Here is a 57,671-nt window from a genome sequence, read left to right as displayed (position 1 = left end):
GGAGCGTGCGGCGCGCACGCCGTCGTTGTTCGGTATGCGTGCTCAGCGGATTCACGATGACATTGCTTATGGAACAGCAGGCTGATCGGGCAAGTGACACCTTCGCGTCGCTTCGCGCTGTCGCGGAGAGCACGCGCACGGCGCTGGTCATGCTGTGCGTGGCGTTGGGGCTGGCGAGTCCTGCGCGGGCGGGATCGACGGATGCCGCCAACCCGGCGTTCCACATCGGCGCCGGGACCGTGACCGGGCTTGGAACGGCCAATGTGACGGTGAACCAGGCGTCGCAATTGGCCAAAATACACTGGGACAGTCTCGGTAACAAAGCAGGCGAAGTCCTCCGGTATAACCAACCGTCGACGGGCTCCGTTGCTTTGAATGTCATCGGCGGCGCCGATCCGAGTCAGTTTCTGGGATCGGTGTTCGCCAATGGCTCGGTCATCTTCATCAATCCGAACGGGGTGTTCTTCGGCCCGCAGTCGCAAGTGAACGTCGGCGGGCTCATCGCATCTTCCCTGAATCTCACCGATACCAACTTCGTGAACGGTCACTATGCATTCGACGGATCCGCCTCTGCCGGGATGGTGCGCAATGAAGGATTGATCACCGCCGGGCCGTTCGGCGTGTATCTCTTGGCGCCCAATGTGACCAACAGCGGCATCATCACGACGCCGGGAGGCCAGATCGCGTTGGGGGCGGGAACGACGGCCTATCTGTCGAACCGGGCCGATGGGCGCGGCTTCCTGACCGAAGTGACTGCTCCGGCCGGTGATGCGTTGAACGTCGGGCGCATGATTGCCGACGGCGGACAAGTCAGCATGATCGGACGGTTGGTGACCCAGAGCGGCCTCGTCCAGGCGAACACGGTCCGGCAACAGAACGGCAAAATCGAACTCGTGGCGAGCGATCGAATCGCGCTCACGGCGGGAAGCGTAACAAAAGCTCAAGGTGACGATCAGGTGTCGTCGGACGGGGGCACGATTCTCGTGAAGTCGAACCTCACGACCGGTCAGACAGAGTTTTCCCACGGCGCCGTGATCGATGTCTCCGGCGGTGTACAGGGGGGGAACGGCGGGTTTGCCGAGGTAAGCGGTTCAAGTGTTTCCCTCGGGGGGCGATTTTTAGCCGGCGTGGCGCAGGGGTATCGCGGGGGGCGCTTTCTCATCGATCCGACCGTTGGTACACAGACCGTCTCTACGTCTGATTTGGAAAGTTTCTCCGGCAGCGGCGCCTCGGATGTGGAATTCAGGTCTCCCGCCGGAACAGACCTGACGGTAAGCGTTAGCTACTACAACCTTGCACCGGTCTTTGATCCGGATAGCGGCGCGCTTCTTTCCGGCTGGGCGCTACCGGCTGGCCAAACAGGGTTTCTCAGGTTTACCGCAGGAAACAATCTGATCTTCTCACCGAACACGATCATTCAGAACGGCGCGTCGTCCGGGGCAAGCGCCGGCCTCTCGACCGCAAAATGGAGCTACGTGCTCAAGGCCGACAACGATATCTTGTTCAATAGCACGAAACTGTTTACCGGCGGCGGTGGCAGCCTTTCCTTGGATGCCGTACGAGACATCAAATTGGTTCCCGACGCTGGGGGCGGCCATACGATTCTCCAAACCTTCACCGGCGGCAACCTGTCGATTATCGCTGGCCGCAATCTGATCGCGCCCAGTGCATTCCAAGGGGGAATACCTGGTCCCAGCAATCAATACTCCGGCATTCGATTGGAAGGTATCGGCAATCTCGATATTACGACCAGGACCGGAGATTTTTTGGGCGGTATTGTCAATGGCCAGAAAGCCGGCCCGGGATTCGTACTCTCATCAGGAACCGCGACGCTCGATATCGGCGGCAGTCTCGGTTCATCGGACAACTATGCCAATGTTACGGTGGGGACTCGTTTCGCTGACGGCACCAGCGGAAAGACCACCGTCGATGTGACGGCCCAGAACAATATCTATCTCGGCCTCGTGCAGGATCGGGGCGTGGCAGATCGAATTCCTGGCCAGACGCCGACGTTATCCGTGACCGCCCATCCCGAAAGCTCCGTGAGCCTGTTCTCACGCCAAGGCGACATTCACTTAAGTCCGCCGAGTCCCGGTCCGGGCATCTTTGGCGACGTGCGGCGGAGAATCTATCCTGCGTCCCTGATTGCGCGCGCGCCGGGCGGAAACATTTTCTTCGAGAGCCTGCTCCAGTTCTGGCCTTCGCCGGTTGGGACGCTGCAATTTTCCGCCGGTCAATCGATTCTGGGTAGCCAGGACGCGGGCATCGCGCTGGATTGCCCATCGACCTGTAATCCCATTACCAATCCGGCTTCTCAGACCGTCTCACCGATTACCCTCAGCGCCGGCGGCGACATCAGTGGGTTGAGTCTTCACCTGATCGATTCCTATCGCAAACGGGTGACGATCTCAGCCGGAGGCGATATCACCCGCGTCTCCGGAAGATTCGCGGTGCCTGATTATGGCCGAGACCAGGCCGGCCAGCTCATCCCGGCCGTCTCGATCTCGGCGAGGCGTATCGATTTCTCCGGACAAATTCAGGGTGATACGAATTCTGGATTTACCTTCGGCGGTAACGGCCTGGCTCGTGTGACGGTCAGAGAAGATTTAAATCTTGGGCAGAGTCAAGGTCTGCGTTTTGTCTTTGACGCGAAGACACTCACGACCGAGGGCAATCAGGGCGGGCTGTTGGACGTGGCGGTCGGCGGCAACCTCCTCATGACGCAGTCGAGCATCCGAAGCGATCATGGCGCGAGTGTGTTCATTCACGGATTGAATGCGGGCGCACCGATCGCCGGTTCGAGCGCCTTGGCGACCAGCGCGACGCTTGGTGTCACGACGGTGAATGGGCAGCGTGTGCTGGCGGTCGGCGGTGTCCCGATTGTAGGGCAGGATGGCCGCACGCTCATTCCGGTGAACGACGACAATCAGGTGCTCCTTGGAAATGTCATCTACATGGCCGGCGGAAAGGCCGTGCTGGATATCGCGGGATTGCCGGTGGCTGTCGGGGCGAGAGATTCCGTCGTGGGGCAAAGGGTTCTGTTGGTGAACGGGCAGGTGGCGTTGGGCTCGAACGGCAAGCCGGTCTCAGTGGAAACCGCCACGTCCAGCGTCATCACGTCCGGCGATCTCGTGCATAACACGGCGGTACTTGATCGGCCATTGGTGCAACTGGCCGATGGCACGGTCGTGGCGGTCATCAACGGGAAAACCGTCTTGGGGACGCTCTCTGGAACCGCCGCGATCGATGGCCGTCCAAGCGTGGGAAACGGGGGCGTCACGCTGTCGGTCGATGGACGTGCTGTCCAGGTTGTCGTGCCGGTCGGAGGAGCGGTCAATGTCGGGAGCAAAGGCAACGCTCCGAACGTGGAAACGGGAATTCTCACGGTGCGCGGTGGAGCCATCGATCTGAAGGCCACCGGGAATGTGGATGTGAATCTGTCCCGGATTGCCACGCTGGGCGGGGGGAATATCACGGTGACGTCGACAACCGGCGACATCAACGCGGGAAGCGGCGCCCGCGGCGATGTCACGCAGTTTCCAATTTCAGAAGTGGGACCGAACGGGACAATCGTGAGAACGTTCTTCCAGGTTCCGGGAAGCGGGATTTTTACGATCCATCCGCAGGACGGCAATTTACCGAATATCCCGGCGTTCAACCCGATCTCGCCGTTTGAAGCGGAGGTCCTCATGCATCAATTGTTCGGACATGATGTGTCGTCGCTGGAACCCTTGATTCCAGCGGCCCGGGAGGCCTGGAAGAATCAATACGACCAGAGTGTCCGGCAGCTCTTTGCGGGATTTCGTCTCGGAGACATCAGGCTGACGGCGGGGCACGATGTCATTGTGCCGCCGGCCGGTATCCGTGGCCGCAACATCACGATCGAAGCCGGGCACAATCTCGAACTGCAAGGAGGGGAGATCCGGGGGATTCTCAATGCCCAGCTCGGCGGCGTACTCAAAGGACCGCTGTCGAGCATCACCGGTGCCTTCGTCATCCAGCAAGGATTTGGTTCCAACGGCACACCCGGCCAGTCACTCGGTCTCGGCAACATCACCGGCAATGTCGGCAACGTCACGACGACATCGTCGGTCACGGCGAGCGCGTCGACGACCTCGCTGACCCTTTCAAAAGCCGCAGCGGAGGCCACGTCATCTCAGCGGGACGGCGAATCGAAGACCGTTTCAGATCGCGGGAAAAAGAAAGGCGACGGACAGCTCGCCGCCGGCTCGCTCCGTGTCAGGGACAAAGTCAAAATCAAAGTCGAGACCAAGCAGGAACCGGCGATGTGACCAATGGACAGGCCGTCAATGACCGTCGTTTCACGAGTTGCACAGGATGTTTGGGCGAACATCCGGAGAGGAGGTGAGCGCCCAATCGATACACGCGAGTGAGCCAATGCAATGCGATCGCCGGTCCGCGTGATGTGGAATGGCGGTCGAGTGACTGTGGGTAAGAGATGCGATGGAGTGTGTTCAGAACAAGGAAGGTGAATGATGAACAACAGGACAACAAAGAGAGTCCGCAGGGCCGCAGCCGTAGCGCTATCGGCCGTCTTGGGGTTGGCTGGACTGCCTCAAGCCGCCTCAGCCTTTCAATTCAATAACGGAGACTTAGTTCTTGCCATTTTCGGCAATAGCACGGAGCTCTACTACGATATCGGCAACTTTGCGCCGCTTCTGACAGTAGGAGCGCAGGCGTCGTTCGACATCGCCGCGCTTCCCGGATCGCCGTTCGCACCGGGAACGGGCGTTGTGGCCGGCCCGGAGACGCAATGGACCATCGTCGGGCGGAATCCGGTCACTGCGACTCCAGCGGCAAACGGGATCTATACCTTTTCGGCATCGCAAAATCCGGCGGAGAATATTTCGATTGTCCCTGCGATCGCTCCTCAAAATTCGCGCATCCAGGGATGGAATTCTGGCCTCAATACGCAGACGGGCCCGACTCCCGCGGGGCCGGGGGCGTCCGTGCTGCTGCCTTCCAGCAATCCCGCTGCCTTCACGAACCCCGATAATTTCAACCTGAGCGGAACCTATGGTGGGTCGTGGAATGACGGGGGCATGCAGGGATCTATCGGAGACGTCCTGCATCTCATACAGGGACGCGTGCGCAATGAATCCGGTGTCTTCAATACCATCTCGAATGTCGGCCGGGCCACTCTTTCCGCAAGCGGGATGTTGACCGTCTGCGGCGGCGCCGATTGCAGCGTGGCACCCATCCCGGTTCCCGCAGCGGCCGTGCTGTTCGGCAGCGGTTTGGTCGGCTTGGTCGGCATTGCCCGGCGCAAGCTGGCAGCCTTAGCGGTCTAGGATGCGTGCCAAGAATTACCAGACAATTACGCGACAGAAAAGGAGTGCGATATGTCACCTAAGTTGATTACCGGCAGGGGGCGCGTGGCCGCCGCTGCTGCGATTGCGGTTGGTCTCCTGACGCCCTATGCGGCACAGGCTGACCTGAATATCGTCGGGTCCACCCACGGGCAAAATTACCAGGGCGTCGCCAACCCGGTAGCGGGTCAAGCGGCGGCATCGATTCCGCTGAGTCTCTGCGACGCCGGCGGGCCGATGCCGGAGCGCTATCAGAATCAGGGGAATATCACGGATCTTACCGATGCCAACATTCTGATTCCAGCCGGCAATATCGTCGTGTGGCGGTGCACCGTCGGCGGAGTGCCGAATTTCGCCTTCCGTTACACCGGCGGATTTTCGGCCAAGGGATACGGCAACATCAAGGCGCCCTATGTGCTCCCTCCGGGGACTCCCAACGCGGCCGCGCTCTTTACGACCATCGTGCCGGGCGGAACGGGATGTACGGCGGCCACGGGCGGCAATCCCAAGACAGACCCGGGCACCGGCCGTCAGTACAACAGCTTCCAAAGCTGCTCGCAGAAAGAGCTGGTGCAGGCTGATTTTGCGACGTCGGACACCAAGGGCACGGCATTTACGAATACGATGTGCGATCCGCAGACCGTGCCGTCTTGCGCGTCGCCGATTTCTGATACCGGGATCGTCTCCTTTCCCATCACGGCGACTCCGTTTGCCATGATCGTCGGGAACGGCGTGCAGAAGTGCGATCCCGTCACCCAAGCGGCGGCCGGGAAGATTACGCTGACTCGGCTGCAAGTGGAAGCGATCTTCAGCGGACAGGTCTCGAGTTGGAATCAACTCGGTTACTGCGTGTATCCCGTCCAGGCGCTCTCGCCTCCGGACGGTGCATTGGGTGCGGGCGCCGGAGATATGTCTCCGATCGGCACGCCGTTCAATGGCAGCATCGATCAATCCATCGTGACCTGCTCGCGGCCGGTGACGGCCGGAACTCGCATCGCGTTCGATGCGACGATGATGAAAGATGCCGCGGAAGTGAGCTACGGCACGTACACCTTTCCGTTCAACACCGACATCAACTATCTCGCGCCGACGGTGGCTGACGGATTAGCCTGTGTGCAAGGACGGGCGGCAGCACCGACGACTCCGGCGAACAATAACGCCATTACCTACAATCGGGCAGATGAATCTGCCAGCCCGTTGGTCTTCGGCACCGGCAACGTCGGGCGGATGCGCGGCGGGTATCCGGTTCCGGTAGATGGGGCCTTGCCCAGCAACTACCTCGCACCGGCGGTTCTCGCGAACCCCACCAGTGCAGAACGAGCGGTCTCGCAGAAGGAGTTCCGCTGCGGCCGGTATCCGTTCTGGTCCGACTGGGTCGGCATTCAACGGACGTCGGGTCCGGCGAATCCGAACCAGGCGCTGTGGAATCAATACGTCGCGGCGATCGGCACCCTGCTGCCGAAGACGACGACGGGGTATTTCTGGGCGCGGAACGTCCGCCAGCCCGGTCAACCCGTGAACACGGAGATGTCGGTGACCAAGGGTGAAACCAAGGGCCCGATCAACTTCGAACCGGGCGATCATCCAGCCTGCCGGTAAGGCCGGATGTGCGGTGAGATCCCGGGAGGCAGCGCGTACCCGCGCTGCCTCCCGGGGACCTGCGGGAATTGGTTGGGCAGGAGGTTGTTTCACGAGCAAGCGGTACCCGAGTAATCAGCTGACCGATCCTTCCCGCTTCCGGGGGGAGCGCGACATACATGCTGTTAGAAAGTGTGACGAGTTTTGGCACCAATGGGCGTTGGGGGCAAAACATGGGCCTGGAAGGAGTGTCTGGTTTTTGTGACCTGCGCTGTTCTCATCGTGCCCGCCTTCGATTGCGCGCTCGCTGCGCCATCGAAGGCGCAACCGGCTCGGCAGGATGCCGCGCCGGCGGGTGCCGATGATCCTACGTTTGCCATTCGGGATTTTTTTGTTGAAGGGAACAGTCTCCTGTCGCTGGAGCGCGTCGAGTCTATTCTTCTGCCCTATACCGGTACGGCACGGCGATTCAGCGATATCGAGCAAGCCCGCGCCGCCCTTGAGCAGGCGTATCGCGAGCTGGGCTATCCCACCGTCGCCGTTACGGTGCCGGAGCAGACCGTGGAGTTCGGCATCATCACGCTGACGGTCCTCGAAGGCCGGATCAAATCCATCGAGGTCACGGATACCTGGTTCTTCTCTCATGGGTATGTGCGGGACAAGCTCCCGTCGATCAGGATCGGCGCGCTCTTGCATGAGCCGACCGTCTTGAAGCAGCTGGATGCGCTGAATACCAATCCGGATCTGAAAGTCGTTCCGATTCTCAAACCGTCCGACGAGCCCGGCTTGCTGGATCTTGAATTGAAAGCCAAGGAGCGTCCGCCGGTGCATGGGAAAGTCGAACTGAACAATCGCGGCGTCCCGACCACGCCGAGGCTTCGGCTGAACGCCGCCCTGCAATACACTAATTTGTTCGATGCGGATCAGACGCTCACGGTGCAGACTAGCCAGACACCCCAGGATTGGGGAGCGGTGGAAGTGTATAGCGGCAACTACGTCATTCCGCTCGGAGCGCCGGATCATCAAGTGATGTTCTATGGCGCGACCGCGCGCAGCCGCGCCAAGCTCGGGGAAAGTCCCATTCCGGTCGGCGGCGGGCTCGACATCATCGGCAACTCGGTCATGGCCGGCACGCGCTATCTGGTTCCGTTCGCCGAAGGCGGAGCCATGAAGCATCAACTGTCGTTGGGGATCGATTACAAACATCTCGGACGGAGTACGGCGGAAATTGTCGGCGGCTTCGGCTCCATTACGGTCAGTAATCCCATCACCTATACGCCGGCGTCAATCGGGTATATCGGGGTGCGCCAGGACCAATGGGGTTTGACGAAGATCACGCTGACCACACGTGGGTATGTTGCCGGACTGGTGCACCAAGGCGCGAAGGAAGATTTTCAAGGCGATCCGAACGATCCTTTAGAACGGCCGGGACTGCGGCGCGGTTCGAGCGGGACCTTCGCCGTGGTGCAAGGCGGGATCGATCGGTATCAGAGCCTGCCGCAAGACTTTGCGCTCTCGGCGCGAGTCGACGGTCAGTGGGCCAGTGAAGCGTTGATCCCGACCGAGCAGTACTTTGCCGGCGGACTGGAATCCGTGCGCGGTTATCGCGAGTACGAAGCGGTCGGCGATCATGCGATGCATGCGACGGTGGAGCTGACGAGCGCGCCGCTTCCGCAATGGCCGTTGGAAAACGTGCGCCGCTCGATTCGCGTGGCCGCGTTCTACGATGTTGCGCATCTCTGGGTGAAGAACCCGTTGCCGGGGCAGACGGCCCGATGGAATCTGCAAGGCGCCGGCGTGGGGGTGCGGTTCGCGCTGAACGAGCACTTGCGCGTTCGCTACGATGCGGCTTGGGCGTTGACACATGGGCCGTTCACGCAGGCCGGCGGATTCTACGGGCATTTTTCTGTGGAAGCGGTGTTTTAAGCGGCGCAGCCGGTTCGAACGATTGAAAGGCGAGGGGGCGTGTCATGGAGATGGTGTCCGGCGGAGTCGGGTTTGCGCTCAGTCACGCGACGCTCGAAGGGAAAATCACGATTGCCGTCTTGCTCGTGTTCTCACTCGTGAGCTGGACGGTCATCCTCAATAAGTTCCGCATGCTGTCGAAAGCGAAGACACGAAACCGGCTGTTCCTGGATTTCTATTCCCGATCCAAAGGGCCGCTGGTGATTTTTTCCAAAGGGTTGCTGCCGCAGTTGCAGGGATCGCCGATGTATGAGCTCTATTGGGGAGGCTGTGAGGAGTTGGCCGCGCAGCGGGAGAAATACAGCACCGAGAAGATTCCGCGTCACGGGATGAGCGCGGTGCGGATTGCCTTGGAGCGGGTGCTGGGCGAGGCGGCGGTGGGGCTGGAGTCGGGGATGATCGTGCTGGCGACGGCCATCAGCGGCGGACCCTTTATCGGGTTGCTCGGCACCGTGTGGGGCGTGATGGATACCTTCGCCGGCATCGGCAAGGCCCAGTCGGCCACGCTCGCGACGATGGCGCCGGGTGTGGCGTCGGCGCTGATAGCGACGGTCGCCGGGCTGATGGTCGCCATCCCATCGCTCTTTTGCTACAACGTGCTCGTTACGAAAATCAAAACGCTCATGATGGAATTAGACAATTTCGCCGCCCATCTCGAAACCGTGTTCATGACGGAGTTTCTCCGCGAGACGAACGGGACCGCCTTCGCCCAGGACGACATCGAAGAGTACCGTCCGCGCGGGCAGGACCAGGATGCGGAGCCCTCCTCGGCAGCGACGGGGCATTGATGCGGGACTTGCGAGAGGGGCATCGGGAGGTTGGGAACGGTTCCGACGCACCGTACTGTGCTTGCGGATTCCGGTGTGACGGAGCATGACGCGCGCATGAGACGATTCTCCAGAAAGAGTCATAGCGCAGTCGCGGATATCAACATGACTCCGCTCCTCGATCTGGCGTGGGTCCTGCTCGTGATTTTCATCATCACGACGACGGCGATGGTGCAGGGTATCGAACTCAAATTGCCGGAGTCGACGCCGCATGAAACGGATATGGAGAGCAATACGCCGACGCTCTCGGTGAAGAAGAACGGCGATATCTATATGGACGAAGAGCCGGTGAAGCTGAGCGAGTTGGAGCGGCTTATCCGGGATTTGAAAGCAGCGAAAGGCGGCAAGCTTCCGCTGGTGCTGCGGGGCGATGCCGCAGTCGAGTACAAGCACGTCGTGGCGGTGCTGGACATTCTTCAACGGATTCCGGTCGAAGATCTGGCGATTGCAACGAAACCGATCGAAGAAGGGCTGTAATGCGCATGCGATGGGGGCGACCGATCGATCCCGTGCTGCGCCGAAACGATTTCGTGACGTATGCCTGGTTATACCGGTTATCACAGGAACAAGCGGAACGGGTGGAGTACCACGACCATCGCCGCTGTGCTGGCGGTGCATGGTGTGCTTGCCGTGGGCGCGTACCGGATCGCTCAGACGGACTATTTCCAACATCTGATCAAGGTGTCGAAGCTGGTGACGGTTCCAGAACCGGTGAAGCCGAAGGATCCGCCGCCTCAGGACAAGGACGAGCCGGCACCGGAGTCGCCGCCGGAGATTCCGCCTGAGTCTCCGCCCATGGTGAAGGACCTGCCGCCGGAACCGGCGCCTCTAGAACCGGCGGACGAGCCGTCTCCCGCACTGCCTTCGGCCGGAGAAGACGCGGACTCTGCGCCGGTGGATGCGGGACCGATGGTGATCGGCAAGGGGCGAGGCCGGTTCGCGGGGTACGAGGATGCGCTGATGGCCTCCATTCACGCGGTGTATCAACAACCGCCGGAGCTGCCGGACGCGCTGGAGTATGCGGTGTTGTGCCAGTTGGTGCTGGATGAGGAGGGGCATGTCCTCACGTATCAACTGTTGAATTCGTCGGGGAGTCCGCTCTTCGACCGTTCGGCTCAGTTGGCGCTGTCGCGGTTGCGGCAAGTTCGGCCTCCGCCTCCCGGGATGTCCCGGACAGTCGTGGTGAAGTTTTATCCTCCGTAGTCGGGAGCGCGTGCCGGTATTCGCAGAGGGGTTGTCTCAGGATGTTCAAGATGTCCTTGCCGCAAATGGATCGTCATCAACTGGCTGCCTGGCTCCTTCCGGCGCTATTCTTGGGCGCCGGCGCGCTGGTGTTGGCCCATGGTGTCAATGCGGTGGTGGCGGACTCCCTCTCGCTTCCCGTTATCCAAGCGGAGGCACAGGGCCTGGGTGTGTCGCGAGAGCCGGATGTTCCTGCGGCGCAGGTGAACAGTCAGCAGTTGGTTCACGATATTTTGTCCAGCGGATTGTTTGTGCTTCCGCCGCCGCCCGCGGCTGTAACGGCGCAAGGCGTCACCGCCGTTTCCGTCGGTCCTCCGCTGGATGCGGGGAGGAAGGTTGCGTTGCTCGGTATTGTGATGGGCGCATCGGGGGCGCAGGCGATTCTTGAGGAGCTGCCCGGCAGGAAACAAGTGCTCTATAAGGTGGCGCAACGGATTCCCGACGTGGGTGAATTAGCGGCGATTGAGAAAGATCGCGTGTTATTTCGTGAGGGCGCGCAAGAGGAATGGCTGGATCTTGCGATTGTGAAACAGCGGGCCGAGATGAAGCCGTTCCCGCGGCCGTTCCAACCGGCGATGGAGGGATCGCCGTCGATTCCGGCACCGGCGGCTCCGCCCGGCCGGCGCATCGTCGATCGCGCTCAGTTCGTTCAGCTGGCGGCCTCTCCCCAGGCGTATCTCAATGAGGCGCGGTTTCAGCCGCATTTTTCCGGGAACGGCCAGCTGGATGGGTTTCGCGTGGACGGCCTTCGGCAAGTCGGGGCGCTGGAGAGCGCCGGTTTAAAGAATGAGGATGTGCTCGCAGGCATCAATGGAGTCGAGCTGCGCGATCCGGGGCGGCTCTGGGAGATATTTAAGCAGCTTCAGCATGAACGGACTGTCCGGCTCAATGTCGTCAGACAGAGTCAGCCGATGACCCTTGCCGTGGAGATACGGTGAGGGCACGCACACGGGAAGGTTTGGTGACCGGCACGCCCACCGGTCACTAGGTCTTCGCATTCGGAGGCATACGGGGTTGCTCCCGGGCCCTCTGATTGTGGACGGGCTGCCGTGAATAACGGCAGCCCGCTCCCCCGTCCCCCACGCTGGCCGACGCGGACAGTATCACGGGTCCTTGGTTGAGGAACGCCCGTGGTGGCTGTCTGGAATCAGATGAAGGAAGGAGGTGGGGCGATCTTCTCGGGTGCCTGGTATTGAACGATCCGGCGGGGCCCGCATCGGCGAGGTTGTCCGGAGAGCGATCAAGTTATCCGACCATAGATTCATCATGAGGGATTGCATGAGACTTCATTGGTGTCCCAACTGCCGGCAGCGGAAGATGTTTGAGACGGGCGCGTTTTGGAGGTGCGGGGCTTGTGCCTTTGCCGTCACAGAAACCGCGCTCTGCGCAGACGAACAACGCGAACCAGATCGGCGTTTTGGGAAAGGATTTGCCGGGTCCTATAAGTGTGTCACTGAATTGAACGGGGATGATGTCTCCGACGTTCAGTGCCGCGGAGCGGGCTCGATCCATCAATGGACAGCAGCCAGGTTCAGAGTACGGAGTCAGAGGTGAATCCATGAATCGTCGTCGGTGTGTCGTGTTAGGGATGGTGGTCGCCCTGTCGGTTCCGGTGAGCGGATATTCCGCCGATGGGGCTGGTTCGCCGCACGAGGGACATTCCCAGATGTCGCCTGTGTCGTCCGCCTGTCTATCCGGGGCCGGGGTCGAAAGCGTTCAGATTGAAACGTCGGATCTGGCCCCCTATGAACAGTTCTTCGACATCGTAAAGGCGCCGGTGATCGAGCAACGCGAACATCCTGGCCGGGATCGTCTCAAGGGCTACTGTTATCGCGGGCTCTCGATTGTTGTGCGGCAGGACTTACAACAGCCGCGCCCGACCGGATGGGTACAGATCAATTTCTCCGTGCCGGACGCGGCGGCCGTTCAGCAGGAGCTGGAACGATTCTATCAAGCGTCCCCAGTCGCGAAGCTGGGGGAGTCAGAGCGGAATGCGATCATCCGGTTTCGGCTGAAGCCGGAGGTGAAGCGCGGCGACCGCCAGGCCGTTCGCTTGGAGGTGTTCGGCCCGGAGGGTTTTATGATCGGATTCAATCAATACAAATAGAGGAGTCTCATGAACAGTCAGTCAAGGCTGCTGTCGTGTCTTACGGGTCTCTGTGCCTGGTTGCTCATCGCGCCGGGTGCGCAGGCGGAACAAGTGCAAGTGGCGGTCGCTGCCAATTTCGTTCCGCCTTTTAAGGAAATTGCGGCAGAGTTCGAGAAAGCCTCCGCGCACAGTGTCCAGATCAGCGCCGGGTCGAGCGGAAAGTTTTATGCGCAGATCAAGAACGGCGCGCCGTTCGAGGTGTTCTTATCCGCCGACGACGAGCGGCCCAAACTGCTTGAAGACGAAGGACTGGGCGTAAAAGGAAGCCGGTTTACGTATGCGATCGGACGGCTTGTGTTGTGGGGCCAGGACCCTGCCTTGGTGACGGGGGCGGACACGTTGCGAACCGGCACGTTCAAGCATTTGGCCATCGCCAATCCTAAGACTGCGCCGTATGGGACGGCGGCCATGCAGGCCATGATGAAATTGGGTGTATGGGAGAGTCTCCAGCCCAAGATCGTGATGGGAGAAAATCAGGGGCAGACCAGCGGCTTTCTGGAGTCGGGCAACGCGGAGCTTGGATTTCTCGCTCTCTCGCAGGTGCTCGATGAGAGGCTGCGAGGAAAGGGAAGCCGGTGGGAGGTGCCTGAAGATCTCCACGAACCGATCAAACAGGATGCGGTGTTGTTAACCAAGGGCCAGAACAGCCTCGCGGCCAAGGCGCTGATGGAATTCTTGCAGAGTCAGCGGGCGCGCGCCGTGATCGAGCGGTACGGCTATCACGTGAACTAAGTGGTGAGCAACGTATGGAATTGAGCGAACTCGATTGGAGCGCCCTCTGGGTCACCTTACGTCTCGCCTGCATGACGGTGATCGTGCTCTTGATCGTGGGCACGCCGATCGCGTGGTGGCTGGCCCATACCCGCTCGCGGTTTCGGGCGGTCGTCGAAGCCGTGGTGGCGCTGCCGATCGTGCTCCCGCCGACGGTGCTCGGGTTTTATATTCTCGTCGCATTGGGGCCGTTCGGTCCCATCGGCCGGCTGACCGGCATGACGTTCGCATTTACGTTTTGGGGCTTGGTCATCGCGTCGGCGTTTTATTCCATGCCGTTTGTGATTCAGCCGCTGCACGCGGCCTTTGAGGCCGTCGGCAAAGCGCCGTTGGAAGCCGCGTGGTCTCTGCGCGCCTCTCCGCTCGACGCCTTTTTGACGGTGGCGTCTCCCTTGGCGATCCGCGGGTATATTTCAGGGATCGTGCTCGGCTTCGCCCATACGATGGGGGAGTTCGGCGTGGTCTTGATGGTCGGCGGTTCGATCCCAGGGCAAACGCGCGTGCTCTCGACGACGGTGTTCGATCACGTGGAAGTCATGGAGTATACGCAGGCGCATATCATTTCCGCCGGGATGCTCGCCTTTTCCTTTCTGGTGCTGCTGGGCGTGTATGCGTTCAACCGTAAATTTCCCATCCACGTATCATGACCCGCCTGATTGCGCGGTTTGACGTCGCGTATCCAGACTTTCGGTTGCAGGCTGAATTGGACATGCCGGCGGCGGGAATTCTGGCGCTGTTCGGTCCTTCCGGGTCCGGGAAAACGACGCTGGTCCGTTGTCTTGCCGGGTTGGAGCGCGCGCCGAGCGGATATCTGCGCCTCGGCGACGACGTGTGGCAAGACGAGTCCCGCGATCTGTATGTGCCGATCTCCCGGCGTTCAATCGGCTATGTGTTCCAAGACGCGCGGTTGTTTCCGCATCTGAGCGTTCGTTCGAACCTGATGTATGGATTTCATCGCACGCCGAGCCAACTGCGGAGAGTGTCCGTCGAGCAGGTAGTGGAGATGCTCGGCATCGAGTCGCTGTTGGACCGCCGAACCCACAAACTGTCGGGTGGTGAGCAGCAACGCATCGCGATCGGCCGGGCCTTGTTGACCAGTCCCCGGTTATTGCTGCTGGATGAGCCGCTGTCGTCGCTGGACGGCGAGCGCAAGCGGGAGATTCTTCCGTTCATTCAGCGGTTGTATCGTGAAATGCAGATTCCGATTGTGTATGTGAGCCATTCGCTCAACGAAATTCTGCAACTGGCTCATCACATTGCGTTTCTCCGGCAGGGCAAGATTGTCGCGGTTGGGCCGTTGAGCGAAGTATTTGCCCGGCTCGATCTGCATCAAGCCTTGGGGCCCAACCCGATCGGCGGGGTCATCGACGTCACGGTGGCGGCGCACGAACCGGAGTTCGGCCTGACACGCCTCCAGTTCAATGGGCAGTCGCTGTATGTGCCGTTTCGACCGTTCGATATCGGCGAGCCCTTGCGCGCGCATATTTTGTCCAGCGATGTCAGTCTGATGCTCGGCCCGCCTTCCGTCGACACCAGTATCTTGAACCGGCTGGAGGCCACGGTCGTCGACATCAAAGAGGCGGATCAATCGACCATGGATGTTTTGCTCGATGTGGGCTGTCCGCTCGTGGCCAGGATCACTCGGAAATCATTCGTGCATCTCCATCTCAAGCCGGGGCTGAAGCTTACCGCGCATATCAAGGCCGCGGCGCTCGTCGAGGGACTGACCGAGTGAGATGAAGGCTTTTCTGTATGGAGCGCCCATTGGGTTGTTGGGTGGGTTGATCGGTCTGGGTGGAGCGGGATGCCATTGGCCCATGCGGACGAGGATATTCAGCGGTAAATTCATCGCGGCGGTTTCAGGCGGCTCTTGTCGGCAGCCGTTGATCGGCACTCTGGGAAAATCCTAACAACTCTCGCAGGGCCTGTGTTGGCAGGATCGGGATACTCCGGTCCGCGCGGGACTCGCGTAAAACACACGGTGCGCGAATGCGTGTATATATTCCATATTGACAAGTATTACGATCTTTCTCAGAATGATTCTGCGGTGTAGGGCATAGGGCATCGAGAGATGTTGGGTCGGAAGGTCGCTCGTGACTGCGCCGATGTTCATCCAGTGGTGTCCTTCAGCTGTCCGGTGAAAGGAGAGCGAAAATGGCCATGCTCGTTAGGGATTCTGAAATCGATCTCACGCTTTCATCTCATAGCGGGACGCCCCGCCGGGTTATCAATCGGATCATGGGCACCATTCTGGCCGTCGCCGTACAATCACAGCAGACGCTGTATGTGCGCACAGATGACGGTGGAGTACTGGATTTGGAAATAGATGACACCGTGTGCGCGCCGGAGGTGCAACGGTTCTTTGAGGCCGGCCATCGCGTGCTATTGGCCATTGATGCGGCAGATGTAAAAGTGAGGGTCTTGCCATCTGCTGTTTCTGCGGGATGCAACGAATGGGTGGGCCGGGTCGTGCTGGTTGAGCGCGACCGAGGCCTCGTGACCGTCAAGATTCGCGGGCAGCAGGTGACGCTTAAGAGTCTGAGTATGGACATTGGGCAGGGGAGAGCGTTGCAGGTCTGGGATTGCGTCACGCTGAGTATCGCTCCCGGTGCCATGCGCGTCGTCCCGCTGGGGACCTGCGCCCGGCTTCAGCGGCGACTGTTGGTGTCACGCGTGGCGGATGAGTCGTCGTCCGGCATTGCTCAAGTCTGACAGGAATCATGAAAGGAGGCGCCGTGCATATTCGATTGAGGCATTGTCTTTTCGCTATGACCGCCGTGATGTTCGGATGCGCCACGTCTCAAGATCTGGCAGGCGTACGGCAAAACGTTCAGAAAGAGATGCAGGAGATGCGCGCGCAGAGCGAGGCCAAGCAGAAAGCCGCTGAAGAGCTGCAGGTGCATATCGTCAAGGCTTTCGAGGCGCAGGCGCATACTCTCGCAAGTCTGTCTGACAAGGTGCGGGAGCTACAGGTGTTACAAGACGCGCTGCAGAAGGAGCGGGTCGCGTCTCAAGGGGCCAATGCGACGCTCCGCGACGCGATCGTGCGCTCCTTGAAGGCAGAGCAATCCGATCTACAGCAGCGATTGAGAGCAACGACGGACTACCTTAAGGAGATTGAGCAGGCAGGTTCGGTTGGGTCGGCCGTACCGCCGCCACCCGTTTCCACCCAGTCGGAAAAGAATCAGGCGGAAGGGCCTCCGGCCAAAGGGCTCAATGAACCTCCATTGGGAAAATAAGATGTGTCACGGATTGCCGAGGTGATCCGTGATCGCGGCGCAGAGGCCTCCACTGCCTCTGCTTGTTCTGGCAGGGAGGCAGTTCCGTACGCTCCCTGTCTTGCCGTCTCTGCTTTCTCTTGATCAACTTTCTTCATTCCTCTCTGAGTTCGTGGCGTAGTTCAGGCACCGGTCCTCCTGGCGCCGCGGAACTTGCTCGCCGAAGCGTTCCCGTGAAGCGGGGGTAGGCTCAATTGGTTCTGAAGGTGGCTCGCCATCCAGGCATTGTGAGTGAGAAAGGTTCCGATCCCCCAAAGACCGCCGGCGATCCTTCGATGGACGCAGTGATGCGTGTTAATTAATTGTCAAATGTGGTCAATAACAATTGACGAAGTGACAAGTATTAAACTATAAGCGTGCCGTTACTTGCAGCGTAGGGCACATTGCTTCGATGGGGCGATCGCAGGCAATGGGGCGGGTCCAACGTTGAAAGAGAACCGGCGGTTCCATGGCACCCGGAGAGACCGGGCCATGGCCGTCAGTTTTTTGATCGGCACGCGGGTGCTGTCACACTTTCATCGAGGAGGGACCCATGCTTCGCCCAGCCCGTTCCAGTACCGCCGTGTTGCGGTCTGCCTTTGCCGCCGTGGCCTGTGCGGCTATTCTTAGCGGCCAGGCCCACGCGCTTCCGACGACCGATTCGTTCGCGCTCTCCGGTATCGTCAATAACCCCGGCACCTACAATCTCAGTAACTTGCAGGCCTTCGTGCCCATTACCCAGACGACGACGTATCTGGCGGGCTCGACCTCGGTCACGCAGGACTTCACGGGCGCGTCGCTGTACAACTTTTTGAACGATCCGGGGGTGAACGGCGGTGGCGGAATTGTCCTGACTCCAGGCGTCGGTAACGATGCGCTCCGCGATTATGTCGTGGTGACGGGAAGCGACGGATATCGAGCGGTGACCTCTGTCGGGGAAATTCATCCCAATTTCGGCCAGACGCAGTCCGTGATCGCCTACCAACAGGCCAACCCATCCGGGTCGGCGCCGACCGGCCTTGGAAACGACGGATTTGCCAGAACCACGGCCCCCACCGATGCCCGCGGCGGACGCTATGTCTCGAACATCAGTCGAATCGATGTGTTCAGCGCCACTGATTCGTCGCAGATTCAGGGAACCGGCGGCGGGCTGTCTCAGTCCTTTGCCTTGGCGGGCCAGATTGTGAACCCGCGCGCGTTTAACCTGGCCGATCTGCAAGCGCTGCCGTCAATCACGAAGACGGTGTCTGTCTTGTCGGGCGGAAATCCGACTCCGCAAGTCAGAACCTTTACCGGGGTCTCGCTCTGGACACTGTTGACGAGCGCGGCGGCCGGTGGCGGCATCGTCACTGACCCCAGCGTGAAGAACGATATTCTTGGAAAGTATGTGGTCGCGACCGGCAGCGACGGATACAAGGCGGTTGTGTCGCTGGGCGAGTTCAATCCGAACTTCGGCGCCGACGACATCCTGGTGGCATACGACGAAAGCGGCGCGGGATTGGGGACGGCTGGTTTCGCCAGACTGATTGTTCCCGGAGATGTCCGGGCGGGCCGCTTTGTGTCCAATCTTGTGGGGCTGGAAGTACTCGGGGCGCCGTTGACTCCGGTTCCCGTGCCGGCGGCGGTGTGGTTGTTCGGAAGCGGGATTGTCGGGATCGTCGGAATCGCGCGGCGGAAGATGAATCGGACGGCCGCATAACACAGATGGAATGAGGGGACCGGCACCGGCCCAAGGCCGGAGCCGGTCCCGTTGAGCGTCAGCGGCATCGGCACGTGGAGCGTGGCACCCGTGCCCGCCTCCGTCTGGCTCTTTGGAAGCGGAGTTGCCGCGATGGCGGGGATTGCGAGACGCAACGCCGGCGGCGCGGTTGTCTGAAGCGCGAAGGCGCGTGGCCGTCACTCTCATCACTGATTCATTTAACGAAGGAGTGTGTAATGAAATCTTCTCTCCGTGTAGCGACTGTGCTGGCCTGCGGTCTGTTGTTGCAGCCGGGCGTCAGCCGGGCGGACTCCATTTTTACAGTGAACACTTCCACGGCCGACGCCTTTCTGGCGGCCGGTTCGGCAAATAATCCGGGGTGTGGCACGGGCTGCGGTAGTTTGAATTTCGGCGGCGCAGGGACACTGGCCATTGCTCCCGCCTCTTCGACGAAAGGGCAATTCGACAGTGTGGTGCAGTGGAATACGGCCGGGGCGGCGGCACAATTCAATGCCGCGTTCGGCGCGGGCAATTGGCAGATCACCAGCATCGCGTTGAACTTGGCGAGCAACTTCGGCGATCAGGGCGAGCAGCCGAACAACGCGAACTTCAACGCCATCAATGCGGGGCAGTTCAACGTCCAATGGATTTCGAATAACAGCTGGATTGAGGGCACGGGCAGCGGCATGGGAACCGCTCCGGGGAATCCTCCAAGCGTTACGTTCGGAAACAAAGCGACGACCTTGCTGTCGGGCACCAGCGCGGCGCTGGGCACGTTCCTCTATACCCCGCCTGGCGACAACACGTATCGCTCCTACAACCTGGCGCTGGATCCCAATCTGGTGAATGACGTCGTGACCAGCGGGTTGACGTCACTCTACTTCAGCGCGGCGGACGAGAATGTCGGCTTCTTGTTCAATGCCAAATCGTACTCGACGAACCATCCGCAGTTCATTGTGACCGCGGATCTGGCGCCGGTCCCCGTGCCGGCGGCGCTGTGGTTGTTTGGGAGTGGGATCGTCGGATTGGTCGGCTTCGCGCGCCGCAAGGCGAGCGGCGCAGTGGCATAGATTCATGGGAGTGTATTCATCGGGAGGGGACGAATGTTGAAACAAATTATGTTGGGCAGTGTTGCGCTCGTCGCACTGGCGTTCGTGCAGCCCATAGGGGCGAGCGCCGATCTGATGACGCTGACGGCCAGTCACGATGCCACGATTTTTGAAAATGCGTTCCAGTCCGGGGGCAACGGCGCCACACAAAGCAACGGCGCCGGACCCGGGATGTTTGCCGGGTCAAACAGTAATCAGTCGCCGCGGCGCGGTCTGTTGGCCTTCGATATCGCCGGGGCGCTGCCGGTCGGCGCGATCATCAATAGCGCGCAAGTGCAATTGACGGTCGGTCAGGTGGCCGGCTCGGGAGGATCCGGAAGTGGAGGAGATCAGATCACGCGGACCATCGAACTCTATCGGATGAACACGGAGTGGGGCGAAGGGACGACGGGAAGCACCGCTACGATGATCGGCGGGACGGGGCAAGGATTTGCGGCGAACCCGGGCGATGCAACCTGGACGCAAAACAAATTCAACCAGTCGTCATGGACCACGCCGGGCGGGTTGGGCAATGCCAATGCTACGGCCAGTGCCAGCGTGCAGATCCAAGGAGGCCTTGCCGTAGGTGGGGCTCAGAACCAGACCTTTACCTGGGGTTCGACCGCTCAATTGGTGGCCGATGTGCAGGCCATGTTGAACACCCCGTCGACGAATTATGGCTGGCTCTTGCGGAATGTGGATGAAGTCGACAATCCCAGCACGCCGACAGTCAACGAAGGGTTTCAATCGTTCCGTGCCTTCTATACCAAAGAAGGAGAGGCGCTCGGGTTGGGGACGGGTCCGCGGCTGTTGATCGACTACACCGTGGCCCCGATTCCGGTTCCCGCAGCCGTCTGGCTGTTCGGGAGCGGCCTAGCCGCAGTTGCCGGAATTGCGCGCCGCAAGGCCGTGGGCGTTCGCGTGTGAGACACCTGGGCACGGTCGTCCTTGAGAGGGACGATCGTGCCATGTCTCTCATGCGGATTCGAATGGTCTCGAAAGGAGCGCGTCACGGCTAAGCCCGTATCGGTGTGCTGTTGCCTCTGTGGGGGCAGTCAATTCACTCAAGCGTCTGTGAGTCTTTTCGTTCAAGGGAATGCAGCCGAGTCATCCGTCACGACCAGATAAGTGCTGGTAGAGACCGACTCGCCGTTGGTGGTTCGCAACGGCATGTCTACGCATGCTGCTCTGGCGTCGTTATTGTGTAAGGCAACGGAATCATCTTTGCGGCGGCGAGTACCTGGCCTGTGGGCCTCTCGGTTTCGATCGGGCGGTCAAGGCGGCGGGGTGGGTTCGCCGCTGAAGAGAAACCGGCGGTCAACGGTATCTGCCTGGCAGACATGTGGACTGTATGGGTTGGACCGGTACACAGGTACCGCCACTTCAGTGAGGACAGATCGATGTGCCACGTTCGCCCACAGACGAAAGTCCTTCCTGTTCGCTTTCTGAAGCTGGTTTCGGCGGTCTTTTTGAAAGACCCGGAACAGGTATCGTTGCGTTCAGGTCGTGGTGCTTTCCTTCCCCTCAAAAACGAGACGGGTTTGGTACTCAGGCGGTCGTCCGTATTCGGCGGTGATCGAGCGTATTCTTCCAAAACTTATTTATATAGATGGAGGTGTGTAATGAAGCGGTGGGCATCCTTCGCAATCATCGCAGTCGGACTCATGGTGTCGTGGATCGATGTCACACCGGGGCATGCGGATTTGATCGGGTTGCAGCAGGGTAATAATACCTTTCTCGCAGGGGTCTATCGCATCGATACGATCACGGGGGCTCAGACCCTCCTCGGTAATTCCGGATTCTCCGCATTGCAAGACCTCGCTCTCGCACCGGACGGCACGTACTACGCGATTGCGGGTTCCAATACGACCAGCCGGCTCATCACCATCGATCCAACTACCGGCGCTGGCACGCTCGTCGCGCCGTTGACCACCACCGATGCCGGGGGGATCAGTTTCATGACGGGCTTGGCGGTAGGTAGTGACGGAACGTTATATGGCTCGGGGCTGCCGGTCGGCGGGACCATCAACAATTTGTACAGTATCAATCGCACGACCGGCGTTGCCACGCTCATTGGCTCGACTAATGCCGCGGCGTTGAGTGCCTTGACCGCGAATATCGCGACCGGGATCATGTATGGCGTCAATCAATCGGGTGATGCGAGCACGCGCGGTCTGCGGACCGTCGATCCCATTACGGGAAATTCAACCTACATTGGACCGCAAGGCGATGGCCCAGGCGCAGGAGTGCAGGACATTGCCTTTACCCCCGACGGCACGCTCTGGGGCGTGACCCAGCAAGGCGCCCTCTATTCGATTACGTCGAGCGGATTTTCCTTACAGGCCAGCGGGCTAGTCGGTTTCCGCGGGCTTGAAACCCTCACCCCCGTGCCGGTTCCCGCAGCGGTCTGGTTGTTTGGGAGCGGTCTCGCGGCGATGGCGGGAGTGACGAAGCGAGAGAGAAATCATACGGCGGCATAGGTCGATAAAGAGTCACGTATCAGCTGATGTGCGAACGGCAGCTGGCATGATCGATTCATCAGGAGGTTCTTTTATGCGGCGAGTCAACGTATCGACACTCATGTTAAGCGGTGCATTTGCCCTGCCGGCGGCGATGGTAGGGCTGGTCGCTGGGCTGGCGCAAGCGGCTCTTCTCACAACCGGAGATGTCAATCCCGTCAACTCAGCAAACTGGACCAATGGTTCAACCGTCTCGATCGGAACCACCTCCAATGGTGCGGTCGTGCTCGATTCGGGCAGCACTGTCAATCTAGGAAGCGTGACGGCGAATCTAGGCAATGCGGCAGGTGTCACCGGTACGATCTCGGTCGATGGGGCCGGGTCGGCCTGGCAAGGGTTCGGCGCCTCCCGCATTACTGCCGGCAACGGTGCCGGCGGCATTGGGGTCATTAATCTGACCAATGGCGGATTGATGAGCGGCCTCAGTCTGCGCGTCGGTTTTGCGAACAACTCGACGGGCATCCTGAACATCTCGAACGGCGGAATCTTGGCCAATGGGGCCGCGCTTGGTGATGCCGTTGGCTCGACGGGGATTGCCACGGTCGATGGCGCCGGCTCGCAGTTAAACAACGCGCTGGCAGTGGGCGATCGTGGAACGGGATTGTTGACGATCAAGAATGGCGCGTCCGCCACAACCTATTACGGCACGGTTGGACGGTACAGCACGGGCACCGGCATTGTGGTGGTTGACGGGCCGGGCTCCTCCTGGAACGTCGGCACTTCTGGGTTGCAAGTGGGTATTGGGATTGATGGAGGTGGCGGAGTAGGCCGTCTGACTGTGACCAACGGGGCGGTCTTGGCCGTTGATGGTTCAGTGCAGGATTCCGGTCTCGGCATCTTCAACGGTTCCAAGGGCACGGTGATGGTGAATGGGGCGAGCTCGCAATGGACCAATCTCCACGGGGTCCACGTCGGCCAATCCGGCACCGGACAGCTCAGCTTGAGTGATGGCGCGGCGTTTACGGCCTCTGCGCTCACCATCAATAGCGCGTCGGTCGTGACAATGGATGTTGGAACTGGCAGCACCGTGACGAGCACAGGCGCTCTCATCAACGACGGGACGATCCGCATGGCGGCGAAGGCCACGGCGGCGAACGGGACCTATACGCCGATCAGCGCGGGCAGTTGGAGCGGCAGTGGGCAGGTGCAGGCTCTTGGCGGTGTCTACGATCAGACCAACCATAGTGTGACGGTGTCGACGGCCGCAACGGGCCAAGCCGGAGTGGCCACGACGATTGATCGCGCGGTGACGCAGCGGATGTTGATCACGGATAGCGCGACGGGCAAGCTAGTCGGCGCGAGCTTTCAAGCGGCGACCGCCCCTTCGAGCCTGAGCCTCACAGCGGCGTTGATGAACCCCAGCCAGGTCAGTGTGCTACAGGGCCTGCTCACGCCCGGCCAGGCGGTGCTCGGGGCCTGGGATTTTTCCGCCACCGGCTATACGACCGGCGATCCGGTGTACCTGTCGCTGCAAGTCGACGGTGGGCAAAAGTTTTACGATCTCAATCTCTGGCACTACAACGGATTGAGCTGGGATCGGTATCTGAATACGGATCTCGCCTACGACGGCACCTTTGCCAGCTTCGTCGCCACGAGTTTCAGTGGCTATGCCGTGAGTGGCGTGGCTCCTGTGCCGGTTCCGGCGGCGGTGTGGCTTTTTGGCAGTGGATTGGCCGCGATCGTTGAGATGAGGCGAAGAAACAAGATCAAGACTCCCGAGTCGCAGGGAATTCATTTTTGATGAAAGGTCTTTTCTGATGTCGTTCGCACGGGCTTCGCAAGTGGCAGTCGCCGGGTTCCTGTTGGCCATTCTTTTTCCGTGGATGGAAGCCGGCTCTCAGATCGCGCCGCCGTTCAAGGCGCACGATCCTGGCGCACGGAAGACGCCGAGTCGAAGCGGCACCGCGTTCAAAGAGTTGCCTCACGTTGAGCATCAGCTATTCATCGATGGGCATCGGGTATTCAATGAGGCGGCGTCTGTTCAGGGAACAGCGCCGGCGACACGTTCTGGATTAGGGCCGCGGTTCAATCTGGACAGTTGCGGCGGATGTCATGCGCATCCGCATCTCGGCGGCACGAGCCCGCTCGTCAATCCTCAAGTGGAATTGGCCACGCGAGAAGGAGCGACCAATGAGATTCCGCCGTTTATCGCAGTGGACGGACCTGTCCGCGTCGCGCGGTTCAAGTTTCCCCAAGACGGCAAGCAGGAGGACGGGGTGCAAGCGTTGTTTACGATCAGTGGACGTTCGGATGCGCCGGGCTGCTTTTTGCAGCAACCAAATTTCAGGCGGGCAGCGGCGTTGAATAATCTGAGTTTCCGCATTCCGACTCCCATGTTCGGCGCGGGGCTGATCGAAGCGATCGATGACGCGGCGATTCTCGCCAATATGCGGGCCGACAGCGCGAGAAAGTTTGCGTCAGGCATTCGCGGCCGCGCCAATGGGGCCGGGCGTCCGAACACCAACGAACACGATCATACGGTCTCGCGATTCGGATGGAAGGCGCAGGTCAAGTCGATCGAACTCTTCGTCGCGCAGGCGTTCAACGTCGAGCAGGGCATTACGACGGATCTCTTCCCTCAGGAGGTCGAAGAGGCGGCGGCCTGCCGGTTCACCATGACGCCGGAAAGCACCGTCCACATGGATGCGGGTACGCCCCTCGATGCGCTCAGCGATGTGGTGAAAGCGTCGCTGTTTGTCCGGTTCCTAGCGCCGCCTGAACCGTTGCCGGAGACTGACTCGATCGTTCGTGGGCGAGGGCTGTTCGGCGAGGTCGGTTGTGCGATGTGTCACACGCCGATGCTGCGGACCGGCAACGTCGCCCATCCATTCCTGCGCGATCAAGAAGTGAGGCTCTACTCCGATCTGCTGCTCCACAATATGGGGCCCGGTTTGGCCGACGACATCACTCAGGGGGATGCGCGGGGCGATGAATTCCGCACGGCGCCGCTTTGGGGGTTGAGCGACCGGTTTTTTCTGCTGCACGACGGGCGCACGAAGGATTTAGTGGAGGCCATTACCGCGCACGCAGGCCGGGGCGACTGGCGCTATCCGGCATCGGAGGCCAACGAGTCCGTGGCCCGGTTCAATCGATTGACTGAAATCGACAAACAGCACGTGCTGAATTTCCTGCGCGGGTTGTAGGGCGGGTGTAATGAAGGGAGAGGCGATGTTTAGGAGGTTGTCATCTATTACGCTCCTGATCTTGATCGTGATCGGCGTCTGTCCGGTGAACGCCTCGGCGGTCACCGTGACGCTGGGGGTAGGCAAGGTCTCGACGATTTTTGAAAATCAGCCGGAGAACAGCATCGGCCGCGGCCCGGCCGTCTTCGTCGGAGGCGACAGCAGCGGCTCGCCGCGACGGGGGCTGATGGATTTCAATGTCGCGGCCAATATTCCCGCCGGGGCTACGATCGTCAGCGCGGATTTGACCATGTATGTGGGAATGGTCGCTGGAGCGGACACCGGTACGCCCGATGCGACGCCGCGGACGATTGAGCTGCATCGAATCATCGGCGATTGGGCCCACGGTCCGACGGGATACGGCGTGCAGGTAATCAGTGGAACGGATCAGGGCTTTCCCGCCATTCCTCCGAGCCCGACATGGAACGACCGGCGGTACCTACAGAGTCAACCCTGGACCACGCCGGGAGGCGATTTCAGTCCGACTGTCAGCGCGAGCACCGTGGTGGGATCGACCGTGAACGGCGCGTATACCTGGGCCTCAACGCCGGCGTTGGTCGCGGATGTGCAATTCATGCTCGATTCGCCCTCGCTCGGCTATGGATGGATGCTGCTCAATCCGGATGAGCGCACCGCCGGAACGTATCGGGCGTTGTATACCAAAGATTGGATGGATCCATTGCTTCGCCCACAATTGGTGATCACCTATGACGTCGCTACGGTGCCGGTGCCGGCGGCGGCCTGGTTGTTCGGCAGTGGGATTTTGGCGTTGACCGGAGCGATGCACCGGAAGATAAATCAGTCCCAACATGCCATCAGCGTTCATCCAAGCAGGAGACAACATGACGACGTATAAACAGTTTGTCCGGATATTGCCGATTTTGCTCGTGTTGACGGATGTGTCGTTTGCGCGGGGTGAAACGGTGATGCTTGGGGCGAGTAAGGATGCCACGATTTTCGGAGCGAGCAGCAATCAAGGGATCCCCAATACCGACGGCCAGGACCTGTTCAATCGAAGTAACGGAGCGGGGCCCGGCCTATTTTCGGGAGGCAACGGCGCGTTGGCGGCTCATCGTGGGCTGATCGCCTTCGACATTGCGGGCACTGTTCCAGCCGGTTCGATTATTACCGATGTCTCAATGACGCTGGCTATTGGCATCGTGGCTGGATCCGGCGGTGCGCCGGGGTTGGGCGATCAAACGTCTCGCACCATCAGCCTGTTCCATGTGACGGCCGACTGGGGGGAAGGGAGCACGGGGTCAAATTCCACGACGATCGGAGGGACGGGCCAGGGCTTTCCTGCCAACCCCGGCGACGCAACCTGGAATGCGCGGCACTTCGGCAGCACGGACTGGACGACCCCCGGTGGTGATTTTCGAGCGACGCCCAGTGGGAGCTTGGCCGTCGGGAGCCAGTTTTTTTCTTCCCAGACTTGGCAGTCCACGCCCGGTATGGTGGCTGATGTCCAAGAGTGGTTGGACTCGCCATCGTCAAACTTCGGCTGGATGCTGATCAATGCCGACGAGAATGCGCGGCAAACCCATCGCGCGTTTTTCACCAAAGAATCGCTCGACCCCGCCATGCGGCCGCAGTTGTCGGTCGGCTACATCGCGCCGGTGCCCGTTCCGGCCGCGTTCTGGTTATTCGGGACCGGGCTGATGGGAGCGGCAAGCTTGATGTGGCGCAAGGCGTGGGTCGCGTAGCCCCGGTCGCTTCAGCATCATCTGAGCGTGCCGGTATTCGATGTAATTAAGAATCAGTTCGCTGCGGCATCGGCCGCAGTCAGCGGGATTTTAGTCGTGGTTGGAGCTCTCACTCGCAGGCGCCGGACTGGTTGAATGATCTGACTGAAGCGGGGATTGCGATTCCCGGACAACCATTATCATCGCTGCGATGCCAATTCCGACCGCATTCACCAAGAGATCGCCGGAGGAAGAATGCCGCCCGGGGACCGAGCCTTGGAGAAATTCGGTGAAGAGCCCAAATGTAAAGGCTGCCGACCCTGCCAGCGCCAGCGCATAACCCAGCGGCCAGCCGCGACGCTGCAGGCCGAGCGTCAACAGAATCGCCAAGACTCCATAGCCGGGCGCGTGAGCCCAATCCAACAGCCAGACGGGCAGCTCTGTCAGGAGATGTCCGGAAAGACCCACGCCAGGCGCGATGACGGAGCCGAAGTAGAGCAGCGCTATATAGCCGAAGAGAATTCCAGTTGCCACAATCACCTCGCGGAAATCTATCAGTTAGGATGATACGAAAAGCGTAGGGGGGAAGCTAGAGGTCACTTCGTTCGATTCTTCCTCTCAACGTCTGCATGAAGAGCCGCCGATCTTCTCTTGTCGCGGGTATCTATCGCCAGGCTTTTGCCGCTTGCTCGACGAGGTCGAGCCGCTCTTTCAATGGATCGGGGATGATGACCGGTCCATTGTCCATCGTGAACATCATCAAGTCGGATCGCCCCGGATCGAAGGTGGGCCAGGTCGGCAAGCCGGCTCCATTCGGATCGCCATGCTTCGCGAAGTTGGCGAAGTAGGCGTTCACGGACGATTCCGTCCTCCGATCTCTTTCCGTGACGGCCTCGCCGTACCGGGCTAGGAGCGTGCCGAAGACGAAGGGTAGTTCGCTGGCATGCGCCGCTCCGCGAATCTTCGGGCGCAATGAATCGGCTACGTAGCTGAAGCGGTAGAGCCAGACCGGCATTCCCGCTTGCGTCATTTGGTGTGCGACAAAGCGCGCGGGCTCGTGCATCGTCATGTCGGCGCCTGCGGCTGCGTACATGTCGTTCGGCATGAGCAGGCCGTCTGCTTTGTAGAGTGCGCGCGCCTGTTTGGTGTTCAGGCCGAAGTACGCCAGCGGGTCTTTCGCGGAAGGAGGAACTGCCGGGGAAAGGTCTTGGCTGGTGGTTCCGATCATCAGCGGTACCTTGTTCGCTTTCTTGCGGCGCAGCATTTCCTCTGGGGAGGTGATGACGATTGATCCATCGACGATGGCGCCCTTGGCATAGGTCGGCGGGCCCAGGGTGGATCTCAGTAGCCAAGAGGTGCTGAGATCGCCGCATATTTTGTCTGCCGGGAGATCGCGCAACGCGCTCAGTGCGCGAGGTCCGGTATCGATGATCCCCAAGCTCTTCGCGAAATTGACACCGATCTGGTCGGCGGACGGCTTCTGCGGGGTCCCTCCGCTCAGCGTGTATCCCCCGAGCGCATGCATACGCCCATGCCCAGACATCACAATGGCTCTCTGAAATAGGCCCGTTGTTTGTGGTGAGGTGAGCAGATGCATCACCGAATCGCCGCCTGCGGATTCACCGATGAGCGTCACTTGGTGTGAGTCTCCGGCGAACGCCGCGATGTTGCGCTGTACCCATCGCAAGGCCGCAATCTGATCCATATACCCAAAGTTCCCGATGGGACCCTCGTTCGCGCTGATCAGAGCTGGATGCGCGAAGAACCCGAACCGTCCGAGCCGATAGTTGATACTGACCACGATGAGGCCCTGTCGTGCGAACGCGCTCCCGTCATACAGCGGTGTCGAAGTGCCCCCGTTCACATAGGCGCCTCCATGGATCCAGACGAGGACCGGCAGCCGCTCGCCCGGCTCCTGGTGTGCCGGGCGCCACACGTTCAGTACCAGACAATCCTCTGACGGGGAGGAGTTCGGCGTGGTGGCGGCGCTGGTTTCTATCGCTTGCATACAGTCATGTCCGAACATCGCGGCCTTGCGCACTCCCGTCCAGGGTATGACCGGTTGCGGCGCGCGCCAGCGGTAAGGTCCTGTCGGCGGCGCGGCGAAGGGCACGCCTTTAAATGACAGGACCTTGCGGGAGACCGTGCCCTCGATCGTTCCCCCTTCGATCCGTACGACCGTATTGTCCGGCTGAATGGAGGGGGCGCCAAGGCCGGGGGGAATATTGTGTGACGGCGATTGGGTGCAGGCGGCAACGATGAGGAGCAACAGAATGAGACCTACGAGATGTGCGACAGTAAGCCGCCGCTCGGTTTTTTCAGCGCGAATCATGATCTCCTCTGAATCCCAGTGGCCCAAAATATATTTTCGGGTATTGAAGGCGTTGAGACGCTTTCCCATGAGATGGACCGGTATCGATTCACTTCCGCCGCCCGGTCCCGCCGGACCCTGTCCGATGACAGCGTGCTAGGGGAATGAACGGTTCGAGAAGAACCGGCTGCCCCAATTTATCTGCGACATATATACGACCCCGCGCTGATCGGTGTGTTAACCCTTCCTCAAAGTCGTATTACGAGAGCGGTAAAAATGGCAGGGAGCAGTGGGTCGTCCTGCTCCGCTATGGATTGTGCGTGCTTCCAACGGGGGGATCCCTATCGTGAGGTGTGGCCGTGGCGCTCGACTTCCAGAGTATTTGGAGAGGCCCGTCTCTTTGGATCGGGATTGTGGAGGATCGTGGCTCGGCAGCGCCGGCGCCGGCGCCGGTCTTGATTATTTGGTGCGAATATCTGAATCTGCATCAGGTCACGCGGGACGTTCGACTAGCGACAAATTCTCATGTGACTCGTCTCCAATTCTCACGGCCTCATGCTACGGTGACTGCAGATACGGATCGGGCAGTCTCCGCAGGCGACACCGGGATGAAAGGAGGTCAATCGAACAATCCTGCTGCGGAAGACATCTTCGGTGCCGCAGCCGGGGAAAGGGTGTTGCTGATGGCAGGGAGATCCCGAGACGGAGCAGGTGACGTCCTGACCGCGAAAGAAGCCGCCAAGTACGTGCGTCTGACGTTGCCGACCTTCTACCGGTACATCTGGGAGGGGAAGCTGCACGCGCCAAAGATCGGCGGCCGGTACCGGTTCAGTAAATCGCTCCTTGACCGATCGATGGGAAAGCAAAAAGCCGGCGGCGAAGACGTCAGCGGGCGCAACAAGTTGGTCGGGAAAGTGACGGCGATTAAACGGGACGCGATCATGGCGCAAGTAGACATCAATATCGGTTCACACAGAATTACGGCTGTGATTACGCGGGATGCACTTGAGGACCTTGGGCTGCGTGTCGGAGACACCGCCATCGCCCTCGTGAAAGCAACCGAAGTTATGGTCGTGAAAGACTAAGGAGAATCTCATGAAGCTCAGCGCACGGAATCAATTTCAGGGAACGGTCACAAAGATCACCGAGGGCGCCGCGATGGCTGAAGTGACGGTGAAGGTGGGAAGCCTCGAATTTGTCGCGGCGATCACGGAGGGCTCGGTCAAGAATATGGGCTTGAAGAACGGGGATACCGTGACGGTGGCCGTCAAGGCGACCGAGGTGATGATCGGGAAGTAAGTGCTCGTTCAGGAGCCGTAGTCTGGCAGCGAGTGTCATGGAATGACACTCGCTGCTGCGCGACTCTTCGCGCTTAGCCCTCGACGGCCGACCGTCGTGCGTTCTTCCCACGACGGTCTCGGTGCCCGCAGTGTTTCGAGGTCACCTATTGCCGTCAAATACTGCTGATATTTGACATTCTCCTCTCGATTCTGTTACCGAACCTGCGTATGAGTGACAAAAGCAAAGCAGAGCCGGCCAGCAATATTGAGAACCGTCTGAAGGCCCTCCGGTCAGCCACGGGGTTGTCTCAAGGCGACTTGGCTCAGATGGCGGGGCTGACGCGGCAGGCAGTCTATGCGATAGAAACGTCGCGCTATTTTCCAACGACCCCGGTTGCGCTGCGTTTAGCCAAGTCACTTCAGTGCCGGGTTGAAGATATTTTCTCGCTGATTTCCGATGGGGAAGTGATCGAGGGCGAGCTGATCGGATCGGCGCCTGTTGCGGACCGGATTCGCGTCAAGGTCGCCAAGATCGGCGATCGCACGATCGTACGGCCGGTGTCGGAATTAGGGGATGTCTTGAGTCTCACGGTGCCTGCGGATGGCTTGCTGCTTGGGGCCGCTGCGGGGTCACGGCGGGGGACCCGAAACGTCAAGGTGGAATTGCTTCGCGATCACCGGTTCATCGAGGACGAGATCATCGTGGCCGGCTGCGATCCGGCGATTTTCCTTGTCGGAGAATACGTTCGCCGGCAGAACGAAAAGACCTCCGTCGTCGGATGGACGATGGGAAGTGCTGCGGCGCTTGAAGCGGTCAAGCGCCGGGAGGTGCATGTCGCGGGACTGCACGTTCAAGATACGCAATCCGGCGAGTGGAATTTGCCTTATCTCCGGAAGCATCTCGGCGCGGGTGATGTGACCATCGTGACCTTCGCCCAATGGGAAGCGGGGCTCATGGTCAAGCGCGGGAATCCGAAGCAGATCCGAGAGGTGGCCGATCTGGACCGGAAAAACATCGCGATCATGAATCGTGAATCCGGATCCGGGGCGCGCGAGTTACTCGATCGCAGGCTACGCGGGGTCGGCCTCAAGCCGAATCACATCAAGGGGTATGATCATCTCGCTACCTCCCACATCGAAATCGCCAGGCACATCGCGGAGGAGCAGGTGGATGCGGGGATCGGCCTTCGCTCCGTGGCGAGGCTCTACAACCTCGATTTCATCCCGCTCCAGGATGAACGCTACGATTTGGTCATTCCTACTCAGCTGCTCGCCCAACATCCCACGCTGTCGATCTTCTTCAATACGATCGTCAGCCGCGTGTTTCGGTCGGAAATCGAAGCGCTCGGCGGCTACGACACACGAGAGACGGGAACCATTCGGGAAATGAAAAAGCTTCGCGTGCGAACGTAGCCTCCTCGACAGTTCTCCATACACACTGCAGCCTCTGATGCGTCCTTGATCCGTTGAAGGGGGATAGTGAAGGCCTCTGGCTATTCATCTACGGTGATGGTGGAGAGCTCGTACCAGCCGTCCGCGCGCTTGCCTTCGATCGCGAGTTCGACGAGCGCTGATCCGCCTGTTTCATGGAGCACGGCGACATCCAGCCGATAGGCTCCTGATGCAATCTGGGCGGGGATTCTCAGGGCATCCTCAATCTGATAGCGCGTGCCAGGGAGCCATTGTTTCACGTCGGCGTGGCTGGTCCACTGGGCGACGACGTCATCGGTCGCATTTCTCAGTCGGAAGGCAAGCGGCCAGGGTCGGTAGATAGGCGCTACGCCGATGTTTTCCCATTCGGTCTGAAGGGTCCAGGTCGGACCAACTGTGACTTCCGCCGGGTGGCTGACGGTCCGCAGCACTAGCCGATAACCGATCTTCTTGAGGAACTCATTGACTTTAGACCGCCAGCGAGCCGGCACCGGCGAAGACTTTGCGTTCAGGACGGAGACGTGCCAATCCAAACCCTGTTGCAGAATGCGATCGATGTCGAAGCCTTTGTCTTCCCAATCCTGCATGACGCCGCAGACTTCAAACTGCACCGGGCCGCGCCTCCATGCGGCGGCGATGACCGGATCATGGAGCACGGGTGTATAGGCCTGCTCCATATGATTCCAATCCGGGCGAAAGTATCCATAGTCGCCGAAGCAGTCGCCCCGCCAGCCGGCCCCGCGCTCGGTGGCATACCGGAGTTGCCCGCCATGCAGCATGACTAACGGGACTTGCGGAAAATATTTGAAATACCAATCGGTGATCATGAGCTGGACATCTTCGGTGGGAAAGTATTGCTGGCACTGCCGTTCCACGCCTTGGCAGCAGGCCATATTCCACTCTCCCCAGCATCCGATCGATCCGATGTCCACATGATCGATATCCGGCGATTGGCCATAGCGCGCGCCCAAGGCCGCGATGAGCTTTTCGTGATAGGCGAGAAAGATCGGGTTGTTGTAATCGGGGAAGCGCCCGCCGCCGACGGCAATCGTGGGGACGCCTTTCGCCAGCAGCCAGGCCGGAGACCCGGAACGATATTCGGACATGACGCGGAATGCCAGCCGCTCGCCTTTAGCTTTGGCCTGCTCGATGATGCGATCGATCAGATCGAAGGCGTATTGGCCTTCCGTTGGTTCGAGGTCGGCCCAGGACCAGCGGAAGTAGGCCACGGTCGAGCGCGGGTAGGTGTCGGGCGTGGGCGGGTGGCCGAATCCGAAGTGGAAATCGGCGAAGCCCATTCCCGGGTTATAGAGGATGTCTGTGATTTCCCGAGGATGGAGGGTCACCCTCTGTGTGGTCGCCGACGTGCGAGGGAGATCCGTTGCCTGTCGCGCGGAAGGCACGGCGCACGACGTGTTGGTTATCACGAGCGCTGTCAGCATGAGGGGTACTGCCAGGCGCATCTGATTCATCAGTTCACCGGTTCCTTCCCTGCAGACGAATCGTTCCTCTGGGGCCGGGTTCGACGGGGACAGTTCTATCGATACGGTACCTGAGCCTTCTGTCAGGCTCAAGTATCTTCGTGCCATGATCCGAGGTGGAGCCGGGCCTGCGGGCAGGTCCGTAGGCCAGAGTATTGGATAACCTGCTCGGACCCATTTATGAACCAGTGACCGTAGGCTCGCTTTGCTTCTTGCAAGCGCTCTCCGGCGCAGGCAATATCTGCGGGTTGCAGGGAGGGATGCGGTCCTTACCTGGCCGGGATTGTGCCGTTTTCTTGGACCACATTGACGATGCTTGAAACGATTGATCTGGCCTGCGCGCGCGGAGCGCGCGAACTATTCTCCGGTCTCAATGTCACCGTGACACCCGGTCTTCTCTTCGCGGTTGTGGGAGAGAACGGCAGTGGGAAGTCGAGCTTGCTCCGCATGTTGTGCGGGTTACTCCCGGGGGAGCAAGGAACGATCCGGTGGAATGGGACGGATATCGCCGGAATGAACGACGAGTATACGCAGCATCTGACGTATCTGGGGCATCTCAACGGCATCAAGGATGATCTGACGCCGGTGGAGAATGTGCAGATGTCCGCGCACCTGTCCGGTGATGATTCATCCGCGGGTTCCGCGCAGGAGGCGTTGCAGGCGGTCGGCCTGGGGCGGCGCGTCCAGGCGTTGCCGACAAGAGTGCTTTCGCAGGGGCAAAAACGCCGCGTGGCGCTGGCCCGGCTTTGGCTGTCGAGGCGGCCGCTGTGGATTTTGGATGAACCGTTTGCCGCGTTGGACGAGGGCGGGATCACGCTTCTGACGCAGCGGTTCAAACAGCATCTGGACGCGGGGGGGATGGCCGTCGTAGCGACGCATCAAGAGGTCGCGCTTCCTCGGGACTCTCTGCGATACCTGAGGCTTCCCGGATGAATCAGTCTGGTTGGGGCGGCGCGATGCGGGCGATCGTGAGGCGGGATCTCCTGCTGGCTTTTCGCCGGCGCGCCGACATGATGACAACGGTATTTTTCTTTGTCATGGTCGCCAGTCTGTTTCCTTTGGGAGTCGGCCCCGAGCCAGCCGTCTTGCGGATGATCGCGCCGGGGGTGTTGTGGGTAGCGGCCCTGCTGTCCTGTCTGCTCTCGCTCGGGCGAGTCTTTACAGCGGACTACCAGGATGGCGTGTTAGAACAGATGGTGTTGATTCCGCATCCGCTCACGGTGCTGGTGTTGGCCAAGGTGGTTGCTCATTGGCTGGTGTCCGGGTTGCCGGTCGTCTTGTTGTCGCTGTTGCTGGGAGTGCAGTTCGGGTTGGAAGGAGAGGCGTTGGGAGTGCTCGCGCTGTCGCTGCTGCTTGGAACGCCGACGTTGAGTTTGATCGGATCGATTGGGGCGGCGCTCACTCTGGGAGTGCGTGGCAGCGGGATGCTGGTAGCGCTGCTGGTCTTGCCGTTGTTCATTCCGGTGTTGATTTTCGGCGCGGGCGCAGTGAGCAGTACAGTGTCGGGGATCGGGGCAGAGGCCAATCTGTCGCTGCTCGGGGCCTGCTTAATGGTGGCGCTTCCGCTGGCCCCCTGGGCTGCGGCGGCAGCGGTGCGTATTGCGGTAGAGTAAACGGGAACAGTATGAGCGAATCGCGCGTCACATGGTCAAAGTATTCCTCGCCACAGGCCCTGTATCCGTTTGCCGGGAGGCTCATCCCCTGGTGTGCGGGCGTGGCGGCCCTGTTTATGGCGGCCGGACTCTATCTGGGGTTTTTCGTTGCCCCCACAGACTTTCAGCAGGGGGATGCCTATCGCATTATCTTCGTGCATGTGCCGGCGGCCTGGATGTCGATGTTTCTGTATGTGGTGATGGCCATCTGGGCGGGACTCGGTTTGGGGTTGAAGGCGCGTCCATCCTTTATGATGGCGCAAGCGATTGCTCCCACCGGCGCGATGTTCACCTTTCTGGCGCTCTTTACCGGTGCCCTGTGGGGGAAGCCGACTTGGGGGGCCTGGTGGGTCTGGGATGCGCGGCTCACCTCTGAGCTGATTTTGTTTTTCTTGTATCTGGGCGTGATGCTGTTGCATGCCTCGATCGATGATCTCCGCCGGGCGGACCGGGCGAGTGCGTTGTTCGCATTGGTCGGCGTGGTCAATGTGCCGATCATTTATTTTTCGGTGCGCTGGTGGAACACGCTGCATCAAGGCGCATCGGTCAGTATGACGGCGGCGCCGAAGATGGCCGCGACCATGTTGATGGCGATGTTGCTCATGACCGTGGGCTTTTGGATGTACAGTATCGCGGTGATTCTGGTGCGTCTGCGTTGTGTGATACTTGAGCGGAATCGTCAGATGCGGTCGAGTCAGACGGTGTTCGAGCAGAGCCTGAAGGAGGTTCGTTCATGAAGTGGGGGAGCCTCTCGGAGTTTCTGGCGATGGGCGGGTATGGTTTCTATGTGTGGCTGTCGTTTGGGATGACCGCTCTGTGCATGGTCTGGGAAGTCGTGATGGTGCGCCGCCGTCAGGCCATGGCGTTGCGGATTGAGTCTCCTGAAGAAGGAGTGAACCAGTGATGACTCCGCGACGAAAACGATTCAGCCTGATCGGTCTTGGCCTCGTGGCCTTGGGTATCGCCGCGGCGTTGGTCCTGAACGCGTTCCAAAGCAATCTGGTGTTCTTTTTCACGCCGACCCAGGTGGCGAACGGGGAAGTGCCGAAAGGCCAAAGCTTCCGCATTGGGGGCATGGTCGAAGCCGGGACGCTCACTCGGGAGAACGACGGCTTGACCGTCCATTTCGTGATGAGCGATACGGTGAAACGTGTCCCGGTGATGTACAAGGGCATCCTCCCGGATCTCTTCAAGGAGGGGAAGGGGGCGGTGGCTCAGGGGAAGCTCTCGCCCGAGGGGACCTTCGTGGCCAGCGAGGTACTGGCCAAGCACGACGAAAACTATATGCCGCCGGAAGCCGCCGAGGCGATGGCCAAGGCCAAGGCCGCCGGGAAGCAGAGCAGCAATACACTTGTCGTGACGCCGTAATAGAGAGTAGGACACCCGCATGATTCCAGAAATCGGCCAGTTTGCTTTGATCCTCGCGCTCTGTGTCGCCGCCGTCCAGGGCACCGTGCCGATTTTTGGAGCCGCGTCCGGCAACGCGTCCCTCATGGCAGTCGCGAAGCCTGCGGCGCGGGGGCAGTTTCTGCTGGTGCTCATCGCCTTCTGTTGCCTGGGCTATGCGTTTGCCGATAAAGACTTTTCGGTGCTCTATGTTGCGGCGAATGCCAATTCCAAGCTGCCACTGCAGTATCGTCTGGCCGCCATTTGGGGAGCTCATGAAGGCTCGCTCCTCTTGTGGACGTTTATTCTGACGCTCTGGATGATGGCGGTGACGCTCTTTTCGAAACATCTTCCGGAAGCTATGCGGGCGCGCATTCTTGGCGTCATGGGTTTGGTGAGTCTCGGATTTCTCCTGTTCATGTTGACGGTCTCGAACCCGTTTGAGCGGTTGATCCCTGCTGCGCTCGATGGCCGCGATCTGAATCCGTTGCTCCAGGATCCCGGGATGGTCATGCATCCGCCGATGCTCTATATGGGGTATGTGGGGTTTTCCGTCGCGTTTGCGTTTGCCATCGCTGCGTTGCTGGGTGGCAACCTGGATGCAGCCTGGGCGCGCTGGTCTCGCCCTTGGACGACGGTCGCCTGGTGCTTCTTGACGGTCGGGATCGCGTTAGGCAGCGGATGGGCCTACTACGAATTGGGGTGGGGTGGCTGGTGGTTCTGGGATCCGGTGGAGAATGCCTCCTTCATGCCCTGGCTGGCCGGGACGGCGTTGATTCACTCGCTGGCGGTGACGGATAAACGAGGCGGGTTTAAGGTCTGGACGGTGCTCCTGGCCATTATGGCGTTCTCGCTCAGTCTCCTCGGCACATTCCTGGTGCGGTCCGGTGTGTTGACCTCAGTCCATGCGTTCGCGACGGATCCTAAACGCGGGTTATTTATCCTGGTCTTTCTGGCGATCGTCATTGGCGGGTCTCTCCTGCTCTATGCCTGGCGGGCGCCGCGCGTCGGATTGGGCGGCGGATTCGATCTGGTCTCGCGTGAAGCGATGCTGCTGGCGAACAATGTGTTGCTCGTCGTCGCCATGGGATCGGTGTTGCTGGGGACGCTGTATCCGCTGTTTCTGGACGCGTTAGGACTCGGGAAAATTTCAGTCGGCCCGCCGTATTTCGATACGGTCTTCGTTCCCCTCATGACGCCCGCCATTTTTCTGATGGGTATCGGGCCGCTGGCCCAATGGAAGAAAGCGAGCCTGCCGAGTCTCGCCTTACGGCTGCGCTGGGCCTTCGGAGCCAGTGTCGTCACGGCTGTGCTGCTGCCGTTCGTGCTGGGCAAATGGACGCCGCTGCTCAGTCTGGGCCTGTTGTTGGCCTTGTGGATTGCGACGACGGCGGTAATTAATGTCCGTGAACGGCTGACCCATGGTGACGGCGCCGGTTTGGCCGCGCGTCTCGCAGCGGTGCCACGCTCCTATTGGGGCATGATCATCGCCCATTGCGGAATCGCGGTCTTCATCGTCGGAGTGACGATGGTGAAGGGGTTTGAAACCGAACAGGATTTGCGGATGAATGTCGGCGATCATGCGACCATCGGGACCTATACCTTTCAGTTCGATGGCGCGAAAGAATTTGCGGGCCCGAACTACATCGCCGCCCGCGGGACCTTCCGCGTGACGAAGGACGGTCACGATGTCACCGTGATGTATCCGGAGAAGCGTCGATATATGGTGCAGAAGCAAACGATGACCGAAGCGGCGATCGATTCGGGATTGTGGCGGGATCTCTATGTGTCGTTGGGTGAGCCGCTTGAGGCCGGAGCCTGGAGTGTGCGGCTCTATCACAAACCCTTTATCGACTGGATTTGGGGAGGCTGTCTGATCATGGCGTTAGGCGGAGTATTGGCGATCACCGATCGCCGCTATCGCCTGGCGTGGCGCCGCGAACAAACGGCGGCATCTGCCGCCCCTCAAGCGGTCGGGTCTCCGACTGTATGAAGCGCTTTTTACTTCCGCTTGCAATCTTTGTGGTGATGGTGGGATTCCTCGCGGTCGGATTGACCTTGAACCCCCGCGAGGTCCCGTCTCCGCTCGTGGGCAAAGCGGCGCCTGATTTTTCCCTGCCTCAGTTGCACGAGCCGGACAAGGTCTTTGCACCGAAGGAGTTGGCGGGGAAAGTCTGGTTGCTGAACTTCTGGGCCTCCTGGTGCAGCGGCTGTAAAGATGAACATCCGGTGTTGATGCAGATGGCGAAGTCCGGAGAAGTGCCGATCTATGGCGTGGATTATAAGGACACGAGACCGGAAGCTCTGGCCTGGCTGCAACGCTGGGGGAATCCCTATCAATTGGTCGCCGTCGATGAAGCCGGCCGGATCGGCATCAACTATGGCGTCTACGGAGTTCCGGAGACCTACGTGATCGATAAGGCGGGGACAATCAGGTACAAGCAGATCGGGCCGGTGGATCAGGATATCCTGGAGAAGAAGATTCTTCCTCTTGTACGGGAGCTGCAGAACCAATGATCCGGATCTGGGCGTTGCTGTGTGTGATGACGATCCCTGGCCTGGCGGCGGCTCAAGACGCGCGGCCGTTGGCAGAGAATCCTCAGGCCGAGGCCCGACTCAAGGCCTTAGCGGTCGAACTGCGTTGCCTGGTCTGTCAAAACCAAACGCTGGCGGATTCCAATGCGCCGCTGGCTGAGGATCTGCGCCGGGAAGTGCGCGAGATGATCGCGAAGAATATGAGCGATCAGGAGATCATCGAGTTCCTCGTCGAGCGCTACGGGGACTTTGTGTTGTACCGGCCGCCGTTGCGAGTGACGACCACGTTGCTCTGGGTCGGGCCGTTTCTTCTGCTTGCTATCGGAGGAACGGCGATGATCCTGACGGTCCGGCGAAGGCAGAAAACTCTTCCCGAAGTTGTTGTCTCCGACGCCGACCATGCGCGTGTGGAACAGTTGTTATCCGATGGAGCCAAACACCCATGATCGTGACTTTTTGGCTCGTCGTATCCGGTCTAATGCTCGCGATCCTCGGTCCGTTGCTCTGGCCCTTGCTGCGGCGTCCGGTTGCCATGGACGCGGGTGAACAGGAGAAGCGACTGTCGGTCTACCGGCAGCAGTTCGTTGAGTTGGAGCAGGATCACCGGAACGGCGTGTTGACCGACGAGCAGTATCAGATCGCTCGCCGTGAGTTGGATCGCCGTGTGCTTGAAGAGACCGGTCGTGCGGAGATTCCAGCGTCGGCATCCGGGCCTCAGTTGAGCAGCAAAGCGGTGGCTGTCGTCCTTGCCCTGGTCATTCCCACGGTCAGCGTTGTGTTGTACGCCAAGCTCGGCAGTCCGCAGGCTATTATTCATTCCGGTCTCACGGCATCGGGTGCCTCGGGGCAGGAGAGTGGAGAGCGGGCGCCTTTCACGCTGAGTGAGATGGAGGCCTTGACGGAACGGCTGAAAAACAAACTCGAACAGAATCCGACCGACGGTGTGGGGTGGTCGTTACTTGCCCGGGCTTATGTGGAGTTGGGGCGGCATCAAGAGGCGGTCCCGATCTATGAGACGGCGATGCGGCTGATTCCCAATGACGCACAAATGCTGGCGGATTATGCCGATGCGTTGGGTGTGCTGAACGGCCGGAAGTTAGACGGTCGGCCGGAGGCATTGATTCAGCAGGCTCTGAAGGCCGATCCCAAAAATATCAAAGCTCTGATGTTGGCTGGGACGGTGGCCTACAATCACAAAGAGTTCGGCCGTGCCGCCTCCTACTGGGAAGAGGCGCGTACCAATCTGCCTCCCGGGACGGATCCGGATGCGATCCAGGAAATTGTGGCCGGTATTGCCGAAGCGAGAGAACTTGCGGGTGGTCGCCAGGCGGCGCAGGTTTCAACGCCGCCGGCACCGGCGAATCCGGCCAACCAGGCTGGACCGGCGGTTACGATCAGCGGTCAGGTGACGATTGCGCCGGGTCTTGCCGAAAAAGGCTCGCCGACCGATACGCTCTTCGTCTTTGCCCGCGAGGTGAACGGTCCGCCCATGCCGGTGTCGATCGTGCGCGCCACCCGGAAAGATTTACCCTTCACCTTCCGACTCGATGATTCGACCAGCCCCATGCCATCGCGAAAGCTGTCCGATGTCGGCCCTGTTGTGATTGTGGCTCGCCTGTCGAAATCCGGCGAGGCCATGCCTAAGAGCGGTGATCTTCAAGGGATGAGTGAGCCGCTGCAATCGGGGACACACACCGTCGCCATCGTCATCGACCGGGAAATCCCCTAGCTCGAACGATCTTGCCGGATGGTTCCTGCCGTCTAGTGCGCCGACGCATTCTTGTCGGCCGGTTTGGCTACGAGCTCGGCTTTGGCCGGAATCTGATTGAGGAGATCGGGGCGGGCCTGGAAGACGCCTTGTAGGCGCTCGCCGGTCGCATAGATGAGGTTACCGGCCTGGGTGCCGAGCGTGAGGCGGCCGGCGATCTTGCCGTCTCTCCCGGTAGCGACAAACTCCGCCGTCGGGGCGACGAGTCCATAGGGGGCCAGGGCGGCCGCTTGCTTGGTGACCCGTTCTTCGGCGGGAAGATTGGCCACGCGGCTGACGAGCAGATCGGCGGCTTCCTGAACCAGTTTCTCTGTCGGTTGGTCTTCGAGGACCCACTGGCCATTCTCATTGATCAATACGTACTGTTTATCTCGCGTCTTCACGGAGAGCATCGCGATCTCCGTGTAGTCGATTCCCAACAGGCGCTTGTCCTGGAGGGTGAAGAGCTCACGCGACAGATCTTTAATGACCAGCGGGTTGATCCGGTAGAGCGGCGCATCCGGTCTGGTTTCAGCAAAGGCTTCCCCGCTCTCAGGATCGGGCTGATAGAGCTTCACCGTCTGATCCCCATCGGTGGTGTGTAGGGTGATCTTCAGCTTTGGGGTGGTCAGCGTCTTCGCAATCGCCGTCCGTTCAGGACCGGGATCGATGATGCCGAGCGCTTTCAAATCTTCCATCTTGAACAGCAGCGAGCGCACTTCCGTCTGGTCCGCCTCGGCTTCGATCGGGTAGCGGATTTTCCACGTCGGCTTGGGTTTATTCTTTGACAGATTGTAGAGCACGATTTCCGTCGTCGGGTAGGTCAGACGCACGCGGTCGAGGTCGGCTTGCACAAATTGCAGCAGATCCTTCCGGCGGAACGTCAGCAAGGTTTTATTGACGAAGCTTTTCGTGGTCAGGTCCGTCAAGAGCACGCTGTGTGAGGAATGCCGATGGACGTAGAGCGTCGAGGAGAGGGGACCGTTGTCGCCGATCGACAGGGTTTCCTGTTGCGCGCCCGCGGTGACGGTGATGGTCGTGATCGGTTGTTCGAGCCCGAATGGGGCCAGCGCGCTGGGATTTTCTTCGACGCTGCGGAGCACCTTTCCGGTGACGAGCGCCCGAATCATCGACTGCACTTCCCGCATATCGGCGTCGGTCTGAAGCGGCGCGGTAATCGACCAGCCCTTCTGGTCTCGTCGCTTCATCTCGACGACGCCCTGCGGCGTGGAGACGGTGAGTCCGGTGATGTCTGTTTCAGCGAAGGGGAGAAGGTTCTGTTGCGCGACAATCTGTTTTTCTTCGCTTTGCTTCGCCGGCAATTCGACGAAATAGAGGTAGCTCCCCAGTCCCGCCAGAATGAACAGCAGAAGTAATGTGGGCCAATAGCGCATAGAGTTACAGCCTGCGACGTTTTCTCCAGACCATCACGCCGGTCAGCATCGTCATGATGGGGAGGAAGAGGACTTGAATGTAGAGCAATGTCCGCTCTTGCGTAGGATTCGGGATGAAAGGCCGGAGAGCCGGCTCTTTGGGGACGATAGAGATCAGATCCCGCTCCTCGGCAAGCCATCCGGTGGTGTGCAAGAAAAAGTCGGTGTTGCCGGGGAAGTTGAAAAACGCATTGGTGGCGAATGTTGAATTGCCTATGACCACGATGGCTGGTCTGGGCTTCCCTTCCTCCGGAGCCTTTTGGGGTGCCAGCGCGGCGGCGAGCGGCAAGGGCCCCTTCACGTCTTCGTTTTCATTCAAGCTGACGACACGGCCTTGCATGTTGGTCTCGGCCCAACTGTTCGGGGACGTCCGTGCCAACGGGACATAATCCCAGTCTTTCCCGGTCTGCTCATCGAAGATCAGGTGGCGAGCGAGCGGGAACAGGACCGCCGCGGTCAGGTCCTGGGTAATTTCATGCTCCGTGAAGGTGCGGACCAACAGGGAGGTCAGGTCCCCTTGGGCCAGTCGATCTTGGAGATCGACGAGGACTCCCTGGCCCAAGCCGAGGCCGTAGTGGGCAAGCAATGGATCCAGTTCAGTCTTGGTGTCCGGGTCGATCATCGCGAGCAGGTGCCCGCCCTTGTCCACGTAGGTTCGAATGCGGTCTTGTTCTTCTTTGGTCACCTGGTTGCGCGGACCGGCGAGGACGAGCACGGCGGTGTCGTCCGGGACGGCCGCGTCCTTCAGCAGCGACAGAGTGCCGATGTCGTAGCCCTGTTTGCTCAGCGCTTCCTTTGCCAGGGACAGGCCGTTGCGTTCTTTGTCTTCCAGGCTGCGTTCGCTGTGGCCCTCTAGGAAGACGATGCGTTTCTTGGCGGGTTTGGAAATACGGATCAGCGCGCCGGTGAGTTCGACTTCCGATGGACTGGTGATACGAATCGTTTGTCCGTTGCTCTCGAAGATGGCCGTGTCGGTTCGGAAGATGCCGTAGTTCTGCGCGATTTTCGGTTGCCGTTCCGGATCGACGAATTCGACGGTGAGTTTATTCGAGGCTTGGCGATAACTTTCAAGCCGCTCTTTGTAGCCGGTATAGCCAGGGTCTTTTTCGCGCGTGAAGACGGTAATCTTCACATCTTGCGGAAGACTGCGGAGTACACGATAGGTCTGTGGCGCCAGGGTGAAATTCTGATTCTCCGAGAGATCCCAACGGATGGAATGGCGCGCCGCCAGGAAGTTCACAATCACGAGAATAGCCGTGACCAGCAGAATCATGAGAAGGCTGTTCGCTCCCATATGGGTTGAGCGGCGGCTTGAAAAGGCTTTGACGGCGTCAAAATGCAGGATGAAAAAGAGGACCAGGCACAGGAGCGCCAGTCCTTCCGCGATCGTGACGGCCCACAGGAGATCAGGCGTGAGGCTATAGGCGATCAGGCCGGCAACGGCCAGGACAGTTCCAATGATGCCGAGCGGGAGGGCTTTCAGGCTCATTTCCACCTGGTCGATTCCACCGCGCGGTGGGTGAGAAAGAGCATGAAGGCCAGGCTGCTGAAGAAGTACACCAGGTCTTTCGTGTCGATCAGGCCGCGCACCAGGCGATCGTAATGGTCCATGAACGAGACATACGAAATGATTTGTCCCAGGGTGGTGTCGCCCAACAGCGCGCCCAAGCCGGAGATCAACCAGATGAGCAGCAATATGCCGAAGCTGAGAAACGCGGCGACGATCTGGTTTTCCGTGATCGCCGATGCGAGTAGACCGACTGAGATAAACAGGGCGCCGAGCAGGGTCATGCCGAGATAGCCGGTCCAAATCGGATTCCAGTCGAAGTCGCTGAAGAGCATTAGGACCGTCGGCACGAGGCCGGTCAGGCCGAGGAGGCCCAAGAAGACAAGAAACACGCTGACGAATTTGCCGGCCACGATTTCATTGATGCCGATCGGCGAGGTCATCAGAAATTCGAAGGTGCGCAGTTTGCGCTCTTCTGCAAAGAGCCGCATCGTGAGAATGGGGAGAATGATGAGGAGCACAAACCGCATACTCGCGAAGAGATTCCGGAAGACCAGGTCGTTCAAGTTTAACTGCGCCTGGCCGCCTTGCATCTGCATGATCTGGATGGCCTGATAGCCGGCATAGACCACGTAGAGATAGGACAAGAATCCGAAGATGAGCAAAAAGATGGCGCCGACGACATAGACTACCGGAGACACAAAGTAGCCGCGCAGTTCTTTCGCGATAATGGCCTGTACCGGAGTCATGAGGCGGTCTCCTGGGTGGCCTGGGGGAGCTCGCTTACCTGGTCGGCTTGAGGTGTCATGCCCTCTTCATGGCGGGTCAGTTGCAGGAAGACGTCTTCAAGGGTCATGGAGATGGTCCGTAGTTCGAGGAGGCCCCACTGATTGGCGATGATGAACCGGGCGACCTCATCACGCTTGTCCTGACCCAGCGCGCATTCCAGGAGGAATGTGCCGGCGGACTGGCCTTGAAACACATTCAGAATGCCCGGGATGGATTGGAGCTTGGCCAGACAGTTGTCCGGCGGCGTTTTGATCGTCACCGAGATTTTTTCCGAATGCCGGAGTCGCGCAGACAGCTGATCGGGGGTGTCTTCGGCAACGATCCGTCCGCCGCTGATAATAACAACCCGCTGGCAGACGGCGGTGGCTTCGGGAAGGATGTGCGTGCTGAGGATCACGGAATGCGACCCGGCCAGCCCCTTGATCAAGTCACGAATTTCGATGATCTGTTTCGGATCCAGCCCGACGGTCGGTTCGTCGAGAATCAAGACCGGCGGATCATGCAGGACGGCTTGAGCCAGCCCCACGCGTTGACGATAGCCTCGCGACAGGTTGCCGATCAGGCGATGGCGGACGGTGCCTAGTGCTAACTTTTCAATGGATTGATCGATCGCCGTCGTGAGGTTTTTGCCGACCATGCCGCGCATCCGGCCGACGAAGGTCAGATATTCCGAGACGGTGAATTCCAGATAGACCGGTGGCGTTTCCGGGAGATAGCCGATGCGGCGTTTCACGTCGAGGGGCTGGTCGGCGCAATCAAATCCGGCGACTGTAGCCCTGCCCTCGGTGGCCGGCATGAAACAGGTGAGAATGCGCATGGTGGTGGTCTTCCCGGCGCCGTTCGGGCCAAGAAATGCCAACACCTCGCCTTTGGCCACGGAAAAGGTGACCCGGTCGATGGCCGTGAGATTCCCATACCGCTTGGTAATGTTCTGAACGTCAATCATGACTATGGTGTCGGGGTAATCAACTGTGAAGGAGTTCGTCGTACGATCGCACTGCACGAGCACATCGTCATCACGCGTCGGATCTTACTGAGTCCGCCGGGATCAGTCAATACGGCACCGGCTAACACTAACGGCCTCCGATACCGGCAGAAGCAATCTTTACAGTTGGGGAGTGACCTGCTAGAGTTTTTCCCCGCGTCGCCGAATACGATTCATCGCTGACTCGATGGTCACCACTTATTTTTCTCTCAGAGGAGGTCCGTGTGAAACAGATGGCTTGGAGCGCAATGCTATTGGGCAGCCTGGTGTGGTTAGGAGGGTGTGCGGCCAAGGGTGAAGCGGTGCCGATGAATGTGGGGATCACTCCTGCCGCAACGCCGACCGCGGCGGCTCCCGTCAGCTCGGTCAAAGTGGTCGTGATTCCTTTTCAGGACGACCGGTCTGACCGTACGAAGCTGGGGACGCGTCATTCACTCTGGGGTGCCGATCAGGTCTTGACCGTCAAGAGCGGGACGGTCGGAGAAGCCACGGCCAAAGCGTTCGCCGACTATCTGACCCGTAAGGGATGGCGGGCGCAGTATGCGGCCTCTGCCAGTCAGACCGGGGGAGCGGATGTGGTGATCTCCGGGAAGGTTCTCGAGTTGTCGGCTGACGCGCATGGTGTCGTCGGATCCACGGACATCACCGCGAAGAGTAAAATGACCGTGCATGCGGCTAACCAGGTGGACGGAAGTTCGATCACTAGTACCAATAGCCACACGGGGAACTACACCGTGTTCTGGTATGCCCCTGAAGACGGCGAGGAACTTGTGAGTGAAGTGTTGGAACGGAACTTTGAAAAGTTCATGAGCACGACCAAATTTGATGGAACGGCATTGCGTTTTCGCTAGTCGCCATCTGTTCCGGGAAGCCGACTCCAGGTCGGTTTCCCGGACGTGCGGTCGTCGTTTGGGCCGGCTCTATCCCTGGCCGCAGGTTGACTCTTTTCCCGTCCTCCCTATATATAGCGTCACCGCGTTCTTTCGAAACATGCCGTTGTGTTCGTTCTCGTACCACCCGATTGTGAATGTGCCCGGGATTTCCCCCGTACAAATGTAGGGGGTAAGGAGTACGCAGTCGGTATTGTTGAGGCCGGCAACCTCCCGTAGGCTGACACCTGTGAGCCGGACGTCCTAGCCTACAAGTGGAGGATTGAACGAAGATGACACGTCAAATCTGTACGACACATCCGCGCATCGGCCTTTCGGGGGTCCTCGTGGCCGCCCTCTGTGTATCGTTCGGCGCCTGCTCGTGGGTGCCGAAGGGAGAAACCGGACTGGATGTCGGCATTAAGGACCGGGGCATTGCTTCCTGGTACGGGGAGCAGTTTCATGGCAAACAGGCTGCCAATGGGGAGCTATTTGACATGCAGGCCCTGACCGCCGCGCACCGGACTCTTCCGCTCGGCAGCATGGTGCGCGTGGTGAACCTGACGAACGGGAAGCATGTCCGTGTGCGAATCAACGATCGCGGTCCCTATGTGAATGGCCGGATCCTCGATCTTTCTCAGGCCGCGGCCGTGAAGTTGGGCATGGTGCAGAACGGATTGTCTGTGATTCAGTTGGAGGTCGTTGGAGACCGCCGTCCGGACTTTGTGCTGGCGGAAGAAGAGGCTCCTTCGACGCAATCCGCGCTCCTCAGTGTCCACCATCTCGACCCGCTCGCCATCCGGGTTCCTCCCGTCGCTACATTGGGATTGCCGGTTTCCTCGTCGGCGCATCGTCCGCGCATTCTGCCGACCGATGTGTTGATGCAGCGGCGCATTCGTCGAGTCCCGTCCTTCTTAGCGGCCGACCATACGGCCCATACTGAAAACATCACGCTCGTCATCGGATAGCGGCGGGAGCCGGCGCGGTTGACAGTGCTGGAAGGTCTCCTCTACACTGGGCCGTCAAAATTCAAGGGCAGATCACGCCCATTATCGATTTGAGGAAGAGGAGTCAGACGGCATGGCGAAGAAGACGGCAGGAGAATCCGAAGAAGCCAAGTTGAAGAAGAAACTCACCACGAAGAAAGCGGATGACGGCGGAGCCGCCGTGCGGGCCTTGCGGAAACGGTTGAAGCGGGAACAGCGCCGCCGCCGATCCTTGGCGCTCAGGCAGAAGCATGCGGCAGGAAAGAAGGCCGCGACGCCCGCGAAGTAGTCCGGTCACCATGATGTGCGAGCGAATGTTGTAGGATTGAACTATGGAACACCCCCGTCAAGCATCCCCGTCCGCTGAGACCTCCGACCAGCTTCCTGCCAGCGATGAGCTGACCGATAAGGTGGCTGAAGACCTGGCGCTGACCCCTGCGGGTTCCCAGGAGCTTATGGCCGTCGCTCCCGACCAGGTTATCCTGGAAGAGGAGAAGGTCAAGGACGAGATCGAGATTCAGATCGATCTCCTCAGCGATCCGGACTGGGTCGTGCGGCGCGAAGCCGTCATTACGCTCGGCGAGATGGGGGATGAGCGGTGTGTCGAGCCGTTGTCACGCGCACTGCGCGACGGTGACTGGCAAGTGCGCGAAGTCGCCATCGAGGCGCTCGGGCAGGTCGGCTCCCCGGCCGTCGACATCCTCTTGAAGCTGCTCCGCGACTGGGATGTGCGGAAGTACGCCATCTTGGCCCTCGGAAAGATTCGTGATGAACGGGTGTTGGATCCCTTGATGGTGCAGTTGCGGAACGACGAGTTCAAAGATGACGCGATCAATGCGCTCGTGGAACTCGGTGAGCCGGCGGTACCGAAATTTATCGCCGCACTGAAGGATAGAGAAGAGAGTGTGCGTCAGAGCGCCGTATTGGGATTGGGCCGGATCAAGCACAGCGAGTCGATCGATCCGCTCATCGCCATGTTGCAGGATAAGGATTGGTTCACCAGGCTGATTGCGGCGGCCGCATTGGAATCGATCGGCGATGACCGGGGTCGTGAGGCGATCAAGCCGCTGCTCAAGGATCCCGATATGGTGGTGAAGATGCGTGTCGAGCGGATCCTGGCCAAGTGGAAGAAGCAGCCGGTCTCCCAACCGGCGAATGCCTAGCTTACCGGCTCAGTTCTTTGTCCAGCCTCAGCTGGATCTCATCGAGCCGTTTCATCGGCATCGACTTTCCCATCGCGACTTCTAAGCGTACTTCCCGTAACGCGCTGGCCAGCTCTCGCACTGCGTCGAGTGTAGGATCGGCCTTTGCGCCTTTGGTGGCGAGTTCCAAGACCGTCACCGCTTCCCCCAGTTCTTTCGCGGCGTCTCCAAAGTTGCGATCGAATAGATTGGCCTTCGCTTGCACAACCCGTGACTTCGCATCTACGAGCCCCTGGCGCCGCCGCAGATCTCGCTCAATGCCCTGCGTGGTATCCAAGACATTGCGTGACAGCTTCGTAATCGATTCCTGCAGGTCGGTGACGGTGTGCTGGAGAGTGCCGACTGGGCGCTGCCCCACATAATAGCCGGCACCGAATGAGGCGGCGATCAGAATCAGGGTTCCGAGAAATTTGAGCATGGGCCTCCGGATGTTTAGGGCCGACGCGTGGGTCGTGCGGCGCGGGCGGTCTGTTGCAAGAGGCTGCCGGCTGCGGTGATCCGCACGGCCTCATCGGAGTCTTGCAGCCCTTTCAGAAGAATCGGAATCACGGGCCCGGAGAGCTTGCCCAAGGCCTTTGCGGCCATGAGCCGCGGGAGCGGTTGTTGATCCTGGAGCAGCGCCTGCAGTACCGACAACGCTTCCTTGTCAGACGTTGCACTCAGGGCTTGGGCCGCGCTTCCTCGAATAGACGGATCCGGGTTTCTCGCCAGGTCGGCCGCCATGAGCAAGACCGATGAATCACCCAGGCGAAGCAGGCTTTCCGCAGCGCTGGCTCGCACTTGCAGGCTGGGATCCTTGGTAAGGGCTTGCAACAAGGGGCGATTCTCCTTGAGGCCTAACCGGCCCAGGCTGCCGGCTGCCACGCCGCGTACCATCGCCATTTCATCGCCTAACGCATGAGTCAGCGGGGCGACTCCTCCGGGGGATCCGAATTCTCCCAGTGCTCCGGCGGCAAAGGCCCGCACGGATGGGTTGGGATCGTACACGGCCTGACTGAGTACGGCCAGACTGGCCGGTCGTTTCAGTCGGCCGAGGACCCCGATCGCGGCCATGCGGACTTCGGCATCCGGTAAGGTGGCGGCGTTGGTGATGTCGATGAGCATGTCGGTTTGGCCCATCTTAAAGAGAGCCGCATAGGCAAAAATGGCCTCGGGACCTTCTTCGGTCCGGCCGATTTCAATCAACCGCGGTTTCATCTCCATGATGCGGGCATCACCCAACGCATTCATGGCGGCGATGCGGACGCTCGGTGCTTCGTCGTTGATGGCCCGTTTCAGCGCGCCCGACTTGGCGGCGAGCCCGGCGCGTCCGATCGCTTCCGCGGCGCGTGCGCGGACCAACACCGAGCTATTCAGCAGACCGTCTTCCAGCAGCGGGCCGGTTTCCGGAAGGCCTAGCTCGGCCAAGACTGTGTAGGCAGCGATACGCACATGTTCTTTCTGATCGCGCACACGGCTGGTCACGAGACTAAGCGCGAGGGGGCTGAGCAACGTCAGATCGTCCGGTTGGCCTTCCGTCTTGAGTCGAGGATACAACGGCAGGGCTTCTTCCCCGCGGCCGAGTTTCACCAAACTGTGGAAGGCCAGGCGGAGCATCTCTTTTGACGGCGTGGCGTCTTTGGGGAGCGCCTGAAAGCGCTGCACGATGGCCGGATAGTCGCCCGCTTTAAAGAGCGCGGGGAGGTCTTTGTCTTGGGCGGAAGTCGCGGAGGTTGCCGCCGACGTTTCACTTGGTGCTGCAAGTTGGAGCAGCAGACCCGTCATGACGGCGCAGCAGAGTGCCACAGTCAGAGCGCTCCGCCGCGCACGATGGGGATGTCCCGCGGCGGCGGCGTTTACCATGACGACGGTGTGCGGACAGCGGCTTTGCTGTACATCGTCTCGACGTAGTCCTTCACCATGCGCTTTGTGCAGAACTGCGGGGCGATCGTCCGGATACATTCCTTCACCATTTGGAGCCAGCCTCGCGGCGTGCCGTCGAGGTCGCGCTGATAGTAAAGGGGTACGATTTCTTGTTCAAGCAGGCGGTAGAGCTCTTCCGCGTCATGGACATCCTGCTCGTGCTGGTCGGTCGAGGGCGGCAGTGGGTCGATGCCCCATCCGTTTGCGCCGTTGTAACCTTCTTTCCACCAGCCGTCGAGTACGCTGCAATTGATGACGCCGTTCAGTGCGGCTTTCATCCCACTGGTGCCGCTGGCTTCAAGCGGGAAGCGCGGGGTGTTGAGCCACACATCCACTCCCTGCACTAAGAACTTGGCCATATGCATGTCGTAGTCTTCGAGAAAAGCGACGTGGCCGCCGAGCTTGTGGTCATTGCAGAAATTTACGACCTCATGGATGAAGTAGCGTCCCGGTTCATCGGCGGGATGGGCCTTGCCGGCGAACACGAGCTGCACCGGCCGCCAATGATTTTGTAACAGACGTTTCAGCCGTTCAAGATCGCTGAAGAGCAGCGTGGCGCGTTTATAGGTGGCGAAGCGGCGGGCGAATCCAATGGTCAAGGCTTCGGGATCGAGCAACGTTCCGCGGGCGATGACTTGCGAGGACTGCAGATGGCCGTTGATCCATCCGGTTCTGGCGCGCTCGCGGATGAAACCCATGAGTCTCCGTTTCATATGTTGCCGCACGGCCCAGAGCTGGCTGTCAGGGATATCGCTGACGCGCTGCCACTGGGTCTGTTCGTCGCAGCGTTCGGCCCAGTCCGGGCCGATGAATTTGCCGTAGAGCTGGCTCATATCCGGACCGATCCAGGTTGGGGCGTGGATGCCGTTCGTCACACTCTTGATCGGTATCAGGTCCGTCGCGAGGCCGGGCCAATGGTGCTGCCACATCTCGCGGGAGACGCGGCCATGTTCACGACTCACGCCGTTCACGTGCGCCGCCAGGTTCATGGCCAGCGCCGTCATGTTGAAACCCTGTCCGCGCGATTCCGGGGTTTCACCCAGCCGGAGGAATTCCTCTCGGCTCAATCCCAGTTGTTCCCAGTAGCCCGTGAAATAACGGTCCATCAAATAATAGGGGAAGACATCATGGCCGGCCGGGACCGGGGTATGGGTCGTAAAGACCGTGCTTTGGCGAACGAGTTCACTGGCCTCAGCGTGGGTCGATCCCTTCTGGACGAATTCGCGGATACGTTCCAATGTGAGAAAAGCCGAGTGTCCTTCATTGGCATGGAAGACGGTCGGATTGATCCCGAGTTCCCGCAGCATGCGCACGCCGCCGATGCCCAGGAGGATTTCCTGGCAGAGACGAATTTCCTGATCGCCGCCGTACAGACGGGCCGAGAGCGCCCGATTCTCCGGGTTATTTTCCGGGACATCGGTGTCGATCAAATAGAGCACGATGCGTCCGACTTCGACGCGCCACACCTGTGCCGCCACCGTACGATGCCCCATCACCACCGTAATTTTGCAGGGTGTGCCTGACGGGGTAAGGGCGGGGCGGATCGGGGACTCTTCGCGGTTGAACGGCGCATAGGCTGCTTCTTGCCAGCCCTCCGGTGTGATCCGCTGGCGAAAGTAGCCTTGCGGATACATGAAGCCGATTCCTACGAGCGGCACACCCAGGTCGCTGGCTTCTTTGCAGTGGTCGCCCGCGAGGATGCCCAGGCCGCCGCTATAGATGGGGATAGAGGTGTGCAGGCCAAACTCTGCGGAGAAATAGGCGATGGATGGGCTCTTCGGATGGCCGTACGTCTTGCCGTACCAGGTGCCGTTGCCCAAGCGGTATTCGTCGAAGCGTTTCATCACCGCCGAGTAAAACCGGACGAAGACCGGATCGTGCGCGAGTTCTTGAAGCCGTTCGGGTTTCACTTCCTGGAGTAGACGAACGGGATTGTGATGGGTGAAGTACCAGAGCGTCGGATCAATTTGTTCGAACAGCTGTCGGGCTTCCAGCGTCCAGCTCCACCAGAGATTTTGTGAGAGCTCGGCCAGACGGATCAGATTCTGCGGGAGGTGCTTGGGAATAGGATTCGCGTTATCGACGGTATTCACACGGACTCCTTTGCCTGGGGTGCGGTGTAGGGGTTAGAGGAGACTGGCGAAGACGGGCGGATCAATCGTGCCGGGGTCAGGCGTGTCCGGTCTTGTGCCATGAGTTCCATTCCTCGGAGAATGCCACGGCGGCGTAGCGTTCGCCAAGGATTTTTGCAACTCGGTTCAGGTGCTTGGTGAGTTGCTGCAGCTCAGCGGGCGTGAGATCCCCGCGAAAACGCGGATGGAGGCCCCAGCGGGTTTCGACTTCTTCGCCGCTCACATTCGACATGAGGCTTACCAGCTTGATGTCCTGTCCCGTCGGACCTTTCTTGGCCTGCTCACCGTTGCCGGTGGCCTTCGCTGGTTGCTGAGTCGGAGTGGAAGGCGCGGCCGTGGGTGGCGCTTGTCCTTGCAGGACGGCGCTGACTGCGGGAATGATGGCGCTTGCGCACAGGGTTGCGGCGGCAATGACCTGGCCGTTCTGCGACGCCCCCAGTGCTTGGGCGACGCGCTCAGCAAAGACCTGAAAGAGTTCATTCTTCGGTTTGGAATCTTCGGTAATGAGGAACTTGTACTTCTCGTAAAGGTCGCGACTTTCGGCCACGGCATTGCCGACTGTTAGGACGATTTCCATTTGATCCGCATTGTTACCGAAGGCCGGCTCTAGGACGGTTTTTAATTGAGTGGTCACCGCGTCTTCCAATCCGTTCATGAATTCCAATTGATCCTTGATTGGGATGTGCAGCGCCGTCAGCCGGTCGGTCAGGTTGAACATGACCTTCAGGAATTCGAGATAGATGCCCCACTCATCCTGCCGCTTCAGCTTCAGCGCCTGCTCCGGGGCGTTGCGTTTCATCATGGTGACGGATTCGCCCGAGACGGCGAGCATGAGTTCGGCGAGTTGGCGAAGTTGCGCGTGATATTCTTTATTGGCGGTTCCCATACGTGCTCCTGTTCAAGGAGCGCAATTATAGCGGAGGAATGTTTGGGGATGAAAGGGGTGGTTTCGGAGACTTAGCGCAGGGGATGGCTCGTTGAGAAGGGGTTCGGCGATATGCTATACAGCCCAACCGTCTGATCGGCGGTTCCTCAACCACTCTCCCTTACAGGTCCATGGAACGAGAAGTTAAAACGTACGTCCTGAAACGCTCTGACGATGATGCTGTGCCGCGCAAGCTGTCGATCGACTATGCCGCGGCGTTGAATTCGCAACAGTTGGCGGCGGTGACGGCGGGTGAAGGCCCATCGCTGGTGATCGCCGGCGCGGGCAGCGGTAAGACGCGCACGCTGGTCTATCGCGTGGCGTACCTGATTGATTCTGGGGTCGATCCCTCGAATATTCTCCTCCTGACATTCACTCGTAAGTCAGCGCAAGAAATGGTGCAGCGGGCCGGTGAATTGATCGGCGCGCGCAGTGAACGCGTATGTGGCGGCACATTTCATTCGGTGGCGAATCTGTTATTGCGGCGCTATGGGCGGTCCATCGGGGTGGAGCCGGGCTTTACAATTTTAGATCGCGGCGATGCGGAAGACTTGATTGCGCTGGTTCGGTCGCAGCTCGGGTTGAATGAAAAGGATAAGCGCTTCCCCCGCAAGGGGACGATTATGGAGATGATCAGCAAGAGCGAGAACACGCTGCGCTCGCTGGAAGAGATCATCCTCGACGAGTTCGGACATTTTGCCGATCACATCGAAGATTTGAGCCGGTTGAAAACGGCGTATCAATCGGCGAAGCGGCAAAAGCAGTTGCTCGACTATGACGATTTGCTGGTGATGCTGCGGCAGCTGTTGTTGCTCGACGAAACGGCGCGGATGACGATCTCGCGGCAGTTCCGCTACATTCTTGTAGATGAGTATCAGGATACGAACCGGTTGCAGGCCGAAGTGGTTCGGAAGTTGGCCGCGACGCATAATAATGTGATGGTGGTGGGGGACGATTCGCAATCGATCTATGCGTTCCGCGGGGCGACATTCAAGAACATCATGGAGTTTCCGCAGCTCTTTCCCGGCACGCAGATCTATAAGCTGGAAGAAAACTATCGCAGTACACAGCCGATTCTGAATCTGGCGAACTGCATTATCGACGAGGCGGCGGAGAAGTATACGAAGCGCTTGTTCACACGGAAGATCGACGGGCCGTTGCCGTCTCTGGTGGAAGCGGCGGGGGAGAACACGCAGTCCCGCTTTATTGCGCAGAAGATTCTGGAGTTGCGTGAAGAGGGTGTGCCGCTGAGTGAAGTGGCGGTGCTGTTCCGGTCCAGCTTTCATTCCTTCGATCTGGAAATCGAGCTGTCGCGCAAGGGGCTACCTTTCATCAAGCGTGGCGGCGTCAAGTTTATCGAGACGGCGCATGTCAAAGATCTGCTCGCGCATGTGCGGGTGATCGCGAACCCGCTGGATACGGTCAGCTGGAATCGGGTGCTGATGCTGGTAGAAGGGGTCGGGCCGAAGAAAGCTCATGATCTGCTCGCGGCGATTGTGAAGGGCGGCCAGCCGTTCGACGTATTACGCGGGGTGAGCGGCCGCTCCGGCCAGGGGCTCAAGAGTCTGGCAAATACGCTGGAGAGTCTTTCGGGCGCCGAGGCGCGCTCGCCGTCGGAGCAGGTGAACCAGATCTACGAGTACTATCTTCCGATTCTTAAGGAGCAGTACGACGACTATCCCAAGCGTACGCGGGATCTCGATCATCTTCATACGATTGCCGAAGGCTATCCCGGCGTGAACGAGTTTCTTGCCGACCTGGCCCTGGAGCCGCCGGACGGGAGCGCCTCGGGTGTGGATGCGCCCGATCGGGATGATGAGCGGCTGGTGCTCTCGACGATCCATTCGGCCAAGGGGTTGGAGTGGCAGGCGGTGTTTGTGATCTGGATTGTGGATGGCCGGTTTCCGTCGGTGTATTCATTTGTTGCGGATGAGGATTTGGAGGAGGAGCGGCGGTTGTTCTATGTCTCCGTCACTCGGGCCAAGCGGCATCTCTTCCTGACCTATCCCATTAATGTCTACGACAAGAGCAGCGGGATGTTGTTGTCGAAGCCTTCTCGGTTCCTGGACCATGTGTCTTCTGATCTGTTGGACCAGGTGGCATTGGTCGAAGAGGGCGGGCGAGGGGAGTGGGGACGGTCTCATGATCCCTACTATTAGTTCGCGGGGTATCTCAATCACTCTCCATTTTGTTTGAGGTCGCATGCGCGGCTCCCTGATACAACGGTCCTGCATGGTTCTTGTCGGCCTGTCTCTGCTCTGCGCTGCGGCGGCGATCTCGTCACCGGCTGCAGGGCAAAGCGCTTCGGGGTCCGCCCGGATGTGGGAGCAGCTCATCAGCGGAGCGGCAACGCTTCGATTGCCCACCGGCTTTCTGAAGGCCATGCCTCCGGACTTTGTGCAATTTGAATTCGACGATCTGCGCACCTATGCGGCGGAGTATCATCCGGGAGAGCATCGGATGGTCTTGAACCGGACGCTGTCGTTTCATGCCGCGGGACGTGATGTGCGGCCGCTTACGACGATGACATCCAAAGAGTTGGAGGTGCTGTACCACGAATTGTTTCATGCCTATATCGATTACCTTGAGTCGAAGGAGTCTGGCGGGGTGTTGCCGGGGCCTGAGCAGGGGTTGATCGCGTTTGCGCGCGAGATGCAGGTCTGCCGGTACCGAGAGGTGTTGATTACCCCGGTGATCCAGCGGAGCCACGAGACGGAGGTTCGCTATCTCTCCGATCCTGAAGCGTGGGAAGCTCTGAATGAAACCTGGGCGGTGTTTGTCGGGTGGGCTATCTGGAATCAGCTGGAGATCGAAAAGAAGGGGCGCCGGTCGATGAATGACACCGCTCAGCTCTCCGGTGAGTGGGTGTCTCGGTTTCGTCGAGCGATTGAGGCGGGTGAGTTCCGAGGGTATTACGCCCCCCAGGATCCCGACGAGCGGCGGGTGACGCAGAAGCGGTTTCTTGCCCCAGGATCACAGCTTTCACTGGAGGAAAGTCAGCGCCTGATGAAGCAAGTGCTTGGTTTGCCAGAAAAAATTATCGAGGCTGCCGCGAAGGCTGTTGGTCAGGGTAAAAATATTTCCGTGGGGAGGCCTTGCCAGGTCGAGCCCTCATAGGGCGAAAAAAAAGGCAGAGGGACCATTTCTCCTCTTGACATGGCGCAACTTCGTCAATAGAATCCAGCGTTTCTTGAAATAGCCTTGTTCGCCAGATCAGCTGTTTCTCCTCATCGATGAGGGGAGAGAGCTGTGTGCGGACAGGCTTACTCTAGTTTTTCAGTATAAAAGTGGCGAGTGAATTCGCTGAATTTGATTTGAGTTTTGAGGGGCGAACACGCAGGCGAGTTGGAACGGGCAGGTACCCAAGTGGCCAAAGGGGGCAGACTGTAAATCTGCTGGCTTATGTCTTCCAAGGTTCAAATCCTTGCCTGCCCACCAGCGTAGATCTGTTGTGGTGCCGTGCATGACGCGAAGTATAGCAGGCTGTAGTGTGGTGGGATCGCGACATGTGTGGCGACGATATTCGGGCGGGCGTAGCTCAGTGGTAGAGTTCCAGCCTTCCAAGCTGGCTGTCGTGGGTTCAAATCCCATCGCCCGCTCCATCGAGTTGAGATGTGTGTCATGGGTGGAATGCAGATGATGGACCGAAATGCCCACGTAGCTCAGTTGGCAGAGCACGTCCTTGGTAAGGACGAGGTCACGCGTTCGATTCGCGTCGTGGGCTCCATGCAGGACTGTAACGGCCAAAGGGTGGCGAGTGATGAAGGCCGAGGTTGCTGATCCGGCGTTGATCACTATTCACTCGGCATGTTCTTTTAGGGAGGATTGA

At 59.8% G+C, this 57,671-nt stretch carries 52 protein-coding genes and 3 tRNA genes; 44 read left to right on the top strand and 11 right to left on the bottom strand.

Annotated features, from left to right (window positions below; genetic code table 11):
• Positions 1-56: 56 nt before the first annotated feature.
• The 23 genes from NITLEN_RS00275 to NITLEN_RS00165 all read left to right on the top strand — a co-directional run bounded on the left by NITLEN_RS00275 (position 57) and on the right by NITLEN_RS00165 (position 27,310).
• Positions 57-4,292: a two-partner secretion domain-containing protein gene (locus NITLEN_RS00275; RefSeq protein ID WP_146216045.1), complete on the top strand. Its 4,236-nt coding sequence runs from the start codon at positions 57-59 to the stop codon at positions 4,290-4,292.
• A gap of 201 nt (positions 4,293-4,493) precedes the next feature.
• Positions 4,494-5,312, top strand: a complete 819-nt coding sequence (locus NITLEN_RS00270) for a hypothetical protein (RefSeq protein ID WP_121987584.1) — start codon at positions 4,494-4,496, stop codon at positions 5,310-5,312.
• Between the two features lie 51 nt (positions 5,313-5,363).
• Positions 5,364-6,929 carry a substrate-binding domain-containing protein gene (locus tag NITLEN_RS00265; RefSeq protein ID WP_121987583.1) on the top strand — a complete coding sequence of 522 codons (1,566 nt, stop codon included), beginning with the start codon at positions 5,364-5,366 and terminating at the stop codon, positions 6,927-6,929.
• A gap of 240 nt (positions 6,930-7,169) precedes the next feature.
• Positions 7,170-8,834 carry a ShlB/FhaC/HecB family hemolysin secretion/activation protein gene (locus NITLEN_RS00260; RefSeq protein ID WP_181416539.1) on the top strand — a complete coding sequence of 555 codons (1,665 nt, stop codon included), beginning with the start codon at positions 7,170-7,172 and terminating at the stop codon, positions 8,832-8,834.
• A gap of 44 nt (positions 8,835-8,878) precedes the next feature.
• Entirely contained in the window at positions 8,879-9,661 is a 783-nt protein-coding gene (locus NITLEN_RS00255; RefSeq protein ID WP_121987581.1) for a MotA/TolQ/ExbB proton channel family protein, read from the top strand.
• Positions 9,662-9,757: 96 nt separating this feature from the next.
• The gene (locus tag NITLEN_RS00250; protein ID WP_146216044.1) at positions 9,758-10,177 is read left to right on the top strand and encodes an ExbD/TolR family protein; all 420 of its coding nucleotides are present in this window, start codon (positions 9,758-9,760) and stop codon (positions 10,175-10,177) included.
• 60 nt (positions 10,178-10,237) lie between these two features.
• Positions 10,238-10,903, top strand: a complete 666-nt coding sequence (locus NITLEN_RS00245; RefSeq protein WP_121987579.1) for an energy transducer TonB family protein — start codon at positions 10,238-10,240, stop codon at positions 10,901-10,903.
• Between the two features lie 50 nt (positions 10,904-10,953).
• Positions 10,954-11,880: a hypothetical protein gene (locus NITLEN_RS00240; RefSeq protein ID WP_121987578.1), complete on the top strand. Its 927-nt coding sequence runs from the start codon at positions 10,954-10,956 to the stop codon at positions 11,878-11,880.
• 620 nt (positions 11,881-12,500) lie between these two features.
• On the top strand, positions 12,501-13,049 hold the full coding sequence (locus NITLEN_RS00235; RefSeq protein WP_146216043.1) for a hypothetical protein: 549 nt from the start codon (positions 12,501-12,503) through the stop codon (positions 13,047-13,049).
• Positions 13,050-13,058: 9 nt separating this feature from the next.
• A complete protein-coding gene (gene modA, locus NITLEN_RS00230) occupies positions 13,059-13,823 on the top strand; it encodes a molybdate ABC transporter substrate-binding protein (protein ID WP_121987576.1) in 765 nt (254 codons plus the stop codon).
• Between the two features lie 14 nt (positions 13,824-13,837).
• Positions 13,838-14,509 (top strand): molybdate ABC transporter permease subunit, encoded by a 672-nt coding sequence (gene modB, locus NITLEN_RS00225; RefSeq protein WP_121987575.1) that lies wholly within the window; start codon positions 13,838-13,840, stop codon positions 14,507-14,509.
• Complete coding sequence (modC, locus tag NITLEN_RS00220; RefSeq protein ID WP_121987574.1) at positions 14,506-15,597, top strand: molybdenum ABC transporter ATP-binding protein; 1,092 nt, start codon at positions 14,506-14,508, stop codon at positions 15,595-15,597. Before modB ends, modC begins: the two co-directional genes overlap by 4 nt.
• Positions 15,598-16,016: 419 nt before the next feature.
• Positions 16,017-16,574, top strand: coding sequence for a hypothetical protein (locus NITLEN_RS00215; protein ID WP_121987573.1), 558 nt, complete (start codon positions 16,017-16,019; stop codon positions 16,572-16,574).
• Positions 16,575-16,597: 23 nt separating this feature from the next.
• Entirely contained in the window at positions 16,598-17,101 is a 504-nt protein-coding gene (locus NITLEN_RS00210; RefSeq protein ID WP_146216042.1) for a hypothetical protein, read from the top strand.
• Positions 17,102-17,672: 571 nt separating this feature from the next.
• A complete protein-coding gene (locus NITLEN_RS00205) occupies positions 17,673-18,818 on the top strand; it encodes a molybdopterin-binding protein (protein WP_121987571.1) in 1,146 nt (381 codons plus the stop codon).
• 81 nt (positions 18,819-18,899) lie between these two features.
• On the top strand, positions 18,900-18,995 hold the full coding sequence (locus NITLEN_RS18745) for a VPLPA-CTERM sorting domain-containing protein (protein WP_425464131.1): 96 nt from the start codon (positions 18,900-18,902) through the stop codon (positions 18,993-18,995).
• Positions 18,996-19,054: 59 nt separating this feature from the next.
• Positions 19,055-19,888, top strand: a complete 834-nt coding sequence (locus tag NITLEN_RS00195; protein ID WP_121987569.1) for a VPLPA-CTERM sorting domain-containing protein — start codon at positions 19,055-19,057, stop codon at positions 19,886-19,888.
• A gap of 33 nt (positions 19,889-19,921) precedes the next feature.
• Positions 19,922-20,833 carry a VPLPA-CTERM sorting domain-containing protein gene (locus NITLEN_RS00190; protein WP_121987568.1) on the top strand — a complete coding sequence of 304 codons (912 nt, stop codon included), beginning with the start codon at positions 19,922-19,924 and terminating at the stop codon, positions 20,831-20,833.
• 695 nt (positions 20,834-21,528) lie between these two features.
• Positions 21,529-22,386 (top strand): NHL repeat-containing protein, encoded by an 858-nt coding sequence (locus NITLEN_RS00185; protein ID WP_121987567.1) that lies wholly within the window; start codon positions 21,529-21,531, stop codon positions 22,384-22,386.
• A 73-nt stretch (positions 22,387-22,459) separates the two neighbouring features.
• Positions 22,460-24,166: a VPLPA-CTERM sorting domain-containing protein gene (locus NITLEN_RS00180; protein ID WP_181416538.1), complete on the top strand. Its 1,707-nt coding sequence runs from the start codon at positions 22,460-22,462 to the stop codon at positions 24,164-24,166.
• Between the two features lie 16 nt (positions 24,167-24,182).
• Positions 24,183-25,568, top strand: coding sequence for a di-heme oxidoredictase family protein (locus tag NITLEN_RS00175; protein WP_121987565.1), 1,386 nt, complete (start codon positions 24,183-24,185; stop codon positions 25,566-25,568).
• A gap of 25 nt (positions 25,569-25,593) precedes the next feature.
• Positions 25,594-26,463, top strand: coding sequence for a DNRLRE domain-containing protein (locus NITLEN_RS00170; protein WP_181416537.1), 870 nt, complete (start codon positions 25,594-25,596; stop codon positions 26,461-26,463).
• On the top strand, positions 26,450-27,310 hold the full coding sequence (locus NITLEN_RS00165) for a DNRLRE domain-containing protein (protein WP_121987563.1): 861 nt from the start codon (positions 26,450-26,452) through the stop codon (positions 27,308-27,310). The genes NITLEN_RS00170 and NITLEN_RS00165 overlap by 14 nt, the downstream gene beginning before the upstream one ends.
• A gap of 90 nt (positions 27,311-27,400) precedes the next feature.
• Here the strand turns inward: NITLEN_RS00165 and NITLEN_RS00160 are convergent, their stop codons facing one another.
• On the bottom strand, positions 27,401-27,823 hold the full coding sequence (locus tag NITLEN_RS00160; protein WP_146216041.1) for a VanZ family protein: 423 nt from the start codon (positions 27,821-27,823) through the stop codon (positions 27,401-27,403).
• Positions 27,824-27,953: 130 nt separating this feature from the next.
• Positions 27,954-29,621, bottom strand: a complete 1,668-nt coding sequence (locus NITLEN_RS00155; protein WP_121988518.1) for a carboxylesterase/lipase family protein — start codon at positions 29,619-29,621, stop codon at positions 27,954-27,956.
• A gap of 587 nt (positions 29,622-30,208) precedes the next feature.
• Here NITLEN_RS00155 and NITLEN_RS00150 point away from each other — a divergent pair.
• The 3 genes from NITLEN_RS00150 to NITLEN_RS00140 all read left to right on the top strand — a co-directional run bounded on the left by NITLEN_RS00150 (position 30,209) and on the right by NITLEN_RS00140 (position 32,293).
• The gene (locus NITLEN_RS00150) at positions 30,209-30,685 is read left to right on the top strand and encodes a TOBE domain-containing protein (RefSeq protein ID WP_146216040.1); all 477 of its coding nucleotides are present in this window, start codon (positions 30,209-30,211) and stop codon (positions 30,683-30,685) included.
• Between the two features lie 10 nt (positions 30,686-30,695).
• Positions 30,696-30,899: a TOBE domain-containing protein gene (locus NITLEN_RS00145; protein ID WP_121987560.1), complete on the top strand. Its 204-nt coding sequence runs from the start codon at positions 30,696-30,698 to the stop codon at positions 30,897-30,899.
• Between the two features lie 209 nt (positions 30,900-31,108).
• The gene (locus tag NITLEN_RS00140) at positions 31,109-32,293 is read left to right on the top strand and encodes a substrate-binding domain-containing protein (protein ID WP_121987559.1); all 1,185 of its coding nucleotides are present in this window, start codon (positions 31,109-31,111) and stop codon (positions 32,291-32,293) included.
• 80 nt (positions 32,294-32,373) lie between these two features.
• On the opposite strand, the gene NITLEN_RS00135 is transcribed toward NITLEN_RS00140, so the two are convergent.
• Entirely contained in the window at positions 32,374-33,783 is a 1,410-nt protein-coding gene (locus NITLEN_RS00135; RefSeq protein ID WP_181416536.1) for a DUF4832 domain-containing protein, read from the bottom strand.
• 321 nt (positions 33,784-34,104) lie between these two features.
• Here NITLEN_RS00135 and ccmA point away from each other — a divergent pair, with 321 nt between their 5' ends.
• The 9 genes from ccmA to ccmI are packed head-to-tail and all read left to right on the top strand — an operon-like array spanning position 34,105 to position 41,094.
• Positions 34,105-34,725 (top strand): cytochrome c biogenesis heme-transporting ATPase CcmA, encoded by a 621-nt coding sequence (ccmA, locus tag NITLEN_RS00130; protein ID WP_121988517.1) that lies wholly within the window; start codon positions 34,105-34,107, stop codon positions 34,723-34,725.
• The gene (gene ccmB / locus NITLEN_RS00125) at positions 34,722-35,405 is read left to right on the top strand and encodes a heme exporter protein CcmB (RefSeq protein ID WP_219999357.1); all 684 of its coding nucleotides are present in this window, start codon (positions 34,722-34,724) and stop codon (positions 35,403-35,405) included. Before ccmA ends, ccmB begins: the two co-directional genes overlap by 4 nt.
• An 11-nt stretch (positions 35,406-35,416) precedes the next feature.
• Positions 35,417-36,181, top strand: a complete 765-nt coding sequence (locus NITLEN_RS00120; RefSeq protein WP_121987557.1) for a heme ABC transporter permease — start codon at positions 35,417-35,419, stop codon at positions 36,179-36,181.
• Positions 36,178-36,348 (top strand): heme exporter protein CcmD, encoded by a 171-nt coding sequence (gene ccmD / locus NITLEN_RS00115; protein ID WP_121987556.1) that lies wholly within the window; start codon positions 36,178-36,180, stop codon positions 36,346-36,348. Before NITLEN_RS00120 ends, ccmD begins: the two co-directional genes overlap by 4 nt.
• Positions 36,348-36,812, top strand: a complete 465-nt coding sequence (gene ccmE, locus NITLEN_RS00110) for a cytochrome c maturation protein CcmE (protein WP_121987555.1) — start codon at positions 36,348-36,350, stop codon at positions 36,810-36,812. The genes ccmD and ccmE overlap by 1 nt, the downstream gene beginning before the upstream one ends.
• Positions 36,813-36,831: 19 nt before the next feature.
• Positions 36,832-38,823 (top strand): heme lyase CcmF/NrfE family subunit, encoded by a 1,992-nt coding sequence (locus NITLEN_RS00105; protein ID WP_121987554.1) that lies wholly within the window; start codon positions 36,832-36,834, stop codon positions 38,821-38,823.
• Entirely contained in the window at positions 38,820-39,347 is a 528-nt protein-coding gene (locus tag NITLEN_RS00100; RefSeq protein WP_121987553.1) for a DsbE family thiol:disulfide interchange protein, read from the top strand. Before NITLEN_RS00105 ends, NITLEN_RS00100 begins: the two co-directional genes overlap by 4 nt.
• Positions 39,344-39,811: a cytochrome c-type biogenesis protein gene (locus tag NITLEN_RS00095; RefSeq protein WP_121987552.1), complete on the top strand. Its 468-nt coding sequence runs from the start codon at positions 39,344-39,346 to the stop codon at positions 39,809-39,811. The genes NITLEN_RS00100 and NITLEN_RS00095 overlap by 4 nt, the downstream gene beginning before the upstream one ends.
• Positions 39,808-41,094, top strand: coding sequence for a c-type cytochrome biogenesis protein CcmI (ccmI, locus tag NITLEN_RS00090; RefSeq protein WP_121987551.1), 1,287 nt, complete (start codon positions 39,808-39,810; stop codon positions 41,092-41,094). Before NITLEN_RS00095 ends, ccmI begins: the two co-directional genes overlap by 4 nt.
• Positions 41,095-41,126: 32 nt before the next feature.
• On the opposite strand, the gene NITLEN_RS00085 is transcribed toward ccmI, so the two are convergent.
• From NITLEN_RS00085 to NITLEN_RS00070, 4 genes are read right to left on the bottom strand one after another with little or no spacing between them, the layout of a single operon-like run.
• Positions 41,127-42,506 carry a DUF4340 domain-containing protein gene (locus NITLEN_RS00085; protein ID WP_121987550.1) on the bottom strand — a complete coding sequence of 460 codons (1,380 nt, stop codon included), beginning with the start codon at positions 42,504-42,506 and terminating at the stop codon, positions 41,127-41,129.
• A 4-nt stretch (positions 42,507-42,510) separates the two neighbouring features.
• Positions 42,511-44,034, bottom strand: coding sequence for a GldG family protein (locus NITLEN_RS00080; protein WP_121987549.1), 1,524 nt, complete (start codon positions 44,032-44,034; stop codon positions 42,511-42,513).
• On the bottom strand, positions 44,031-44,801 hold the full coding sequence (locus NITLEN_RS00075) for an ABC transporter permease (RefSeq protein WP_121987548.1): 771 nt from the start codon (positions 44,799-44,801) through the stop codon (positions 44,031-44,033). The genes NITLEN_RS00080 and NITLEN_RS00075 overlap by 4 nt, the downstream gene beginning before the upstream one ends.
• Positions 44,798-45,787 (bottom strand): ABC transporter ATP-binding protein, encoded by a 990-nt coding sequence (locus NITLEN_RS00070; RefSeq protein WP_121987547.1) that lies wholly within the window; start codon positions 45,785-45,787, stop codon positions 44,798-44,800. The genes NITLEN_RS00075 and NITLEN_RS00070 overlap by 4 nt, the downstream gene beginning before the upstream one ends.
• A 263-nt stretch (positions 45,788-46,050) precedes the next feature.
• Between NITLEN_RS00070 and NITLEN_RS00065 the strand changes: the two genes are divergently transcribed.
• The 4 genes from NITLEN_RS00065 to NITLEN_RS00050 all read left to right on the top strand — a co-directional run bounded on the left by NITLEN_RS00065 (position 46,051) and on the right by NITLEN_RS00050 (position 48,844).
• Positions 46,051-46,677, top strand: coding sequence for a hypothetical protein (locus NITLEN_RS00065; protein ID WP_146216039.1), 627 nt, complete (start codon positions 46,051-46,053; stop codon positions 46,675-46,677).
• A gap of 311 nt (positions 46,678-46,988) precedes the next feature.
• The gene (locus NITLEN_RS00060) at positions 46,989-47,663 is read left to right on the top strand and encodes a septal ring lytic transglycosylase RlpA family protein (RefSeq protein WP_121987545.1); all 675 of its coding nucleotides are present in this window, start codon (positions 46,989-46,991) and stop codon (positions 47,661-47,663) included.
• Between the two features lie 112 nt (positions 47,664-47,775).
• Complete coding sequence (locus NITLEN_RS00055) at positions 47,776-47,970, top strand: hypothetical protein (protein ID WP_121987544.1); 195 nt, start codon at positions 47,776-47,778, stop codon at positions 47,968-47,970.
• Between the two features lie 43 nt (positions 47,971-48,013).
• The gene (locus NITLEN_RS00050; protein ID WP_121987543.1) at positions 48,014-48,844 is read left to right on the top strand and encodes a HEAT repeat domain-containing protein; all 831 of its coding nucleotides are present in this window, start codon (positions 48,014-48,016) and stop codon (positions 48,842-48,844) included.
• A gap of 1 nt (position 48,845) precedes the next feature.
• Here NITLEN_RS00050 and NITLEN_RS00045 read toward each other — a convergent pair whose 3' ends face one another.
• From NITLEN_RS00045 to NITLEN_RS00030, 4 genes are all read right to left on the bottom strand, one after another.
• Complete coding sequence (locus NITLEN_RS00045) at positions 48,846-49,301, bottom strand: hypothetical protein (protein ID WP_121987542.1); 456 nt, start codon at positions 49,299-49,301, stop codon at positions 48,846-48,848.
• 14 nt (positions 49,302-49,315) lie between these two features.
• Complete coding sequence (locus NITLEN_RS00040; RefSeq protein WP_181416535.1) at positions 49,316-50,668, bottom strand: HEAT repeat domain-containing protein; 1,353 nt, start codon at positions 50,666-50,668, stop codon at positions 49,316-49,318.
• Positions 50,669-50,718: 50 nt separating this feature from the next.
• Positions 50,719-52,878 carry an alpha-glucan family phosphorylase gene (gene glgP / locus NITLEN_RS00035; RefSeq protein ID WP_121987540.1) on the bottom strand — a complete coding sequence of 720 codons (2,160 nt, stop codon included), beginning with the start codon at positions 52,876-52,878 and terminating at the stop codon, positions 50,719-50,721.
• Positions 52,879-52,954: 76 nt separating this feature from the next.
• Positions 52,955-53,803, bottom strand: coding sequence for a hypothetical protein (locus NITLEN_RS00030; RefSeq protein WP_121987539.1), 849 nt, complete (start codon positions 53,801-53,803; stop codon positions 52,955-52,957).
• Positions 53,804-53,973: 170 nt separating this feature from the next.
• Here NITLEN_RS00030 and NITLEN_RS00025 point away from each other — a divergent pair, with 170 nt between their 5' ends.
• The 5 genes from NITLEN_RS00025 to NITLEN_RS00005 all read left to right on the top strand — a co-directional run bounded on the left by NITLEN_RS00025 (position 53,974) and on the right by NITLEN_RS00005 (position 57,569).
• Positions 53,974-56,001: an ATP-dependent helicase gene (locus NITLEN_RS00025; protein WP_121987538.1), complete on the top strand. Its 2,028-nt coding sequence runs from the start codon at positions 53,974-53,976 to the stop codon at positions 55,999-56,001.
• 73 nt (positions 56,002-56,074) lie between these two features.
• Positions 56,075-56,959 (top strand): hypothetical protein, encoded by an 885-nt coding sequence (locus tag NITLEN_RS00020; protein ID WP_146216038.1) that lies wholly within the window; start codon positions 56,075-56,077, stop codon positions 56,957-56,959.
• A 235-nt stretch (positions 56,960-57,194) separates the two neighbouring features.
• Positions 57,195-57,280: transfer RNA gene (locus NITLEN_RS00015), tRNA-Tyr, on the top strand.
• 89 nt (positions 57,281-57,369) lie between these two features.
• Positions 57,370-57,444 (top strand) — tRNA-Gly (locus NITLEN_RS00010).
• A 49-nt stretch (positions 57,445-57,493) separates the two neighbouring features.
• Positions 57,494-57,569, top strand: a tRNA-Thr gene (locus NITLEN_RS00005).
• Positions 57,570-57,671 lie beyond the last annotated feature (102 nt).

The organism is Nitrospira lenta (assembly GCF_900403705.1).
Classification (GTDB): Bacteria; Nitrospirota; Nitrospiria; order Nitrospirales; family Nitrospiraceae; genus Nitrospira_D; species Nitrospira_D lenta.
Note: the sequence above shows the minus strand (reverse complement) of the source record. Positions and strands in the feature narration are given on the sequence as shown.

Coding starts and splice junctions, on each gene's coding strand:
- NITLEN_RS00150 (WP_146216040.1), top strand. CDS start 30,209: ATGAAAGGAGGTCAATCGAACAATCCTGCTGCGGAAGACATCTTCGGT.
- NITLEN_RS00120 (WP_121987557.1), top strand. CDS start 35,417: ATGAGCGAATCGCGCGTCACATGGTCAAAGTATTCCTCGCCACAGGCC.
- NITLEN_RS00170 (WP_181416537.1), top strand. CDS start 25,594: ATGTTTAGGAGGTTGTCATCTATTACGCTCCTGATCTTGATCGTGATC.
- NITLEN_RS00265 (WP_121987583.1), top strand. CDS start 5,364: ATGTCACCTAAGTTGATTACCGGCAGGGGGCGCGTGGCCGCCGCTGCT.
- NITLEN_RS00095 (WP_121987552.1), top strand. CDS start 39,344: ATGATCCGGATCTGGGCGTTGCTGTGTGTGATGACGATCCCTGGCCTG.
- ccmD (WP_121987556.1), top strand. CDS start 36,178: ATGAAGTGGGGGAGCCTCTCGGAGTTTCTGGCGATGGGCGGGTATGGT.
- NITLEN_RS00135 (WP_181416536.1), bottom strand. CDS start 33,783: ATGAATCAGATGCGCCTGGCAGTACCCCTCATGCTGACAGCGCTCGTG.
- ccmA (WP_121988517.1), top strand. CDS start 34,105: ATGCTTGAAACGATTGATCTGGCCTGCGCGCGCGGAGCGCGCGAACTA.
- NITLEN_RS00185 (WP_121987567.1), top strand. CDS start 21,529: ATGAAGCGGTGGGCATCCTTCGCAATCATCGCAGTCGGACTCATGGTG.
- modC (WP_121987574.1), top strand. CDS start 14,506: ATGACCCGCCTGATTGCGCGGTTTGACGTCGCGTATCCAGACTTTCGG.
- NITLEN_RS00100 (WP_121987553.1), top strand. CDS start 38,820: ATGAAGCGCTTTTTACTTCCGCTTGCAATCTTTGTGGTGATGGTGGGA.
- NITLEN_RS00165 (WP_121987563.1), top strand. CDS start 26,450: ATGACGACGTATAAACAGTTTGTCCGGATATTGCCGATTTTGCTCGTG.
- NITLEN_RS00025 (WP_121987538.1), top strand. CDS start 53,974: ATGGAACGAGAAGTTAAAACGTACGTCCTGAAACGCTCTGACGATGAT.
- NITLEN_RS00145 (WP_121987560.1), top strand. CDS start 30,696: ATGAAGCTCAGCGCACGGAATCAATTTCAGGGAACGGTCACAAAGATC.
- NITLEN_RS00215 (WP_121987573.1), top strand. CDS start 16,017: ATGGCCATGCTCGTTAGGGATTCTGAAATCGATCTCACGCTTTCATCT.
- NITLEN_RS00020 (WP_146216038.1), top strand. CDS start 56,075: ATGGTTCTTGTCGGCCTGTCTCTGCTCTGCGCTGCGGCGGCGATCTCG.
- NITLEN_RS00180 (WP_181416538.1), top strand. CDS start 22,460: ATGCGGCGAGTCAACGTATCGACACTCATGTTAAGCGGTGCATTTGCC.
- NITLEN_RS00245 (WP_121987579.1), top strand. CDS start 10,238: ATGCCTGGTTATACCGGTTATCACAGGAACAAGCGGAACGGGTGGAGT.
- NITLEN_RS00070 (WP_121987547.1), bottom strand. CDS start 45,787: ATGATTGACGTTCAGAACATTACCAAGCGGTATGGGAATCTCACGGCC.
- ccmB (WP_219999357.1), top strand. CDS start 34,722: ATGAATCAGTCTGGTTGGGGCGGCGCGATGCGGGCGATCGTGAGGCGG.
- modB (WP_121987575.1), top strand. CDS start 13,838: ATGGAATTGAGCGAACTCGATTGGAGCGCCCTCTGGGTCACCTTACGT.
- ccmE (WP_121987555.1), top strand. CDS start 36,348: ATGACTCCGCGACGAAAACGATTCAGCCTGATCGGTCTTGGCCTCGTG.
- NITLEN_RS00140 (WP_121987559.1), top strand. CDS start 31,109: ATGAGTGACAAAAGCAAAGCAGAGCCGGCCAGCAATATTGAGAACCGT.
- NITLEN_RS00055 (WP_121987544.1), top strand. CDS start 47,776: ATGGCGAAGAAGACGGCAGGAGAATCCGAAGAAGCCAAGTTGAAGAAG.
- ccmI (WP_121987551.1), top strand. CDS start 39,808: ATGATCGTGACTTTTTGGCTCGTCGTATCCGGTCTAATGCTCGCGATC.
- NITLEN_RS00175 (WP_121987565.1), top strand. CDS start 24,183: ATGTCGTTCGCACGGGCTTCGCAAGTGGCAGTCGCCGGGTTCCTGTTG.
- NITLEN_RS00080 (WP_121987549.1), bottom strand. CDS start 44,034: ATGAGCCTGAAAGCCCTCCCGCTCGGCATCATTGGAACTGTCCTGGCC.
- NITLEN_RS00085 (WP_121987550.1), bottom strand. CDS start 42,506: ATGCGCTATTGGCCCACATTACTTCTGCTGTTCATTCTGGCGGGACTG.
- NITLEN_RS00235 (WP_146216043.1), top strand. CDS start 12,501: ATGAATCGTCGTCGGTGTGTCGTGTTAGGGATGGTGGTCGCCCTGTCG.
- NITLEN_RS00045 (WP_121987542.1), bottom strand. CDS start 49,301: ATGCTCAAATTTCTCGGAACCCTGATTCTGATCGCCGCCTCATTCGGT.
- NITLEN_RS00275 (WP_146216045.1), top strand. CDS start 57: ATGACATTGCTTATGGAACAGCAGGCTGATCGGGCAAGTGACACCTTC.
- NITLEN_RS00255 (WP_121987581.1), top strand. CDS start 8,879: ATGGAGATGGTGTCCGGCGGAGTCGGGTTTGCGCTCAGTCACGCGACG.
- NITLEN_RS00240 (WP_121987578.1), top strand. CDS start 10,954: ATGTCCTTGCCGCAAATGGATCGTCATCAACTGGCTGCCTGGCTCCTT.
- NITLEN_RS00250 (WP_146216044.1), top strand. CDS start 9,758: ATGAGACGATTCTCCAGAAAGAGTCATAGCGCAGTCGCGGATATCAAC.
- NITLEN_RS00060 (WP_121987545.1), top strand. CDS start 46,989: ATGACACGTCAAATCTGTACGACACATCCGCGCATCGGCCTTTCGGGG.
- NITLEN_RS00105 (WP_121987554.1), top strand. CDS start 36,832: ATGATTCCAGAAATCGGCCAGTTTGCTTTGATCCTCGCGCTCTGTGTC.
- NITLEN_RS00205 (WP_121987571.1), top strand. CDS start 17,673: ATGCTTCGCCCAGCCCGTTCCAGTACCGCCGTGTTGCGGTCTGCCTTT.
- NITLEN_RS00030 (WP_121987539.1), bottom strand. CDS start 53,803: ATGGGAACCGCCAATAAAGAATATCACGCGCAACTTCGCCAACTCGCC.
- NITLEN_RS00270 (WP_121987584.1), top strand. CDS start 4,494: ATGATGAACAACAGGACAACAAAGAGAGTCCGCAGGGCCGCAGCCGTA.
- NITLEN_RS00075 (WP_121987548.1), bottom strand. CDS start 44,801: ATGACTCCGGTACAGGCCATTATCGCGAAAGAACTGCGCGGCTACTTT.
- NITLEN_RS00155 (WP_121988518.1), bottom strand. CDS start 29,621: ATGATTCGCGCTGAAAAAACCGAGCGGCGGCTTACTGTCGCACATCTC.
- modA (WP_121987576.1), top strand. CDS start 13,059: ATGAACAGTCAGTCAAGGCTGCTGTCGTGTCTTACGGGTCTCTGTGCC.
- NITLEN_RS00190 (WP_121987568.1), top strand. CDS start 19,922: ATGTTGAAACAAATTATGTTGGGCAGTGTTGCGCTCGTCGCACTGGCG.
- NITLEN_RS00195 (WP_121987569.1), top strand. CDS start 19,055: ATGAAATCTTCTCTCCGTGTAGCGACTGTGCTGGCCTGCGGTCTGTTG.
- NITLEN_RS00050 (WP_121987543.1), top strand. CDS start 48,014: ATGGAACACCCCCGTCAAGCATCCCCGTCCGCTGAGACCTCCGACCAG.